Origin of the sequence: Gelidibacter japonicus, assembly GCF_010725055.1 — a bacterium.
GTDB classification, from domain to species: Bacteria; Bacteroidota; Bacteroidia; order Flavobacteriales; family Flavobacteriaceae; genus Gelidibacter; species Gelidibacter japonicus.
In genome coordinates this window covers 1-57,671 of sequence record NZ_BJKB01000014.1, presented here as the reverse complement: position 1 = coordinate 57,671, position 57,671 = coordinate 1, and the positions used below count along the sequence as shown (strand labels likewise).

Annotated in this window: 39 protein-coding genes, 1 other RNA gene and 1 pseudogene (1 of these 41 running past the window's edge); 29 read left to right on the top strand and 12 right to left on the bottom strand. The window is 39.2% G+C overall.

The genetic code is table 11. From position 1 onward, the window contains the following. From G6N06_RS14070 to G6N06_RS14040, 7 genes and pseudogenes are all read left to right on the top strand, one after another. Positions 1 to 247, top strand: partial view of a fumarylacetoacetate hydrolase family protein gene (locus G6N06_RS14070; RefSeq protein WP_163517427.1) — the end only. Its footprint begins 605 nt before the window's first position; the window shows 247 of its 852 coding nt (coding positions 606–852); the start codon falls outside the window, past its left edge; its stop codon occupies positions 245 to 247. Continuing rightward, positions 248 to 1,078, top strand: coding sequence for an amidohydrolase family protein (locus G6N06_RS14065; RefSeq protein WP_163517426.1), 831 nt, complete (start codon positions 248 to 250; stop codon positions 1,076 to 1,078). 4 nt (positions 1,079 to 1,082) lie between these two features. Beyond that, the gene (locus G6N06_RS14060; RefSeq protein ID WP_163517425.1) at positions 1,083 to 1,862 is read left to right on the top strand and encodes an L-fucose dehydrogenase; all 780 of its coding nucleotides are present in this window, start codon (positions 1,083 to 1,085) and stop codon (positions 1,860 to 1,862) included. Between the two features lie 2 nt (positions 1,863 to 1,864). Continuing rightward, a complete protein-coding gene (gene fucP, locus G6N06_RS14055) occupies positions 1,865 to 3,193 on the top strand; it encodes an L-fucose:H+ symporter permease (RefSeq protein ID WP_163517483.1) in 1,329 nt (442 codons plus the stop codon). Then, positions 3,180 to 3,522, top strand: a pseudogene (locus tag G6N06_RS14050) (L-rhamnose mutarotase). The gene fucP and the pseudogene G6N06_RS14050 overlap by 14 nt, the downstream one beginning before the upstream one ends. 4 nt (positions 3,523 to 3,526) lie before the next feature. Continuing rightward, on the top strand, positions 3,527 to 4,675 hold the full coding sequence (locus G6N06_RS14045) for an alpha-hydroxy acid oxidase (protein WP_163517424.1): 1,149 nt from the start codon (positions 3,527 to 3,529) through the stop codon (positions 4,673 to 4,675). 359 nt (positions 4,676 to 5,034) lie between these two features. Further along, the gene (locus G6N06_RS14040; RefSeq protein WP_163517423.1) at positions 5,035 to 6,804 is read left to right on the top strand and encodes an aminopeptidase P family protein; all 1,770 of its coding nucleotides are present in this window, start codon (positions 5,035 to 5,037) and stop codon (positions 6,802 to 6,804) included. Positions 6,805 to 6,878: 74 nt separating this feature from the next. Here the strand turns inward: G6N06_RS14040 and G6N06_RS14035 are convergent, their stop codons facing one another. Continuing rightward, entirely contained in the window at positions 6,879 to 7,841 is a 963-nt protein-coding gene (locus G6N06_RS14035) for an endonuclease/exonuclease/phosphatase family protein (RefSeq protein ID WP_163517422.1), read from the bottom strand. Between the two features lie 289 nt (positions 7,842 to 8,130). Here G6N06_RS14035 and G6N06_RS14030 point away from each other — a divergent pair, with 289 nt between their 5' ends. After that, entirely contained in the window at positions 8,131 to 9,600 is a 1,470-nt protein-coding gene (locus G6N06_RS14030; RefSeq protein WP_163517421.1) for a sulfatase family protein, read from the top strand. 71 nt (positions 9,601 to 9,671) lie between these two features. On the opposite strand, the gene G6N06_RS14025 is transcribed toward G6N06_RS14030, so the two are convergent. After that, positions 9,672 to 10,424, bottom strand: coding sequence for a DeoR/GlpR family DNA-binding transcription regulator (locus G6N06_RS14025; protein ID WP_163517420.1), 753 nt, complete (start codon positions 10,422 to 10,424; stop codon positions 9,672 to 9,674). Between the two features lie 118 nt (positions 10,425 to 10,542). Here G6N06_RS14025 and G6N06_RS14020 point away from each other — a divergent pair, with 118 nt between their 5' ends. From G6N06_RS14020 to G6N06_RS13970, 11 genes are all read left to right on the top strand, one after another. Further along, the gene (locus G6N06_RS14020) at positions 10,543 to 12,147 is read left to right on the top strand and encodes a glycerol-3-phosphate dehydrogenase/oxidase (RefSeq protein ID WP_323027446.1); all 1,605 of its coding nucleotides are present in this window, start codon (positions 10,543 to 10,545) and stop codon (positions 12,145 to 12,147) included. A 64-nt stretch (positions 12,148 to 12,211) separates the two neighbouring features. Next, positions 12,212 to 13,708 carry a glycerol kinase GlpK gene (gene glpK, locus G6N06_RS14015; protein ID WP_163517419.1) on the top strand — a complete coding sequence of 499 codons (1,497 nt, stop codon included), beginning with the start codon at positions 12,212 to 12,214 and terminating at the stop codon, positions 13,706 to 13,708. A 63-nt stretch (positions 13,709 to 13,771) separates the two neighbouring features. Further along, complete coding sequence (locus G6N06_RS14010; protein ID WP_163517418.1) at positions 13,772 to 14,500, top strand: MIP/aquaporin family protein; 729 nt, start codon at positions 13,772 to 13,774, stop codon at positions 14,498 to 14,500. Positions 14,501 to 14,664: 164 nt separating this feature from the next. Next, positions 14,665 to 17,397 carry a triple tyrosine motif-containing protein gene (locus G6N06_RS14005; protein WP_163517417.1) on the top strand — a complete coding sequence of 911 codons (2,733 nt, stop codon included), beginning with the start codon at positions 14,665 to 14,667 and terminating at the stop codon, positions 17,395 to 17,397. 305 nt (positions 17,398 to 17,702) lie between these two features. Further along, positions 17,703 to 20,780, top strand: a complete 3,078-nt coding sequence (locus G6N06_RS14000; RefSeq protein WP_163517416.1) for a SusC/RagA family TonB-linked outer membrane protein — start codon at positions 17,703 to 17,705, stop codon at positions 20,778 to 20,780. Between the two features lie 18 nt (positions 20,781 to 20,798). Continuing rightward, a complete protein-coding gene (locus tag G6N06_RS13995; RefSeq protein WP_163517415.1) occupies positions 20,799 to 22,403 on the top strand; it encodes a RagB/SusD family nutrient uptake outer membrane protein in 1,605 nt (534 codons plus the stop codon). Positions 22,404 to 22,497: 94 nt separating this feature from the next. Continuing rightward, positions 22,498 to 24,087, top strand: coding sequence for a family 16 glycosylhydrolase (locus G6N06_RS13990; protein ID WP_163517414.1), 1,590 nt, complete (start codon positions 22,498 to 22,500; stop codon positions 24,085 to 24,087). Beyond that, positions 24,088 to 24,945 (top strand): endonuclease/exonuclease/phosphatase family protein, encoded by an 858-nt coding sequence (locus G6N06_RS13985; RefSeq protein ID WP_163517413.1) that lies wholly within the window; start codon positions 24,088 to 24,090, stop codon positions 24,943 to 24,945. It begins immediately after the preceding gene. A gap of 14 nt (positions 24,946 to 24,959) precedes the next feature. Further along, entirely contained in the window at positions 24,960 to 27,287 is a 2,328-nt protein-coding gene (gene bglX / locus G6N06_RS13980) for a beta-glucosidase BglX (protein WP_163517412.1), read from the top strand. 123 nt (positions 27,288 to 27,410) lie between these two features. Continuing rightward, a complete protein-coding gene (locus tag G6N06_RS13975) occupies positions 27,411 to 28,163 on the top strand; it encodes an aspartate/glutamate racemase family protein (RefSeq protein WP_163517411.1) in 753 nt (250 codons plus the stop codon). Positions 28,164 to 28,166: 3 nt separating this feature from the next. Continuing rightward, entirely contained in the window at positions 28,167 to 29,306 is a 1,140-nt protein-coding gene (locus tag G6N06_RS13970) for a DmpA family aminopeptidase (RefSeq protein ID WP_163517410.1), read from the top strand. A gap of 107 nt (positions 29,307 to 29,413) precedes the next feature. Here G6N06_RS13970 and dsdA read toward each other — a convergent pair whose 3' ends face one another. The 4 genes from dsdA to G6N06_RS13950 all read right to left on the bottom strand — a co-directional run bounded on the left by dsdA (position 29,414) and on the right by G6N06_RS13950 (position 37,576). Beyond that, positions 29,414 to 30,745, bottom strand: coding sequence for a D-serine ammonia-lyase (gene dsdA / locus G6N06_RS13965; RefSeq protein ID WP_163517409.1), 1,332 nt, complete (start codon positions 30,743 to 30,745; stop codon positions 29,414 to 29,416). Positions 30,746 to 30,980: 235 nt separating this feature from the next. Further along, positions 30,981 to 32,549, bottom strand: coding sequence for a serine hydrolase (locus G6N06_RS13960; protein WP_163517408.1), 1,569 nt, complete (start codon positions 32,547 to 32,549; stop codon positions 30,981 to 30,983). 578 nt (positions 32,550 to 33,127) lie between these two features. Beyond that, on the bottom strand, positions 33,128 to 34,519 hold the full coding sequence (locus G6N06_RS13955) for a RagB/SusD family nutrient uptake outer membrane protein (protein ID WP_163517407.1): 1,392 nt from the start codon (positions 34,517 to 34,519) through the stop codon (positions 33,128 to 33,130). A gap of 6 nt (positions 34,520 to 34,525) precedes the next feature. Next, complete coding sequence (locus G6N06_RS13950; RefSeq protein WP_163517406.1) at positions 34,526 to 37,576, bottom strand: SusC/RagA family TonB-linked outer membrane protein; 3,051 nt, start codon at positions 37,574 to 37,576, stop codon at positions 34,526 to 34,528. A gap of 538 nt (positions 37,577 to 38,114) precedes the next feature. Here G6N06_RS13950 and G6N06_RS13945 point away from each other — a divergent pair. Further along, the gene (locus tag G6N06_RS13945; RefSeq protein WP_163517405.1) at positions 38,115 to 39,335 is read left to right on the top strand and encodes a M24 family metallopeptidase; all 1,221 of its coding nucleotides are present in this window, start codon (positions 38,115 to 38,117) and stop codon (positions 39,333 to 39,335) included. A 172-nt stretch (positions 39,336 to 39,507) separates the two neighbouring features. Here the strand turns inward: G6N06_RS13945 and G6N06_RS13940 are convergent, their stop codons facing one another. Continuing rightward, positions 39,508 to 40,353 (bottom strand): AraC family transcriptional regulator, encoded by an 846-nt coding sequence (locus G6N06_RS13940; RefSeq protein ID WP_163517404.1) that lies wholly within the window; start codon positions 40,351 to 40,353, stop codon positions 39,508 to 39,510. Between the two features lie 245 nt (positions 40,354 to 40,598). On the opposite strand from G6N06_RS13940, the gene G6N06_RS13935 reads away from it, so the two are divergent. Together G6N06_RS13935 and lhpI are read left to right on the top strand one after the other, a co-directional pair. Further along, complete coding sequence (locus tag G6N06_RS13935) at positions 40,599 to 41,513, top strand: dihydrodipicolinate synthase family protein (protein ID WP_163517403.1); 915 nt, start codon at positions 40,599 to 40,601, stop codon at positions 41,511 to 41,513. A gap of 207 nt (positions 41,514 to 41,720) precedes the next feature. Continuing rightward, complete coding sequence (gene lhpI / locus G6N06_RS13930) at positions 41,721 to 42,677, top strand: bifunctional Delta(1)-pyrroline-2-carboxylate/Delta(1)-piperideine-2-carboxylate reductase (protein ID WP_163517402.1); 957 nt, start codon at positions 41,721 to 41,723, stop codon at positions 42,675 to 42,677. Positions 42,678 to 42,847: 170 nt separating this feature from the next. Here lhpI and G6N06_RS13925 read toward each other — a convergent pair whose 3' ends face one another. Then, positions 42,848 to 43,243 carry a tautomerase family protein gene (locus G6N06_RS13925; RefSeq protein ID WP_163517401.1) on the bottom strand — a complete coding sequence of 132 codons (396 nt, stop codon included), beginning with the start codon at positions 43,241 to 43,243 and terminating at the stop codon, positions 42,848 to 42,850. A gap of 494 nt (positions 43,244 to 43,737) precedes the next feature. Here G6N06_RS13925 and G6N06_RS13920 point away from each other — a divergent pair, with 494 nt between their 5' ends. The 5 genes from G6N06_RS13920 to G6N06_RS13900 all read left to right on the top strand — a co-directional run bounded on the left by G6N06_RS13920 (position 43,738) and on the right by G6N06_RS13900 (position 50,606). Then, the gene (locus tag G6N06_RS13920; RefSeq protein WP_163517400.1) at positions 43,738 to 45,324 is read left to right on the top strand and encodes an amidohydrolase family protein; all 1,587 of its coding nucleotides are present in this window, start codon (positions 43,738 to 43,740) and stop codon (positions 45,322 to 45,324) included. Between the two features lie 979 nt (positions 45,325 to 46,303). Continuing rightward, entirely contained in the window at positions 46,304 to 48,664 is a 2,361-nt protein-coding gene (locus G6N06_RS13915) for a glycoside hydrolase family 95 protein (protein ID WP_163517399.1), read from the top strand. Continuing rightward, positions 48,665 to 48,958 carry a hypothetical protein gene (locus tag G6N06_RS13910; RefSeq protein WP_163517398.1) on the top strand — a complete coding sequence of 98 codons (294 nt, stop codon included), beginning with the start codon at positions 48,665 to 48,667 and terminating at the stop codon, positions 48,956 to 48,958. A gap of 14 nt (positions 48,959 to 48,972) precedes the next feature. Then, on the top strand, positions 48,973 to 50,163 hold the full coding sequence (locus G6N06_RS13905; protein ID WP_163517397.1) for a glycoside hydrolase family 5 protein: 1,191 nt from the start codon (positions 48,973 to 48,975) through the stop codon (positions 50,161 to 50,163). After that, positions 50,163 to 50,606: a family 20 glycosylhydrolase gene (locus G6N06_RS13900; RefSeq protein WP_163517396.1), complete on the top strand. Its 444-nt coding sequence runs from the start codon at positions 50,163 to 50,165 to the stop codon at positions 50,604 to 50,606. The genes G6N06_RS13905 and G6N06_RS13900 overlap by 1 nt, the downstream gene beginning before the upstream one ends. A 27-nt stretch (positions 50,607 to 50,633) precedes the next feature. Here G6N06_RS13900 and G6N06_RS13895 read toward each other — a convergent pair whose 3' ends face one another. The 4 genes from G6N06_RS13895 to ssrA all read right to left on the bottom strand — a co-directional run bounded on the left by G6N06_RS13895 (position 50,634) and on the right by ssrA (position 54,606). After that, positions 50,634 to 51,530, bottom strand: coding sequence for an alkaline phosphatase family protein (locus G6N06_RS13895; protein WP_163517395.1), 897 nt, complete (start codon positions 51,528 to 51,530; stop codon positions 50,634 to 50,636). A 6-nt stretch (positions 51,531 to 51,536) separates the two neighbouring features. After that, positions 51,537 to 52,763 carry an alkaline phosphatase family protein gene (locus G6N06_RS13890; RefSeq protein WP_163517394.1) on the bottom strand — a complete coding sequence of 409 codons (1,227 nt, stop codon included), beginning with the start codon at positions 52,761 to 52,763 and terminating at the stop codon, positions 51,537 to 51,539. A 414-nt stretch (positions 52,764 to 53,177) separates the two neighbouring features. Beyond that, positions 53,178 to 53,804, bottom strand: coding sequence for a DUF4403 family protein (locus G6N06_RS13885; RefSeq protein ID WP_163517393.1), 627 nt, complete (start codon positions 53,802 to 53,804; stop codon positions 53,178 to 53,180). Between the two features lie 406 nt (positions 53,805 to 54,210). Further along, positions 54,211 to 54,606: a transfer-messenger RNA gene (ssrA, locus tag G6N06_RS13880) on the bottom strand. Between the two features lie 442 nt (positions 54,607 to 55,048). On the opposite strand from ssrA, the gene G6N06_RS13875 reads away from it, so the two are divergent. Both G6N06_RS13875 and G6N06_RS13870 read left to right on the top strand, forming a co-directional pair. Further along, positions 55,049 to 55,918, top strand: a complete 870-nt coding sequence (locus G6N06_RS13875; RefSeq protein ID WP_163517392.1) for a DMT family transporter — start codon at positions 55,049 to 55,051, stop codon at positions 55,916 to 55,918. A gap of 281 nt (positions 55,919 to 56,199) precedes the next feature. After that, complete coding sequence (locus G6N06_RS13870; RefSeq protein ID WP_163517391.1) at positions 56,200 to 57,402, top strand: NAD(P)-dependent oxidoreductase; 1,203 nt, start codon at positions 56,200 to 56,202, stop codon at positions 57,400 to 57,402. Positions 57,403 to 57,671: the final 269 nt, after the last annotated feature.

Here is a 57,671-nt window from a genome sequence, read left to right as displayed (position 1 = left end):
GTTGGAGGTCAATGGTGAGCGTTTGCAGGATTCATCAACCTCCGATTTTATTTTCAATATCCAACATTGTGTGTCGTACATCAGCCAATTTATGACTTTATTGCCAGGCGATGTCATTTCAACGGGAACCCCTTTTGGCGTGGGATTAGGTTTTAACCCGCCACGATATTTAAAGCCTGGAGACGTCATGCGCTTAGGAATTGAAGGTTTAGGGGTACAGGAACAAACAGCAGTAGCCTACAAATAAATGCGGATAGATACACATCAACATTTTTGGAGATTTGATCCGCAAAGAGACGCATGGATTACGAACGATATGTCCGTAATCCAACGTGATTTCTTGCCTGGGGATTTGCAGCCATTATTGCAACAGCATCAATTGGATGGTTGTATCGCCGTGCAAGCGGACACTTCAGAAAAGGAAACCAAGTTCATTTTGGAGTTGGCCGATCAACATCCTTTTATTAAAGGAGTTGTGGGCTGGTTGGATTTATGTAGTGACACTATCGATGATCGTTTAGAACATTTTTCACAATATAAAAAACTAAAGGGCCTGCGACACATTGTTCAGGCAGAACCTGATGGCTTTTTGCTTCGCAAGGATTTTAAACGGGGCATAGCAGCTTTGGAAAAATACAATCTGACTTATGATATCCTTATTTTTCCGCATCAATTGGAAGAAGCCATTGAATTCGTCAAAACATTTCCGAAGCAAAAATTCATACTGGACCATGGTGCAAAACCTTATATCAAAGTCGGGAAAATAGAGCCGTGGAAAAGCCAGATGGAAACACTGGCAGGTTTTGAAAATGTGGCCTGTAAGGTTTCAGGATTAACAACAGAAGCAGATTGGAACACTTGGGACAAAACAAGTATGCAACCTTATCTTGAGGTGATTTTTAATGCCTTCGGGACCAAAAGGACACTTTTTGGCAGCGACTGGCCCGTAAGTTTATTGGCGGGGACTTATGCCGAAATAATCACTCTTGTTGAAGCTTATATTTCGAAATTTTCAGAAACCGAACAACAGCAAATTATGGGCTTGAATGCCAAAACCTGGTACCATTTAGAAGATTAAACGTATGGATTTAAAACTAAAAGATAAAGTGATTGTTGTGACCGGCGGCTCAAAAGGTATTGGTAATGGCATTTGCAAAGTATTGGTCCAAGAGGGTGCCATTCCTGTAATTATAGGTCGAAATGAGCAGGATGTTATAAAGGCGGTGAACACCATAAAAGACAACGGCGGACAGGCATTTTACGCATTGGCAGAATTAACCGATCAGGTTGCCTGTAAAAATGCAATGGATAGTGTGATCAAGGAATTTGGTCGTATTGATGGTTTGGTCAATAATGCAGGTGTTAACGATAATGTGGGTCTTGAACATGGAAATTATGACGATTTTATGAGGTCCATTCAACGCAATGTCGCCCATTATTACGCGATGGCACATCATGCCTTGCCCGAGCTCAAGAAGACTAAAGGCGCTATCGTCAATATTGGATCAAAAACTTCGGTGACTGGTCAAGGGGGCACTTCAGGTTATGCTGCTGCGAATGGTGCCAGAAATGCATTGACCCGAGAGTGGGCTGTGGAATTATTGCCCTACAGTATTCGAGTAAATGCCGTAATTGTGGCCGAATGTTACACACCATTATATAAGAAATGGTTAGATACCTTCCCAAATCCGGAAGAAAAATTAGCAAGTATTACCAAACATATTCCTTTAGGAAACCGAATGACGACTGATATCGAAATTGCAAATACCGTTGCATTTTTGTTATCTGAAGTCTCAAGCCATACCACCGGACAACTCTTGTTTGTTGATGGAGGTTACACCCATTTAGACCGCTCTTTATAATGATGAAAAACGCCATAAAACAACCACTCGTTTCTCGAAACATATTATTGCCTTTTATATTGATTACTTCCTTATTTGCACTGTGGGGAATTGCGAATGATCTTACTAACCCGATGGTTTCTGCATTTAAAAAAGTCATGCCAGAGCTTTCAAATACGCAAGCCTCGTTGGTGCAGTTTGCTTTTTATTTCGGCTACTTCTTTATGGCTTTGCCGGCAGCATTGTTTATCAGAAAATACAGTTATAAATCTGGAATCCTTGTGGGATTATCGTTGTATGCCATTGGTGCGTTTTTATTTTTTCCGGCCGCGAAGTTTGAGACTTTTAATTACTTCCTAATTTCTCTTTGGGTCATGACCTGCGGATTGGCATTTTTAGAAACCACATCAAATCCGTTGATTCTGGCATTGGGTCCCAAAGAAACCGCAACCCAACGTCTCAATTTAGCACAGGCATTTAATCCGATAGGTTCTTTAACGGGAATGATCATTGCACAGGTATTTATCATTGATGCCTTACGTTCAGTTGACTTTACAGAGGAAACATATCAAGCACTGTCTACTATAGAAAAGTCTGCTATTCGTGAAAACGATTTGAGCGTCATCAGTATACCGTATATTGCTTTGGGTATTTTGGTTTTGATTATCATGATGGCCATCATGATGGTGAAATTCCCGAAGGTGGAAGCGCATTCAAAAATTGCACTTTCTAATACCTTTAAAATCCTGGTTAAGAACAAAACTTATGTCACGGGTGTAGTGGCCCAAATGTTCTACGTAGGAGCCCAAATCATGTGCTGGACCTTCATTTTTCAATATGTAGATAATTTGAATGCCTCTTTACCAGATAACGAACAACTCACAGCAACTTGGTATAATGTAGCGGCAATGCTGCTGTTTCTTACCGGAAGATGGCTGGGAACACTCTCGATGAAACGGATTGGCCCTTCCAAATTATTGTTTATTTTTGGAATTGGTGGTGTAATGACCACTCTAATCACGGTTTTTGTTGGTGGACATTTAGGCTTGTACAGCCTGGTAGTGATCTCGCTTTTTATGAGTATTATGTTCCCAACTATTTATGGGATTGCTTTAAATAATATGGGAGATGAAGCTAAAATTGGTTCTGCCGGATTGGTGATGGCCATTGTTGGTGGTGCTTTATTGCCGGTTTTACAAGGTAGTATTTTAGATATTGGCGGACCAGGTTTTGCCGACGCAAAAATCCTGGGGTACATTCCTGAAGTGAATTTCTCTTTTATCCTACCGTTGATCTGCTTGGCAGTGGTAGCACTTTTCGGATATAAAACCATGAAGAATGAAAACACATAGACACTGTTTTGCGCTCGATTTGATAAATGATGTGGAACTTATTTCGGCCTATAAAAAACATCATAAGAACGTATGGCCAGAAATTGTTAAAAGTATCACTGATAGTGGCATTGTCAACTTGGAAATTTATTTGGTCATAAAATCGACTGTTTATGATTATGGAGGTTAACGATTCCTTTTCTTTTGAAAAGAAGGATGAAATGGATGCCAACAACCCTAAAGTTCAAGAATGGGAAACCCTCATGTGGAAATACCAACAAGCACTGCCAACGGCAAAAGACGGTGAAAAGTGGTTGTTGATGGATCAGATATACCAATTAAAAGCCTAATCACATGGAAATAACAATAAACCCGAAATATCCCTCTGTAACCGATTTACGGAACAGAGCCATGGTAAAAATGCCAAAGTTTGCTTTTGAGTATTTGGATGGCGGTTGTAATGAGGATATTAACTTGGATAAAAACCGCACCGATCTTCAGAAAGTGGAATTGATGCCACAATACTTATCCAAGTTTGATAAGTCGGATACTAGAACCGAATTGTTTGGGCACATTTACGATGCGCCTTTTGGGATTGCACCCGTCGGACTTCAGGGCCTGATGTGGCCTAATTCCCCAGAGATTTTGGCAAAGGCTGCATTTGCCCATAATATCCCTTTCATTCTGAGCACCGTTACCACATCAAGCATTGAACGGATTGCGGAGTTAACAGAAGGGAAATCATGGTTTCAACTCTATCATCCAACGGATGAAAAAATTAAACGGGATATATTAGATAGGGCTGCCAACGCCGGTACCAATGTGTTAGTGATCTTAGCCGATGTGCCCACTTTTGGATTCCGCCCGCGTGATATTCGAAACGGATTGGCCATGCCGCCTAAAATGAGCATGAAAAATATTCTTGAGATATTTACGAAACCCGATTGGGCCATTCAAACCTTAATTCATGGGAAACCAGCTTTTAAAACTATGGAGCCGTACATGCCAAAAGGATTGGATTTAGCGAAGTTGGGAGAGTTGATGGACATCACTTTTTCTGGACGTTTAAATACCGATCGCATCGCATCGATAAGAGAGCAATGGAAAGGCAAATTGGTGATTAAAGGCGTTGTGAGTGAGGAAGATGCAGAGAAAGCAATTGGCCTTGGTGTGGATGGATTAATCGTTTCCAATCACGGCGGACGTCAACTGGATGCTGGTCAATCATCGATTGTCCCGATGGCACATTTAGCCGAAAAGTTCAGAGGTCAGATAAAAATCATGGTTGACTCTGGTTTACGTGGGGGACCGGATATCGCAAGGGCCATGGCAAGTGGCGCCGAGTTTACGTTTATGGGCCGCAGTTTTATGTATGGCGTTGGCGCCCTAGGAAAAGAAGGTGGCAACCATACCATTTCTTTGATGAAAAGAGAATTCCAACAAGTTATGGAACAGATCTGTTGTGAAAAGGTGAAAGATTTGCCTCAATTTCTAGTGAAATGAAGAGTCTTATAATTTTTAGCTTGTTTCAAATCTGACCAATTGATGTTAGGGAAGGTGAGAAGATAATAAAGTATAGATTACAACTAACAGCTGCAGATACTCAAGTCAAAAGGAATTGAAATGATTTGGAATTTTGAAGCTTTTTAACTCAAAGTTTTCCTGATTCGACGTTAAATATAAACGAAATACACAAAACCCTAACCACTATTGTATCTGAGATAATAGAATTCAATCCATAAATTGAAACTGTGCCATGATTTTCATCTGTTATTTAGCAGATGGAATAGGTTTATAATGGCCTTCAATATTTCAGATTTGCCATAGTTTCCCTAACTTTGGCCTACAAAAATTTTATAGCCATGACCGCCAAAGAAAAAGTAGCCTTATTGAGAACTGAAATGAAGAAGAACGATATTGATGTCTTTATTGTGTTTTCCGCAGATCCACATATGGGCGAATATCTTCCGGCCGAGTGGCAGGAACGCACTTGGCTTACCGGATTTACCGGTTCGGCCGGATTTGTGGTCGTTACCTCAGATAAAGCAGGTCTTTGGACGGACGGACGTTATTTTACCCAAGCTCCCAAAGAATTAAAAGGATCGGGGATTGATTTGTTTAAGGATGGCATTGCAGGCACTCCTAATTATATCGATTGGATCATCTCTGAAACTCCAGAAGGCGCAACCATAGCCGTAAACGGCCTGGCAACTTCTCACGCGAATTGGGTGGATTTGAACACGAAATTGACCAAGCACAAACGCCATCTTAAAGATTTGCCTTTGTTGAATACTGTATGGACGAGGCGGCCTGTACCAAGTAAGAATCGTGTTTTTGAGCATCCCATGGCATACGCAGGACAATCGGTAACCGATAAAATTGCGGCTATTCGTGAGAAAATGAAGGCAGAAGGTGCAACGGCACATGTTATTTCAAGCTTGGATGATGTGGCGTGGACACTTAATCTGCGCGGAAGTGATGTAGAGTGTAATCCTGTCTTTATGGCTTATGTATTATTGACGCTTGAGACGTGTTATCTCTTTGTCGATGTAGATAAATTGGATGATGACGCAATCCAACTTATGAAAAAGTCGAATGTGACGTTAAAACCTTATGATGCGTTTTTCGATCACCTATCTAATTTAAAAAACACTTCAATTTTAATTGCTCCCAATAGTAACCAATCTATTTTTGAGGCAGTAAAAACTGATAACACCATCATTGAAAAACCAGTCCCTGGAAACTTAATGAAGGCGATCAAAAACGAAACAGAACAAAAAGGTTTTGAAACGGTCATGGTACGTGATGGTGTGGCGATGGTGAAATTTCTCCATTGGCTGATCCACACAGTAGGTAAAGAGGATCTCGACGAATATAGTATTGGTAAAAAGCTATATGGGTTTCGTGCTGAGCAAAAGAATTTTATTGGCAATAGCTTTGGCAGTATTGTCGGATATAAAGACAATGGCGCCATTATGCATTATTCGGCGAAATCGGAAGGAAGCGCCAAAGTCACGAATGACGGTAGTATTTTGATTGATTCTGGAGGTCAGTATTTGGAAGGCACCACAGATATTACCCGTACGTTTGCGTTGGGAACAGTATCTGATGAATTTAAGAAAGATGCCACTACGGCGCTTCAAGGTCTGATTCAGTTAACTTTGGCAAGGTTTCCTAAAGGAACCAAAGGCGTACATCTTGATGCGTTGGCGCGAATGCCATTGTGGAAGGAGGGGAAAGATTTTAATCATGGTACCGGTCATGGCGTGGGCAGTTTTTTGAATGTCCATGAAGGGCCACAAAGTATTCGTAAGGAATTGAATCCGGTGGAATTGGAGGCTGGCATGGTGATGTCCAATGAACCTGGTTATTATTTGGAAGGGAAATATGGCATCCGTCATGAGAATCTCATTTTGATCAAAACCTGGATGACCACCGAATGGAATACCTTTTACGAATTTGAGACGTTAACCTTATGTCCTTTCTTTAAAAGTATCATCGTTAAAGACATGCTTTCTCAAGAGGAGATTGACTGGATCAATAACTATCATCGCATGGTCAGTGAAAAACTCGGACCCCATTTAAACGGCGAAGTGAAAACATGGTTTGAGAGTTTGGTAACGCCCTTATAAAATAGATAACGACCTAAAACAGCAAGACTGTTCTAATCCAAGGTTTCCGTAGAGGAGAATTTATGAGCAAATGGTTACACCTTAAATTCGGCCCACAACGGATAATGGTCGGAAATCAGCCAAGACAGGCTTTGTTTGGTTAAATTTCGATTGGCCAGGGCATAAGGGACAAAGTCATAATTGCCGCCATTTATAAATTCCATGGACAATTTTGGTCCATTTCCCTGACTGTTGAACCAAGCAATCTGATCGTAGTATTTGGTGGCATTAAAAATTGACCGGGTGATATCCTCGTTCTGGAGCTGTGGAGGAATGTACAAGCCTTCGGAAAGAAAAGTCTCTTCTAATAGATCACCTCGTTCATCTATATTAAAATCGCCCAAGGCTATAAAATCCTGATGGTAGGCATTGATACTGTCAGCCCAACTATAGAGCCATTTGGCAATGCCTCTAAGTTCCTCAATTCGGCTTTGTGGACTATTCCCATAAAGAATATGTAACGTCACTAGTATAAAGGTGTGTTTGTTGGATTGAAAACTTACGGCATAAGGTGATCTGACAAATTGTTTGGATAGGGCGTGCTCTCCGATATTTTCTTCCCATTCTTCGGGAACCACCAATTCTCCTGCCAATCCTGATAAATGTACTCTTCGGGTATCAAATAAATAGGCCATGCGTTCACCATTGCCCACTTTGCCCTTATTGACATCGGTGAGGATAAAGGACCAGTTTTTACCCAATACTTTTAAAGTGTCTCGGAGCGCTCTTATATTGTCTTTGACTTCCTGAATGGCAATAACATCAAAACGACTGATGATTTCAGCAATGCACAAAACAGAATGCAAATCACGTTTTGGAGAATCCTCATTATCAGAATCCCATTTGCGCGTTAAATTTCCGAAGGCACGAATATTCCAGGTGGCAATAAGGAGATTTTTATCTAATCTTTTAGAAGGAATCTTAGAGTCCAAATCTGCTTTTAACATATTTAGATTGTCTTGAACTTCAGAAGGTGGTATGTCAGTGATGGTGATCATACACTAAATATAGTGAATTATAGGTTTTGATTTTCAATTTAGTACATAAATAATGGATTCCTGATAGTCAAAATTTGGTTGGAGTTTGGTCATTGGAATGCTATTTATTTAGGTTTATAATAACTTCAAGTCTGATGTGAAACGCTGTATTAAGGCAATTACTATATATCTTTACTACTAAATTTTATGAATATAATCTCAAACATTCTATCTTTGAACTAATACACACATCAAAAATCCACCTAGTTATGTAGTTGTGATGTCAAGCTCTATAGAGTCTCTAAAAATCATGAAAAATATTATCGGATTATTATTGCTCAGTTTTTTATTCTCTTGTAAAACTGGGGTTCAAAAGAAAGAAACCAAACCAAATATATTATTGATCGTTATTGACGATTTGGGATATGCCGATTTTTCTCCATTTGCTGATTATGACCGGAGTATTTCGACCCCAAACATTACACGCTTAGGCGAGTCAGGCACGGTTTTTACACAGGCCTATGTGACAGCACCCGTTTGCAGTCCGTCGCGAGCTGGCTTGCTTACGGGAAAGAACCAGTTCAGGTGGGATAAGCCGGCAAGCTGGGGGCCTGGACTTCCTGACAGCGTCAAAACCATCGCTGAGTATTTGAAAGAGGCGGGTTATGCTACAGCGCGCATAGGTAAAAATGATTTGGGACGAAACTTTCACAAAAATGATGTTCGTGAATACCCCTTAAAACATGGTTATGATGAGTTTTTGGGATTCAGTGCACACGCTCATGATTATTGGTTAAACTCTCAAGAAATAAAGGATAGAACCCCTGATCCTTATGGAACGAGTGCGCTTTTGGGACCATTGATGCACAATATGGGCGAAAAGAGTTATGAGGAAGGTTATCTGACCGATATTTTTACGGATGAATCGATTGACTATATCAAACAAGAAAGAGATCGACCATTCTTCCTGACCTTGTCTTATAGTGCCGTACACCATTTAATTCATGAAGTTCCAAAGAAATATTTGGACAAATATGACGTGAAGGAAATTCCTAATTACGATCCTGACAATATGGAGGCTTTTGGAAAACACAAACCAGGATCCTATTCTGCGTATTATGATAAATATTCCCGTATTGGTGCCATTCAGCATGAGGATTTAAGAAAATATTATTTAGCGAATCTGAATTGTTTGGATGATAATATCGGACGAGTATTGGATGCTTTAAAAGAGCAAGGTTTAGAGAGGGAAACGTTGATTGTGTTTATTTCAGATAACGGTGGCTCTCCGCTTACAGGTGCTAATAATAGGCCATTGACCGGTGGGAAATATTCCTTATGGGAAGGCGGTATTCGCGTACCATTGGCCATAAGTTGGCCTGGAACGATAGCTGCCGGAAAAGTACAAAACGATTACGTATCGGCACTAGATATCGTGCCAACTTTAGTGGAGATTACAGGATCAAAAATTACAGACCCTACAATTGATGGCATCAGCCTATTCAGGCCAGAACCAGACCGTTTGTTGGTTTGGAAATGGCAAAAAACTTGGGCGGTCAGAAAGGGTGATTGGAAACTGACCAATACTAATGAAAACCACTGGAAGAGTGAACCTTCTGCACAATACATCAAACCCATAAGGGACGATTTGTCACTTAAATTGTTCGATCTTTTTAAAGATCCAGGAGAGCGTATCGATTTGTCGGCTGAGCATCCTGAAAAGGTAAAAGAATTAGAGGATGCTTATAAGGCCTGGATTGAGGCGAATGTAATGAAGTAGATTCTTTGCTTAGACTATGACGATCTGTGGAAATAACCTGAGAGAATTAATTATAGATTCAATGGTATTTCTTAGGCTATGGTAACTTTAATTCCTTTTTCTTCAAATTTCTTTTTCAAACTGGCTGAAATCCCCTTGTCGGTAATCAATTCGTTAATCTGATCCAAATCGCAGATTTTAGCAAAACTCTTTTTACCAAATTTGGAAGAATCAGCCAATACAATAATTCGCTGTGCAGAGGCTAACATTTTTCTGTTGAGTTGTGCTTCTTCCAGATTGGTGGTGGATAGACCATAATCAATATCGAGTCCGTCAACTCCTAAAAACAGTTTACTACAGGAAACATTTGCCAAAATATGTTCGGCGTATGAGCCGATAACCGAGCCAGAGGAGTGACGAATATAGCCTCCAAGTTGCAGAATTTCTATACTCTTATCATGAATCAAATGCATGACAACGTAAAGTGAGGACGTGATGACCGTCAGTTTGTTTTTGGGCTTGATAAATTTGGATAAGGCCTGAACCGTAGTACCTGAAGCAATCAGGATGGAGTCATTTTCATCTATTAATTGGGCAGCGCATTCTGCAATGCCGTTTTTTTCTTCTACAGAAATTTTCTCCTTTTCGCCAATGGCCTTTTCATTGATATAGGGATTGTCCAAGGATGCTCCTCCATGGGTTCGAAACAACAAGCCCTTTTCTTCAAGCAACCTCAAATCCTTACGGATGGTAACTGCTGAAACCTGAAGTAGGTCACAGAGATCCAAGACCTCAAGATGTTTCTCCTTGGCCAATTTTTCTAATATGATTTGATGTCTTTTCATAATGCTGCATCACAAATATAAGCAAATGAAAGAGAACGAATACATGTAACTTGTTTTTAGTTTCGATATATGTAAAAAAGTTTCGTTTTGTTTCATTTAGAAAAAATAATAATTATATTTGAAACCAAATAAAAGGAATAATAATAACAATCAATACACTTTGTTCGATAGGAAATCTTTATTAAAACCCTTAGATAACAATCCAGATTGGGATGTTATTATTATTGGAGGTGGGGCAACAGGGCTGGGAGTAGCGCTGGATAGTGTCACCAGAGGTTACAAGACCCTGCTCTTGGAACAATCAGATTTTGCAAAGGGGACTTCCAGTAGAAGTACCAAATTGGTGCATGGAGGTGTACGCTATTTGGCGCAAGGCAATATTGATTTGGTCCAGGAAGCTTTGTACGAGCGTGGTCTGATGCTAAAAAACGCATCACATTTGGTCAAGAATCAATCGTTTATCATTCCTAACTATAAATGGTGGGATGCTATTGTTTACACTGTGGGATTGAAAGTCTATGATTTTCTGGCAGGAAAATTAAGTTTTGGTAAATCGATAAGAATTTCTAAAAAAGAAACCTCTCGGAGACTTTCAACCATCAAAACAGAGCATCTTAAAGGTGGAGTGGTATATCATGATGGGCAATTTGATGATGCGCGATTGGCAGTCAATATTGCTCAGACTGCAATTGAACAGGGGGCGTCACTTTTGAATCATTTTAAAGTCATCCGATTGCAAAAAGATACTGACGGAAAAGTCAGTGGTGTTACCGCAATTGACCAAGACTCACATAGGGAATATAATTTTAATGCCAAGGTAGTGATCAACGCAACTGGCGTGTTTACCGATGAGATTTTGCAAATGGATACTGCTGGCGCCAAAAACACAGTTAGGCCCAGCCAGGGTATCCATTTGGTGCTGGACGGCTCCTTTCTGCCGGGCAACGATGCTATTATGATTCCTAAAACAGCTGATGGGAGAGTGCTTTTTTTGGTGCCTTGGCATCATAGAGTGGTGGTTGGTACTACCGATACGCTGCTCGATAGCCATAGCTTGGAACCTAAACCTCTGGAAGAGGAGATTGACTTTATTTTGGAAACTGCCAACGCCTATTTGAATAAACACGTGTCCAGGGCTGATGTATTGAGCATCTTTGCAGGATTAAGACCGCTGGCTGCACCAAAAGATCCTTCAGAAAAAACCAAGGAAATTTCAAGAAGTCATAAGATAATTGTGTCATCGTCCGATTTGATTACCATTACCGGCGGCAAATGGACCACCTATAGAAGAATGGCCCAAGACACCATAAACAAGGTGATTGCGTTGGGAAAATTGCCTCGTGAGAAATGTCAAACAAAGCATCTGAGTATTCATGGAGCCGACGGTTCAGCGGATGATGACGACCACCTGTATATTTATGGCACAGATCAAAGAGCCATTGAGGAACTGATTAAGGGGTCGCCAGAGCTTGGTGAAAAGTTGCATCCCAGATTGGAATTTTTAAAGGCCGAAGTGGTTTGGGCTGTAAAAAATGAAATGGCCCTATCGGTAGAAGATGTCTTGGCAAGACGCGTGCGTATCCTATTCTTGGATGCGAAGGCTTCGCAAGACGTCGCGCCACAAGTGGCTGAGATATTAGCAGAGTATTTAGATAAGGACGAGGCTTGGAAACAATCCCAGATTGAGGAATTCACCCAATTGGCAGATCAATATATCATATAAATGGGGCCGTTCTTACTTATAAAGACCTGATTTTATTTTATTTTTAAACATAAAAAACTACAATATGGCAAATTATATTCTCGCTTTAGATCAGGGTACTACGAGTTCAAGAGCTATCGTTTTTAACAAAAAGGGCAATATCGTTTCGGTAGCGCAAAAGGAGTTTGCCCAACATTTCCCAAAACCGGGTTGGGTGGAACATGACCCTCTGGAAATCTGGTCAACACAAGCAGGAGTCGCTGCAGAAGCCATTGCAAAAAAAGGCTTGGATGTAGGAGATATTGCTGCCATAGGAATTACCAATCAGCGTGAAACTGTTGTGGTATGGGATAGGAAAACGGGAAAACCTGTTTACAATGCCATTGTTTGGCAGGATAAAAGAACTTCTGTGTATTGTGACGACTTGAAAAAACAGGGCAAGAATGATCTGATCAGGGAAAAGACAGGCCTTGTCATCGATTCTTATTTTTCTGGCACCAAAGTGAAATGGATTTTGGACCATGTGGAAGGTGTACGGAAAAAGGCAGAGGCCGGAGATCTTATTTTAGGAACCATTGACACGTGGTTGATTTGGAATTTCACAAAGGGAGAGCAGCACATTACAGATGTGACCAATGCCTCCAGAACTATGCTCTTCAATATCAATACCATGGATTGGGATGATGAATTGTTGAAGTTATTGACCATCCCGAGAAGTATGCTGCCCCAAGTAAAAGCATCGAGTGAGGTTTATGGGCATACAAAATCTACATTTTATGATTCCAAAATTCCCATTGCCGGAATTGCGGGAGACCAACAGGCAGCCTTATTTGGCCAAATGTGTACCAAGCCAGGAATGGTGAAGAACACCTATGGCACTGGTTGTTTTATGTTGATGAACATTGGAGATAAACCTGTGGTGTCAAAAAACAATCTATTGACTACGGTGGCTTGGAAAATCAATGGTAAAACCACTTATGCTTTTGAAGGCAGTATCTTTATCGCCGGCGCTGTGGTTCAATGGCTTCGCGATAGTTTAAAAATTATTAGAACCTCCAATGATGTTGAAAACTTAGCCGCTTCTGTGGAAAGTTCGGAAGGGGTTTATTTTGTGCCTGCTTTTGTTGGTTTAGGTGCGCCTCATTGGAATCAGCATGCCCAAGGCACCATTTTCGGATTGAGCCGCGGTAGTTCAGATGCGCATATTGCTCGTGCTGCCGTAGAATCAATTGCCTATCAAACCATGGACATCCTTAAGGCCATGGAGGCAGATTCTGGAATCTCAATAAAAGAATTACGTGTGGATGGCGGTGCTACCATCAACAATATGTTGATGCAATTTCAGGCGGATGTGCTAAATACGGAAACCGTGCGACCTAAAATAGTGGAGACCACAGCCATGGGTGCTGCGTTTTTAGCCGGTCTGGCGGTTGGGTTTTGGGAGAATCCTGAAGAAATCCAACAGATTTGGCAAACCGATAGACGATTTTCACCAAAAAAAGACAGAACAGCAATTGAAAAGGACATCAAAGGCTGGTACAGAGCAATCGATGCCTTAGAATATTGGTCAAAGAATAATTAGTGCTATCTGCTAGGCCAATAAAGATTGAAAATGACCAATAAACAATAATAATCAATAACTAAGATGACACCATTTATATCAGAAATTATAGGGACAGCACTTTTAATCCTTTTGGGAGGTGGCGTTGTAGCCAATGTTGTATTGAGTAAAACCATTGGCAATAGTGGTGGTTGGATCGTTATAACGACGGGATGGGCATTAGCGGTTTATGTTGGAGTGATTGTTTCATCGCCATACAGCGGTGCACATTTAAATCCAGCGGTAAGTATAGGTTTGGCAGTTGCTGCAAAATTTCCTTGGAGTGAAGTTCCGACCTATATTCTGGCACAAATGATTGGCGCAATGATTGGATCGGGAACTGTATGGATAGTGTATAAGCAACATTTTATAGCTACGGAAGACTCTCAATTAAAGAAGGCTGTGTTTTGCACTGCTCCAGCAATCAGAAACACTTTTGCCAATTTTATGAGTGAAACAATTGGCACCTTCGTATTGATCTTTTCGGTGCTTTATTTCACCGATGCTACCTTAACCGAACCTGAAACCGTAATTGGCTTAGGTTCTTTGGGCGCTTTACCCGTAGCGTTTGTTGTATGGTCAATAGGTTTGTCTTTGGGTGGCACAACGGGTTATGCCATAAATCCTGCCCGTGATTTAGGGCCAAGAATAATGCATGCCATGTTGCCCATAAAAAATAAAGCTGCCAGCGATTGGGGCTATGCATGGATTCCTATTGTGGGACCAATTGTAGGTGCTTGTTTAGCGGCCTTGTTGATGTTGGTACTATCTTGACGTCATAATATATGAGATAGTTTACTGATTTTTCGTGAAAGCATATCATTTTGTTTAGTCATTTTCAAAAACTATCTTTAGGCTCGGCTTTATATAAGTCTTATTTGTCGCAACCTTCATATTCCATGGGACGTTTTCTTCTTCTTGCTTTTTTACTTTTTAACTTGACAGTTATCGGCCAGGAAATGCCTCCGATTGAAAGATTTTCTACTGAAGAATATCGAGGTGACAATCAAAACTGGATGTTGTCTCAAGCTTCAAATAATTTTATCTACGTAGCAAATAATCGTGGGCTTCTTGAGTTTGACGGTGCCAGCTGGAGGTTGTACAATTCGCCAAATAATACGGTCATGCGTGCCGTGAACGTTATTGGAAATAAAATTTATACGGGTTGTTATGCTGAATTTGGATATTGGACTGCTGATCAATTTGGCATTTTGGAATATATGTCCTTAGTACCAAAACTCGAAATGAAAATGGTAGAGGACGAGCAAGTGTGGAATATTATTGATTATGATGAATGGGTGCTATTTCAAACCAATGACCATATCTATTTTTACAATAGCGAAACCGAAAAATTCAAAATCATTGAGGTTGAAAATATTATTTACAAACTGTTTAAGGTTAACAGTCACATTTATTTTCACGTGGCCAATGAGGGCTTGTATCGCATTGATGGGGGTGAGCCCAACCTCATAATTGAAGCGGATATTGTTAAGAAGGGGCGAGTAGTCAATGTGTTTGAAGTGGATAATCAGTTGAGGTTGATCACGAGAAATCGCGGTTTTTTTATTTATGAAGATGAGAAACTCCGAAAATGGGACATTGCTGCTGATTCCATACTGAATAACACGAGTGTTTTCACCGGAATCCAGCTAAAGGATGGGTCCTTTATGGTTGGAACAATTTCAAATGGATTGTTACATATCACCAAAGACGGTGAACTCGATTATCAAATCACCCAAAAAAGAGGGTTGAGCAACAATACGGTGTTGTCACTTTTTGAAGATAAAGCCCAAAATGTGTGGGCGGGGTTGGATAATGGAATAGACTGTGTCAATGTTAAATCGGCCATCAAAACCTTATTTGACTATGAAGGTGTCATAGGAACCGTATATGCATCGCAGGTTTTTAAGGACCATCTTTATATTGGAACCAATCAAGGTCTTTTTTATAGAAAATGGAAGGATAATAATGCCATTTTTAAACCAATTAAGGGTACTGAGGGACAAGTTTGGAGCCTTTATAATCATAACAATGAAACTTTATTTTGTGGACATCATCTTGGAACCTTCTTGATTGAAGGAGAAAAAGCACAACACATCAGTACGGTTCTGGGGACTTGGGATTTTAAGCAGATTCCAGATAATAACCAATTACTGCTCCAAGGCAATTATAGTGGCTTGATCATTTTAGAACAAATTAATGGTCATTGGCAGGTAAGAAACAAAATTGAAGGATTTAAAAACTCATCACGTTATTTTACAATTGATAATAGTAATCAGGTTTGGGTGAACCATGAGTACAAAGGGGTGTTCCGTTTAAAACTGAATGAACAATATACTAAAGTGGAAGAACTTAAAATGGAAAAGACACTCTCGGTAGGCAAAAACTCGAGTTTGGTAGCCTACAACAATCAGATTGTTTTTGCCTCAGAAGACGGCGTTTTTAATTTTGATCCCAAAAAGGATAGTTTTGAAAGAGATCCGATCCTAAGTGTCCTGTTTACGGAAGATAATTATATTTCAGGAAAGCTCATAGTTGATAAAACGAATAAGTTATGGGCATTTACAAAAGACAATATCGTTTATGTCACCACAGATGATGTGACCAATAAACCAAAGATCAATACCATTTCTATTCCATCTTATTTAAGAAAGGGACCATTGGGCTATGAAAACATCACCCTAATTAATGGCGATAGGTATCTGTTGGGAACAGCCAATGGATATATTACCATTGATCTTTCGCAAATTGAGTACACACAAAATTATTATGTTTATTTGAATTCAGTGACACTCGAGGGGCTTGACGAGCAGGTTGAAAGGTTAGAGGTTGGTGCAAAAGGTGATCTTAATTATAAAAAAGGTATTATCAGCTTTGAATATTCAGTACCTGAATTTGATAAATTTCTCGAAGTAAAATATCAATACCGATTAAATGGGCTTTCTGAAAAGTGGAGCAAATGGTCCAATGAATCTCGAACTAGTTTTGAAAATCTTTCCTTTGGCGATTACAGTTTTGAAGTACGGGCCTTGATTGGCAATGAACCGTCAGAAAATTTGGAAAGCTATTCTTTTACTATCAATAGACCTTGGTACCTTAGTAATTTGGCCATCATCCTATATACTTTGCTGCTCGTGTTTTTAGGATTTGTCACCCACAAAACCTATAAGCGCTATTACAGTAAAAAAATGAAACATGAGCAATTGGAGAATGAGCAAACGATCATGAAGATCAAAAATGAAAAGTTGAATCAGGAAATAGAAAGTAAAAACCGGGAGTTGGCAATATCTACCATGAGTATCATTAAGAAAAATGAAGTGCTCAACAGTATTAAAAAAGAATTAAGAAAAGGAAAACCAACTGAAGAAAATCGATCAGCATTAAAACTGATTGATAAAAATTTAAATAATACCAAAGATTGGCAATTTTTTGAACAAGCCTTTAATAATGCCGATAAAGATTTTCTAGATAAAATCAAACAAGCACACCCTGATCTCACTCCTAATGATTTGCGATTTTGTGCCTATCTCAGATTGAACTTATCTTCCAAAGAAATCGCACCTTTACTAAACATCTCTACAAAAAGTGTGGAAACAAAACGTTATCGTCTCCGAAAACGATTGAAATTAGAGCACAACGATGGACTTGTTGAGTACATCCTAAATTTTTAATACCACTACAAGCGTTTTTTTTACCACGACAAAACCACTACAGGAGCTAATATACAGTGTCTTAAGTCAATTTTTTATCAAAATTGTATAAAAGGAGGTTTCTTAGTGTTTATGCGTAATACAATGCCTGCTTTGTTAATGTTTTCTTAAACAAATTGAGTTGTTCGTTTTTTATCGAGGTACAATTTCTCACTTAAATCTTTTTTTGGGTTTAAATTTACAAGAGCCGAACCTGGAGGGAGGCTTACATGATTCATTCATAATTACAAGAACATAAAATATAATTTTAACAAAAACCAATTTTCATGAAATTAAAATTATTTAATCAAAAAATAAGAATGCTCGGCGCGTTACTCTTTATGTCTTGCATTTTTACAGTTGCCTCTCAGGCGCAAACGTCGGTAAGCGGTACTGTGATTTCGGCAGATGACAACATGCCATTGGCAGGTGCTACTGTGATAGAAAAAGGCACAAGAAATGGGACATCAACAGATTTTGATGGTAAATTCACTTTTGATATTGCGAGTATTAATTCACTTTTAGTGGTTTCATACGTCGGATTTAAAACCCAAGAAGTGAAAGCATCAACCGACCCTATAACTATTGTACTGCAAACGGATGCAAGTGCATTGGATGAAGTCGTTGTTGTGGGATATGGGACTCAAAGGAAAAGTGATATCGTGAATTCGGTTGCTACCGTTGACTTAGAGGAGGCCACACTATCACCAACCTCCGACGTAAACGAAATGTTGAGAGGTAGAATTGCTGGTTTACAGGTTAATGTAGGGGGTGGAACCTTGAGACCAGGCGGTACATCTGATATTATTTTCAGAGGACGAGGCTCTATTGAAGGAAGTGTCAGTGCCATATATGTGGTTGACGGTATTATTAGAGATGGCGGCATTGAAGATATTGATTCTGATGATATTGAATCTATTGAGTTCTTGAAAGATGCCTCTGCACAGGCTATTTATGGATCCAGAGGTGCAAATGGGGTTGTCTTAATTACGACCAAGCGTGGAAAGGCCAATAAAATGAGCATAAGTTATCATGGTTACGTGACGACCAAAACATTGGAACGAAATTTTGACGTATATAGTGGTCAGGAATTTGCCCAATTAAGAAGAGAAGCAGTGAGGTCTACCAATGCAGGTGATGTTTATCCGGACGATTCAACCATCTTCTCTGAGATAGAATTGGAGTCCATAGCGAATAATCAATTTGTAAATTGGGAGGATGAATTGCTGAAAAAGGGACTTGTAAACAGTCAAGCCATAAGTGTCAGTGGTGGAACGGATATGACCAAGGTTTTTGGAAGTCTTAACTATTTTAGAGAAGACGGAATCATACCAACATCGAGTTATACCAGAAAAACGTTCCGTTTGAATGTGGATCAAAAAATCAGCGATAAATTTTCAGTCAACTTTGATGTCAATTTATTGAATGATGACACAGAACGACCGGCTAATGTTAACGTCATTACATTTTCACCATTGGGAAGAGCCTATGATGAGAATGGTAACCTTACTCGTTTTCCGAGCGGCGAGGAATCATCACCGATAAACCCAATATTTAATCTTCGCCAACAGCAACACGATGAAAAAGGCAATGATTATGTTATTAATATCACCCCTATTTGGCAAATTACAAAAGATCTACAGTATCAATTGAAAACCAATATGACCAGAAGAACTTCTGAAAGAGGTCAATATCAATCATCGCTTAGTTCTGCAGGCGATGATGTTAATGGAATTGCTAGAATTGATAATCAATTGAGAGAATCCTATTTAATTGAAAATATCTTAACCTGGGATAAAGAGTTCAATGATAATAATCAACTTAACGTGACCCTGGTTCAGTCTGCACAAGAAAATAAGTTTAGCAGAACATTTACAGAAGGACAAGGTTTTACTAATGAAAGCCTTGGATATGATGGAATTACAAATGCGATTGGAAATGTTACGGTAGAACGCGATAAAAATCAGCAGAGATTGGCTTCTTTTATGGCGAGAGCCCGATATAATTTTATGAATAGATACTTGTTTGAAATAACTGGTAGAGCCGATGGCGCCTCTGTCAACTCTGCAGATAATAAGTGGAGCTTTAATCCTGCAGCCTCATTCGCCTGGCAAATTCATAAGGAAGGCTTTTTGAAAGATGTCAATTCAATTCAGGAATTGAAGTTTAGAGCCAGTTACGGTTCTTTAGTAAATGATTTAGGGCGTGCATATACGTCACTTTTTACAGCGGAAGGCCAAAATTATATTTTTGATGATCAATCTGCTTCTGGATATTCACCTTCTGTTATTTTACCAAATACGAATTTAAAGTTTGAAAGAATAACAACGGCTAACCTTGGTTTGGATTTTTCGGTTTTCAACAGAGTATTGGTAGGTAATTTTAACTGGTACGATGCAAGAACCACTGATCTGCTATTAAGACGTGGTGTACCGTCCACTACTGGATATCGCTATACTTATTTTAATGCGGGTGAATTACAAAACACAGGTGTTGAATTGAGCTTAACAGCCAATATTATCAATACGGACGATTTTAGATGGTCGGTTTCAACAAATTGGTCAAATAACAAAAACAAATTGATAGAATTATATGATGATGGTGATGGAAACCCAATATTGGCAGATGATACTTACAATTATTATGTAGGTCAGCCAGTTGGTGTGATTTACCAATATCAATTTGATGGAATCTGGCAAGAAGGCGATGACTTTGCCAATGCGCCACAAGCAAACCCAGATTCAGCATTAACACAAAGTAATTTAAGACCAGGAGATATAAAAATTGCCGATACCAATGGGGTTGATGCCAACGGAAATGCAACCGGTGTTCCTGATGGTAAAATCACGCAGGAAGATCGTGTGTTTAAAGATCCAAATCCTGATTGGTTTGGCTCGATATCAACAACATTGGCATATAAGGGATTCGATTTGTTTGTAGATTTCTATATTGTTGAGGGGGCTACCAAAGTCAATCCGTTTTTATCAGATTTTAATAATGGGGGTACCATCCAAGGTAAGGTCAATGGGGTAAAAGTAAATTATTATACACCTGAAAATCCTTCTACTGAATTCCCAAGACCTAATTTTGACTCTACACCTTTATATCTAAATGCGTTAGCTGTTAGAGACGCTTCCTATGTGAGACTTAGAACAGTAAGTTTGGGGTACACATTATCGGATGAAGTCAACAAACAATTGGGATTAGATCAAATTAGATTTTATCTGACAGGCACAAATTTATTTACAAATACTGATTATATTGGATATAGTCCAGAAGTAAATATTAGAAATACGTTTTCAAATGCAGATACTGGTTATCCGGATTCAAGGAGTTTCACCTTTGGCGTAAGAGTTAAATTTTAATTTAAAAAAAATAATATTATGAAAACGAAGTTTTTTAATTTGGAAATAAAAATTAGTATCTTACTTTCCATAGCGCTATTCTTTTTCTTAGCCTCTTGTCAAGATTTCCTAGAAGAGCAACCGAGCACACTTATTGACTCAGATTACATATATACTACAGAAGAGGGCTTAAAGTCTGGTGTTGTTAGTTTATATAAGATAAATAGAGATCGTTATAATAATGGGACGGAAGATTTTATGGGTACCGTTTTGATGTCTTCCAGAAGTGACCTGGCATTTAGTAGAACAGGTTATACAGGATTAATGGGAAGGTATGAAAGAGGTGTTTCTCCAGTTGATCAAGGAGCCAATTTTGTCTCTGGGATTTTCTGGAAACATTACTATAACCTGGCTAATAAAGCTACTGCAATTATAAATGCGGCAGAGGAGGTTGAAGGTGTAAATGAGAATGCGAAAAATCAGATTATAGCGGAGGCCAAATTTTTTAGAGCTGAAGCTTATTTCTATTTATACAGAATGTTTAACAATATTTATATAAGTACTGAAACGGTAACCGTGGAAAATGCGTTTGACGTAGTTAATGATAGATCCTCAAAAGAAGAAATCTTTACATTATTAAATAATGACCTTAGTTTTTCCATAGATCATTTGGGATGGACGGATGCTGCGGGACGCGTCACCAAAGGAACGGCCAAACATCTAAAAGCTAAGGTGGCCATGTGGGAAGGAAATTGGGAAGAAGCTAAATATCAGGCGGTTTCTCTAATTGAGGAAGGCCCACACAGTTTGATGCCAACCACTGCGGATGTTTTTTCTGGCGATAGAAATCACGCTGAGGCCTTATTTGTAATCCAGTCCAAAGATGACTTATTGGGCGGCGGAGAGAATACAATGATGAACGCCAATTATGTGACCCAGTATTTTCATATTGCGGGTATTGAGGCTAACGTAGAACAAGGTGGTAGAGGATTCTCACGAGTTTTGCCAAACTTATATTTATTGAATCTTTTAGCGGAAGATCCAAATGATACCAGAGATGACAACACGTATTTCAGATTGAAATATTATTATACTTCAGGTCCAAATGTTGGTCAGGAAATTACTATTTATCAACCCATAACAGATTTGGATAATCCGAGCAAGACTTATCAGAAGTACTATCAAAATCTTCATCCGTCTTGTATAAAATTCGCCCAAGAGGACGATAATCCAGATTCTTACCTGAACAGAAGTAATATTATGGTCTATCGATTGGCTGAAACTTATTTGATTGCTGCAGAGGCAATTATGAGATCTTCAGGAGATCCTTTACCGTATATAAATGCTGTAAGAACTAGAGCAAAAGCCGCACCGTTGACCAGTGTCGATGAGCAAGCGATTTTGGATGAGCGGGCCAGGGAACTTGCTTTTGAAGGCCAACGTTGGTTTACTTTAAAAAGAATGGGGCAGAGTGTTATTGACAGACAGATTACTAGTTATGCTGGGGATGGTGAGTATTTCCCTGTTAATTTAGGAGAGAAAGACCCAAGAGAAAATTGGAGACCTCATTATATCAATTTTCCGATTGCACAGATTGATTTAGATTTATTAGGACCAAATTACCCTCAAAATACAGGATATTAAAACCAAATTTCTATAAACAAGTTACAACTTAAGATTAGTAGCAGGGACTCTTTTTCAGATGGTTATATGCTTCAATGCTTTTAAAGATTACATTATGCGTTTCATATTTATTGTTTTAGCCTTTTTAACTTTTAATGCTTGTAAATCAACTAAAGCCGAGAGTGCGTTTGCATTTGCTGAGAATCCAGTGATTGCCCACAGAGGTGCATGGAAGGCTCTAAATCTTCCCCAAAACTCTATTGCATCCCTAAAACATGCAATAGAGTTGGGCTGCACCGGTTCAGAATTTGACGTTCGAATGACTTCAGACAATGTGTTGGTGGTGAACCATGATCCAGACTATAATGGTTTGTTTATTGAGGAGACCACTTATTCAGAATTGTCAAAACACAAATTGTCCAATGGTGAGGTTTTGCCCACCTTAAGAGATTATCTGCTTGCAGGAATGGAAAACAATCCAGGTACAGGCTTGGTTTGTGAGATCAAACCTTCAAAAACTGAAGGTCGAAATGTGCTTATGGCAGAAAAAGTATTGGAACTCGTTGATGAACTTAAGGCAGAAAAGTATATCTCCTATTACATCAGTTTTAGCTATGAGTTATTAAAGAGAATCATAGAAATAAACCCGAATGCCAAAACTCAATATTTAGATGGCTCAAAGTCGCCTGAAACACTAAGGGATGATGGGGTTTCTGGATTGGATTATGCTATCCATATTTTTAAACGAAAGCCAGAATGGATAGAGAGTGCCAAAGCACACAACTTAAAATTGAATGCTTGGACCGTCAATAAAGCTGAAGATTTAGATTTGCTTTTGGCAAATGGTTTTGATTATATCACCACAGATGAACCAGAACTTTTATTTGAGCGTATTAGAAACAGCGCTACTTATAACACAGACTATGAATTGGTCTGGAGTGATGAATTCAATTATAACGGAAAACCAGATGCTACAAAATGGACCTATAGTTACGGATTTATCGCCAATGAAGAAAAGCAATATTATACCGATAGCTTAAAAAATGCAAGAGTGGAAAACGGGCATCTGATCATTGAGGCGCATAAAGAAAAACTCGCGAACAAAGACTTCAACAATCCTAATCTAAAACCTTGGGCTCAATACAAAAAGGAAATTGATTCTGCCCAATATTCATCGGCAAGATTAACTACTGAAGGTTTGGCTGAGTGGAAATACGGACGTATTGAAGTCAGTGCAAAACTGCCAAAAGGCCGTGGCATGTGGCCCGCTATATGGATGTTAAGCGAAGACAGAAAAGAATTGGGTTGGCCCGAAAGTGGTGAAATTGATATTATGGAACATGTTGGCTATGACAATGATACCATTCATGGTACCATCCATACTAAAGCTTATAATCATTTAAAAGGAACCCAAAAAGGTAAAACTATTTTTATTGATCGTCCAAACGACACTTTTCATGTTTTTGCCATAGAATGGACCCCAGAGAAAATAGATTTTTTGTTGGATGGTGTTGTTTATAACCACATAGCAAACGAACATAAAACGACTGCAGAATGGCCTTTTGACAAAAAATTCCATCTCATCTTAAATGTGGCTGTAGGTGGCATGTGGGGAGGTAGACAGGGAATTGATGAATCGATTTTTCCGCAGAGAATGACCGTAGATTACGTCAGGGTTTTTCAACAAAAATCTAAAGATCAATAAATGAAACAGTTTATAATAGGATTGCTTATCGCGACCTTAACTCTAACAGGTTGTAAGAGTTTAAATCAGGTTCAAGTGAATTTAGAAAACGACCTTGAGGTCATGACTTATAATTTGCGTCTGGATATTGCATCTGACAAAGAAAATGCATGGCCCAATAGAAAGAACTTTCTAAGTTCTCAAATCCTGTTTTTGGAACCTGATATTCTTGGAGTTCAGGAAGCAAGGCCAAATCAGGTGGAAGACTTAAAGGAATCCCTAAAAGATTACGAATTTATTGGTAAAGGTCGTGACGGCGGTCAGGAAGGTGAGCATGCGGGAATTTATTACAATAGCAACAAATTAAGTGTTGAAAAAGAACATACATTTTGGCTTTCCGAAACTCCTGACGTTGTTTCCAAGGGTTGGGATGCCGCCTATCCAAGGGTTTGCACTTATGGATTATTTACATTTAAAGAAAGTAAACTAAAAATATGGGTGTTTAATACCCATTTAGATCATGTTGGAAAGGTGGCCCAAAAAGAGGGTATGCTGCTTATTTTGGATAAGATTAATGAGGTGAACACCCAGAAGTATCCGGTAATCATTATGGGCGATTTCAACGTAGAACCCAATTCCGAGGTGGTGACAATTTTGAAAAACCAACTTTCAGACTCTCGAGAAAAAGCTGAGGTTGTTTTTGGACCCGAAGGTACATTTAATGCTTTTAAATATGATGAGCCTGTAACCAGAAGAATTGATTATATCATGGTTTCCGATGGGATTAATGTTGAAAAATATGCGACGCTTTCAAGCTCTATAGACTTTAGATTTCCTTCGGATCACTTTCCGGTTTTTGTCAAACTCATAGTTAAATAAAATAAATTAACCGAATGAAAATTTCCACTACTATTTTTTATACAGCCATTGTAAGTTTAAAGCTTTCATTAATTGCATTATTGTTTTCTTCAACTGTCAATAATCCCAATGTAAAACCGTCGTCTTCAACTAATGACATCGAACAAAAAGTAGATTCTGTTTTGGCCTTAATGCGTCTCAATGAAAAGATTGGGCAATTGGTACAATATAGTGGGGGATGGGATGCAACAGGTCCGACATCTTCGCAAGGTGATCAGCATAAATTGGAAAAACTGAAAAGGGGCGAAGTCGGCTCAATGTTGAATGTCACCTCTGTAGCAAGTATCAGGGAAACGCAAAAGATTGTTATGGACAATAGCCGTCTGAAGATTCCTTTGATTTTTGCCTACGATGTGATTCATGGCTATAAAACTATTTTCCCAATTCCGTTGGGTGAAAGCGCTAGTTGGGATTTGGAACTGATGCAAAAATCGGCAGAAATTGCCGCTAAGGAATCTGCTGCTTCTGGTTTGCACTGGACGTTTGCGCCAATGATAGATGTATCCCGAGATGCACGTTGGGGTCGCGTAATGGAAGGTGCCGGGGAGGATCCATTCTTGAATTCAAAAATTGGGGTGGCGCGTATCAAAGGATTTCAAGGCGATGATCTGTCGTCTGAATTTACAATTGCTGCATGTGCAAAACATTTTGCCGGATATGGATTTGGAGAGGCTGGACGAGATTATAACACCGTGAACATCGGGGTCCATGAATTGCACAATACGATTTTACCACCATTTAAAGCTGCTGCAGAAGCAGGGGTTGCCACTTTTATGAATTCGTTTAATGATATTGATGGTATTCCTGCAACTGGGGATAAAGTTTTACAACGCGATCTTTTGAAAGGAGAATGGAATTGGAGCGGACTAATGGTATCAGATTGGGGATCTATTGGTGAGATGATTGCTCACGGCTATGCGAGGGATAAGAAACACGCCGCAGAAATCGCCTTAAATGCAGGCAGCGACATGGATATGGAGTCTTATGCTTATGAAGCACATTTAGAGGCTTTGTTGAATGAGGATAAGATTTCGATAGAACATATAGATGATGCCGTTAGACGTGTGCTACGGTTGAAGTTTGAGTTGGGATTGTTTGATGACCCTTATAAATATTGTGATGAAGAACGTGAAAAGAACGAAGTATATACCCCAGAAAATTTAGCCTTTGCAAGAGAAGTTGCAAAAAAGTCCATCGTACTACTTAAGAATGACAACAAAATTCTACCATTGTCAAAAGATATCAAAAGCATTGCTGTTATTGGACCTTTGGCCAATGATAAGGATTCCCCATTGGGCAATTGGAGAGGAAAAGGCGAATACAATTCTGCCGTGTCTCTATTGGAAGGCGTAAAAGGGGTGGTTGGTAAAAACACCAAAGTCTATTATGAAAAAGGTGTCGATTTGACCATACCAACTGTTGAACCAGGGGCCAATCAGTTTCTACATCCTTTAAAATTTAATACTACCGATGCTTTAGGCATTCCTGCTGCTGTTGCCGCAGCAAAAAAAGCAGATGTCGTGTTGCTGGCAATTGGTGAAAACGCCTATCAAACCGGAGAGGGGAGAAGTCAGGTAGATATTGGTTTTGCTGGACTTCAAAATGAACTTTTGGAAGCGATCTATAAGGCAAATAAAAATGTGGTTATTGTGCTGATGAACGGGCGACCAATGGATCTTAGTCGTGCCTCTGAAATTGTCCCTTCTATTTTAGAGTGTTGGCATTTGGGCTCTGAATCTGGTAATGCCATTGCCGATGTGCTGTTTGGAGATTATAATCCTTCGGGGAAATTGCCAGTATCCTTTCCGCACCATGTGGGTCAAGAGCCTTTGTACTACAACCAAAAAAATACGGGACGACCATTTAGTCAAAATCATGTCACCTTTTCTGGCTATCGGGATGCTCCTAAGGGCGCCTTGTATCCTTTCGGATTTGGCTTGAGTTATACCACATTTGAGTATGCTGATCTCAAATTGGATCAAACTGAAATGGCTGCCGATGGTGAGATCAAGGTATCCGTAACTGTTAAAAATACGGGCAATGTTGATGGTGAAGAAGTGGTGCAGATGTACATCAGAGACCTGGTGGGAAGTTTGGTGCGTCCAATCAAAGAATTGAAAGGCTTTGAAAAAATTTCATTGAAAGCTGGAGATTCCAAGACGGTTAGTTTTACGATTAACGCTGAACTGTTACAATTTTATACTGCAAATAATAAATGGGAAGTAGAGCCTGGTGCTTTCAATGTATGGATAGGTGGGGATTCTACTACAAAATTGAAAGCGAGTTTTAATGTGGTGCCATAGTCCCATATCTAAAAAGACTTCTAAAAAATCAGTTTTTGATCATGTTATAAAAAATGTCTGTATCTTAGTTCGCATGTTGTATAGCGTAGAATTATACCGCTCTAAATAGAAAAACATGTGTTTATGATTGGAATCGTGGGAGGTGTAGGACCTTATGCAGGAATTGACTTATTAAAGAATATTTTCGATAACACTCTGGCCAAAAGGGATCAGGACCATTTGGATGCAATGTTGTTTTCTTTACCGTCCAAGATCAAGGATAGGACGGAATACCTCTTAGGAGAAGTCGATGAAAATCCAGGCTATTCTATTGCAAAAATAATTTCCGACTTAGAAAAATCGGGTGCTACTGTCGTTGGTATACCTTGTAATACGGCACATGCACCTGAGATTTTTTCTTTGGTCGAAGAAGAATTACAAAAACAAGACAGTCGCATTGAATTACTACATATGATCAATGAGACGATCGACTTCATTAAAGTAAATTATCCACACGTTTCTAAAATAGGTGTGCTTTCTACAACGGGAACCTATAGGCAAAAAATTTATTCAAATGCTCTAAAAGACCATGGTTTCGAAGCTGTTGTGCCTACTTTGGAGATGCAGGAAAGATGCGTTCACCCAGCCATTTACCATCCAGAATATGGCATTAAATCAAAGTCGAATCCTTTTCATCCAGATGCCAAGAAAAATTTGGAGACTGCCATGAATTATCTTAAAAAAAACGGCGCAGGAGCTGTGATTTTAGGTTGCACTGAAATCCCATTGGTAATCACCACCAAGGAAGTCAGTGGTATGATTGCAATCAATCCTACCAATGTTTTGGCAAGAAAATTAATTCACAAAATAAATCCCGAAAAACTAAAACCTTTATAACTGATGACAAGAATAATTTTGGTATGCATACTCTTGGTTAGTCTACCGTTTCAAAATAGTGCTCAAGAACGACAACGTGCTCGTGATTTAGGTATTAAACCAGGAATTTTGACGCCTGGAAAGTACAACGCCATTACTGATGTAGCTGGTGTTTCTGTGGGCCAAAAAACCTTAAATATCGGCGATTCCATTCGGACGGGCGTAACCGTTATTTTACCACATCAGGGCAATCTGTTTAAAGAGAAAGTCCCTGCTGGTATTTTTGTAGGCAATGGCTTTGGGAAGTCGATTGGAACCACACAAATTGAGGAATTGGGAAATATTGAATCACCGATAGCCTTAACAAATACCCTGAACGCTTTTTTGGTAGCGAATGCACTTGTTGATTACACATTGAGCATTCCCGAAAACTCTGGAATTAGGTCGGTCAATCCCATTGTTGGAGAAACCAATGATGGTTGGTTGAATGATATTAGAGGCCGTCATGTGACCACTTCTGATGTTTTTGAAGCCATCAATACGGCTTCGACCAAAGAAGTGTTCGAAGGTAATATTGGGGCTGGTACCGGTACGAATACGCTTGGTTTTAAAGGAGGCATCGGATCGTCTTCCCGAGTACTTCCTAAGTCTAAAGGTGGATATACCGTAGGCGTATTGGTACAGACAAATTTTGGTGGCATTTTGCGGATTAACGGAGCTCCTGTAGGCAAAGAATTGAATAATTATTATATGGCTAACGAGGTCCCATATCAAGTAGATGGGTCATGTATGATTATTATTGCCACTGACGCTCCGCTTTCAAGTAGAAACTTACAACGCTTGGCACGGCGTTCATTTTTAGCTTTTGGTGCGGTCGGATCCTTCTCGTCAAACGGAAGTGGCGACTACAGCATTGCCTTTAGCACCCATAAAGATGTCAGAATCCCACATGAACCTGAAGCTATTGAAACAAACAGTCCAGAAGTCCTAAATGATTTTATGTCGCCTTTGTTTTTGGCTGTCTTTGAAGCTACTGAAGAAGCCATTTATAATTCCATGTTTATGGCTGAAGATATTGTGGGTCAAAAAGGAAGACAAATGAAAGCGCTGCCCATAAAAGAAACCTTGGAGATATTGGATAAATACAAGGCACGTGAAAACTAACCAGATATAATACCAATTTATTTTTTAATGTCGTGTTTGCTTCCGTGAGGTATAATGCCGATACAGATATGGTGTCAAGTCTGTTGACGATTAATTTTATGGGTGATTTATGACTTCTCCAGTAGTTGCCGTCCTCTTTCATAAAATTTTTTCCTTTGGAATTCAGGAACGAGAAGACCGCCAGTGGCCCATACAACATGCGTTGCGTTCTTTAGGTTGAGTTGATGTGTTTTTGCATAATCTGTTGTTTGTAGCCGTTGAGGTCCAATTAAACCAGCAGTAGCTGAAGGCTCGAGAAAGATGTTTTCGGTATCTTTTAATTGGGTTAAAAGTTGAAACAGCTCGTCATCTTCTACCGTGAAAATACCGCTGACTAAAGATTGACTGATTTCTGTAGCAAAATGGGAGGGTCGGCCCACAGCCAGGCCATCCGCATCTGTGGTATTGTCAAGACCAATATCCTGAACACTGATTTGGCTCATCTCACCAGTAACCAATCCTGTCAGGACCGCGGGCGAATGGGTAGGTTCAATAAAAAAGCAATGCACATGATCGCCATAAATTTGCTTTAATCCGAAAGCGGTTCCGCCTGGAGAGCCACCCACGCCACAAGGGGAATAGACAATTAATGGATGATCTGCATCAACCTTGATATGTTGCGATTTTAATTGTTCCGCTATCCGTAATGCACCTACGGTATAACCAAGAAATAAATCGTGTGAATCTTCATCATCAACAAAGTGGGCATTCGGATCTGACTTAGTTTTTTCTCGTCCTACAGAAATGGCCTCGCTAAAATCGCCATCGAACTCGACGACGGTCACTCCAGCCATACGTAACAACTCTTTTTTCCACTGTTTGGCATCGGCAGACATATATACTGTCACTTGAAAACCCAATTTCGCACTGATAATACCAATACTGAGTCCGAGGTTACCAGTTGACGCTACACCAATCTGATGTTTGCTGAAAAATTCCTGGAATTTAGGAGCGGTCAAAATACTGTAATTGTCCTCTTTTTTCAATAGGCCCGATTCGAGAGCTAATGTTTCTGCGTAGGTCATGATTTCAAAAAATCCGCCACGAGCTTTGATAGACCCGCAAATAGGTAGTGCATTGTCACATTTTAAAAACAGTCGTCCCTTAATATCTTCTTTGTTATCATTTAAAAGCGATTTCATATTTGGGATTTCAAGGAGAGGAGATTCTAAAATTCCGCGACTTTCTTCGGTTTCGGGAAAAGCTTTTACGAAAAATGGTGCAAAACGCGTCCATAATTGCTCGGCTGCTCTCATATCATTCATGGCTATGGGGAATTTAGGCGCGTGCTGTACAGACTGTAAGTCGGGATTTATCCAAGAAACAGGTTTTGTCTTTATGATCTCCTCAAGAATGGGAGCGACTTCTATAAAGGCTTTTATTTGATGTTTTGAATACATAATTTCGAAATTATATCGGTAAAAACACATTATTATTTAGAATGAATAAAAATAAGGATATATTTTCGATTTGTTTCCGAGTTGAAGTTAAATTTTATATGGAATGAAAGTGGATGAATTGAGTCATTTGAGATTAAAAACAAGATCCAGGAAAAGACCGATAAAATAGGCAAGGACAACAATCAGGTTTGATCCCAATTTTGTTTGACATTCTTTGACACTAACGGTATTTAGATCAGTCCTCTTTCCTAAAATCCAAATCCTGAAAATCAAAACTAAAATCAGTCAATGGTGAAATTGGGCTCATTTTAAACCCATTCGCTTTACCTTCGGTGTCCAAACTGAAATTCACAAAAGCATCGGCTTTAAGCGAGGCATCATTCCAGCGTACTACATAGGTTGTGCCTTTATAAAAAGCCATGGTTCCGGTTAAGTCCGAGGATTTTAAAGCTTTAAAATGAAGACTGCCATTCTGATTGGTGATGGCCACTTTTCCAAACCAGTTATCTATATATGTTCCGGTATAATCCGCAGGGTTAGGTTTTTGGGTTTTGTTTTTAAGTTGTGTGGCAATGCTTTTTTCCAAAGCAGAAACGATACTGTCTTCTTCTTGCTCACCTGCCAATCGACGTTCGTTGTATTGATGTATTCTGTCTTTGTCTTTGATGCCAAAGTACGCGTCCTTGATGGAATTTGTAACAGAGTTAAACGCCGCACCGCTCTGTTGATTGGTGAGCACAATGATTCCCAAATCCATTTCTGGAATAAGAGTTACCTGACTCACAATCCCGATCAATCCACCCGTGTGTGTCACTTGAAAATAGCCGTTGACATCACTCAAAAACCACCCCAGGCCATAAGCTAAGAAATGCGTATTATACGGCCCTTTACTAGTTTTTATAAGTGTTTGCGGGGTCCACATTTCGTTGAGGGTTTTTGTACTGAAAAGACTGTCATTTAGTTTTTCGCCGTATTTCCCTTCGTTTAATAATGCTTTTACCCAGGTGGACATATCATTAATGGAGGCAAAAATTCCAGCTGCAGGAGTCGATATCTGAGTGAAGGTATCTGCTGTCAATTCGAGTTTTCCATTTACGGGTGCATGACCATCAATTCTATTATGGTCTGCTTTTATTTCAGCTAATGAAAGAAGGGAGCGATTCATCTTTAATGGCTCAAAGAAGTTTTTTGAAATATAATCGTCAAATGGCTGTTTTGAAATTCTTGAAATGACCTCCCCTGCGACGATATAGAGCAAGTTGTCATAATCAAATTTACTTCTGAAAGAGGATACAGGTTTTAAATATCTAAGATTATGGATCATTTCAGCCTTGGTGGTTGTATTTGAAGCGGGAAAAACCATCAGATCTCCAGCGCCAAGACCCAGGCCGCTGCGGTGGGTGACGAGGTCGCGAACCGTGAATTCACGTGTCACGTAAGGATCGTAAAGCTGAAATTCTGGGATGACGTCTATGACTTTAGTGTCCCAAGAAAGTTTGCCCTGATCTACAAGTTGACCCATAGCTGCCGTTGTAAATGCTTTGGTATTTGAAGCTACACCAAAAAGTGTGTTTTCATCAACTTTCACATTTGATTTTATTGACCTGACACCATACGTGTTCTTATGATAAATCTGGCCATCCTTCAAAACCGCCACAGCCATTCCAGGAACATCAAAAGTAGTCATCGTTTTTTGGACTAAGCTGTCAATCTGCGGGCCGCTCAAAGCCTGGGCATTTATTGAAAAATTGATGGAAAGGAAGAGCGCCGTAAGGCATAGTTTTTTATAAATAAGTGACTTCATGAAAATGATTTTAATAGAGAGACATTAAAGGTATTAATTTTTTCGCTCTTAATTTTTATAATTAATGCTTGTGAAACCTTTAATGTCATCTGAGACTTTAACCAAAAAGAACCATCCTTTGATCAATAGGGCAAGGAAATACCTCAAACAGATGAGAGGAACATAGTTTAAAGTGACGCTTACCATTAATGGATTAAAATCAGAGATAAATGTATCCAAGTTTAAAAAACTAAAATAAAGACCATTGGAAATTGGAGCTAAAGCTTCCTTATTGATAAAACAGTCATTTTTCTTTAAGTGTTAGTCTCAATTTCCTATAAAATGACCATTTTGAAACAGGTTCTTTTTCCAATCAAAAGCTTTTCTGTAAAATATTCTTTAAGAAACAGTTTTTTTAGTTAAAAGAAAGTTTAAGTATTGGACCGGCATTAAATGAAAATAAGCGATTGAGAATAGAATTATCTCTATTCAACAACCGCTTATTTGTAAAATCCTCTAATATCGAAACTATATTCTTAGTGAGAATAATATAGTTCTGAAGACGCTAACTCAAAAGGAGGATTTTTTTTGAATTATATTTAGTACCCAGGGTTTTGAACTATGTTTGAATTGGCATCGAGTTCAGCTCGAGGTATCGGATGAATTCTTCTATGATCTCCGTACGGAATTGTTTGATTGATATTTTGTTCAGAATCAATTTTTACAATGTCCATCCCTAATCTCTGTAAGTCCCAATAATATAATCCTTCAAAAAGAAATTCTTTTCTTCTTTCCTCCAAGATATTGGCAATTGTTGCCTCAGTATAAGGATCTGCATTTCTGTTTTCGGGAATCATATTCAAATAGCCAAGCGCGATTGTTGGTTCATTGAGATGCATTTGTGCCTCTGCCAAATTCAAAATCACCTCCTCATAACGGAATAAAGTGACGTCTGAACTTCTCTCAGGGTATTTTTTAAGATTTCTCAATCTTAAGTTAGAGCCAACTTGCTCGGTGCCCAAAATTTCGGTTCTCACATCTCCTTGGTCATAAAGATCGTAATAAGCATTTGGAGTCACAGAAATATCTCCATAGGTCGTTCCTCTATAAATAAATTCCAACCCATTGATCCCTTCGTTATCAGTGCTGTCAAATGCCAATCCGAAAAGTGAATTTTGTGGACCATCGATGGCAAAAGAGTTGACAAATTGATCAGCAGGAACGATGGAATATAAATTCGAATTCATGACTGCAATCGAAGCATCTCTTGCAACGTCCCACATTTCAAACCACACAGCCATTCTAGATTCCAAAGCTTTTGAAGTATACTTAGAGATAAACACTTTTGATCCATCGAAAAAATCATCGCTCATATAATCAAAGGCATTTTTAACATCGATAAATAACTGCGTTTTATTATCTGCAATGGTTCCGCGAGGAGGAATTCCATCGCCACCTTTGAATTCCAATAGATATGGCACACCCAATCCAGATCCGCCATCAACATGTTGTTGTCCGTAAACCTTTACCAGATCAAAATGTGCTAATGCCCTGATGGCATAGGCCTGTCCCTGAAGATGCTTTGCGTAGTCTCCATTTGATGCAAAATCTTTGAGACTTTCAATATCGGCATTAATAATAATGTTTGCACTTGCAATAACTGCATATGCATTGTCCCAAATATATGTGCTATTTGCGTTATAAGCGAACCCCGCTTCTGTAGTAAAACGGCCAGACCTTCCGTTTGCCCAGGTATTTGGAGTTCTTACTTCGTTTGTTACAATATAGTCACGACCATAATATTCAAAACTGGTCATTCTGTTATAGGCCCCTTTAAGGATTCCTTCAAGATCTGCAGTTGTAATAATTGCTTCGCTTCCTTCCTTATTTTGCTCCAGTGAAGGGTTGAGATCCTCGGTGGTACATGAGCCCATCAGCACAGAAGCAGTTATGAGTAAGGTAAATACGATTCTATTGATTATTTTTTTCATAATATCTTAAAAATTAAAGTTAACACCTAGAATTATGGATTTAGTAGGTGGGGTGAACATATCTGTGAAACCTGAAGCATTTACCTCCGGATCCCAAACGAGGTTGTCATCCTTTACCCATGTCAATAGGTTTGTTCCGCGGATGTAGATTCTTCCACTGTGTATTCCCGCAGCCTTATTTATTTGATCAGAAAAATCATATCCAAAGGTTACGTTTCTTAGTCTGGCAAAGGCACCGTCAAAAAGGAATTTGGAATTGTACCTCCATGGCTCATAGCTATCCTTTACTTTGGCATATCTGGTAATATCGCCCGGCTTTTGCCATCTGTCTAAAACTGTGTTGATTCCATGGTATAAATTTAGAGAATAGGCATTCCCTTGATGGGTATAGAGATGCCATGATTCGTAAACTTTATGTCCACCTTGGTAAAATCCGCTTGCGTCAATAAAGAACCCTTTATAGTCCACATGTAAATTCAGCCCTGCGGTCAGCTCTGGAAGCGCGCTGCCCCCTTGGAAAGCTTTAGCAGCTTGATTAAAATTAGTAGTTGTTTCTCCGTCCTTACCATTGAGATACCATTCATCATTTCCGGTTTCAGGATTAACACCCGACCATGTTGGCATATACCAGGCATAGGCAGGTTGTCCAACTTCTACCCGTTGTGTAACTGTGGTAATGGTGATATCCTTCCCTGCGGCATCTTTAGCTAATTCTAGCACTTCGTTCTTGTTGAATGCCAAATTACCTCCTAAACTTAGATTAAAATCATCAGATCTGATAATAGCGTAATTCAATTCGGCCTCAAATCCTTTATTGCTCATTCTTCCAATATTCCTTGTTTGCTGATTAAACCCTGTCGTGAACGATAATGGCACATCCAAAAGAAGATCTTTGGATTCTCTGGAGTAGTAGGCTATAGATCCATCCAGTCTGTTTTGAAAGAATGCGAAATCGAGACCAAGATCGAGTGTATGGCTCGTTTCCCAAGTTAAATCACTGTTTCCATACTGTGAAGGGAATGCAGCTGAAGTTCCCCCGTAATTGGCACTATATCCGTAAAGAACCTGATAATTATTTAAATTGATATTGGCATTACCCGTGACGCCGTAAGAAGCACGTAACTTTAGCATGTTTATATTTTCATTATCTGCAAAAAAGTTTGCTCTGTGTAAATTATAGGCAGCACCTATGGAATAAAAATCACCCCATCGATTTTCAGGGCTAAACCTCGAATTTCCTTCTCTTCTATAAGTTCCGTTTAATACGTAGGTTTTATCGAAAGAGTAAGAAGCGGTTAGCATATATGAAGCTACTGCCCAGTCCGTGAATGAAGAAGTTGCAAGCGTTGGTGAACCCGCGGATGCAAGGTTGGTTAACCCATCAGTCCCAAATTCTTCAGCATCTGCTGCTAAAAAATAGTTTCTGTTTTTTTGGTATTCTTGCAATAAGGTAAGGTCTAAAGAATGATGCCCAGACATCCAATTGTAATCCAATCTGTTTTGGAACACATAACTTGTAGAGCTATTGTGCGATTGATATCCATAGCCATTGGTATTGTCGCCATCGCCGGATATCCTGTTTCGGTATCTCTTGTAATTGCTAATCCGATAATCTATCGATGCTCTTGTGCTAAATGATAGATTTTCGATAGGCGTCTGCCATGTTGCAGAGTTATTTGAAAGAATTCTGGTTAGCCTATTTTCATCAATATCATTTTGAGAAATCCACAATGGATTGGGTAAATTGGTGTCTAAATTTATGGTCCCATCATTATTATATGGCTGGTAAGTTGGAGGCATAAAAAACTTGACGGAACGTGGATTGGAGAAATAGGCACTTCCTTCTAAAGTACCATCCTGGTAACTGTGAGATGCCGTATTAGACGTACTAAATGATAGTTTATCATTAAATTGTTTGGTAAAATTCAAAGAACCTGAAATTCGTTGGAAATCTGAACCAATTACGGTTGCTTCCTGATCAAAATACCCAAGTGAAGCATAGAAACTATGACCGTCTCCACCTCCAGTAGCCGAAATGTTATGTTCTTGAATAGGCGCGTTGTTGTTCGTGATTACACTTGCCCAGTTACCTTCAGGTCTTCCCGCGTTATTCCAGACCACATAGTCATTTCCAAAAGAATTTAAGTTGTCTAAATAAAACTGTTTAGCGCCATCCTTTGAAAACCCATAAGCTGTACCATAAGAGTTGTAGAGCGATTCATAGAATAACATCTCTCTTTCTGCGGCGGTTAGAACCTCCGGTCCGTCTATGGCATCGTTGGCAAATCCGTAAGAAGAACTTAAATTAAAGGTGGTCTTGCCTGCCACACCATCTTTGGTGGTGATAACAATAACTCCATTGGCTCCACGTGCCCCATAAGCGGACGTGGAAGAAGCATCTTTCAGAACTGTGATACTTGCAATATCATTGGTGTTCAAACTTGCCAATGCCGATAAGGAAGAACCACTAGCTGCGCCACTCACGTTTTCATTGATAATTGGTACCCCGTTGATCACATAGAGAGGACTGTTGCCAGCAGTAATTGAACTTCTACCTCTAATACGAATATCGGCCGTGGACCCCGGTGTACCTGAAGTGGTACTAACATTCAATCCAGCAACTTTACCTTGCAAAGCTTGATCAACAGAAACTGTGGTTGTTTGTTGTAATTCTTCGGATCCTAATTGTACAGCAGAACCAGTCATATCATCCTTACGTTTTGATATGTATCCCATTACAATAACCTCTTCCAACGCTGCGGTGTCCACGAGCATGGTGACGTTTATAGTATTTAAATTGCCGACAGTAATTAGTTGCGTTGCATATCCTACATACTTAAAGACCAAAACTTGACCTTCGGAAGCCTGAATTGCAAAATTACCGTCGAAATCCGTTAGAGCGCCAACAGTTGTCCCCTGAACTTGTACGGTTACACCTACAAGAGGCAAGCCTTCCTCATCAGTAACAGCCCCTGAAACGGTCTTTTGTTGCGCAAAACAGAGTTGCGCCAAACACACTAAAAAAAGTGTAAAAATTCCATTTAATTTTCTTTCCATTATGTTGTTAATTTAAATTCTTGTATATCAAACATTGTATTTTTTTTTAAATAAAACAATTTTTCAAACCCTCTATATGTTAAAATTTTAACAACTCGATACTATAGTATTAGTTATGGATAATCGTCTATTATTCTAGCCAGCATGTTCCATCTAAATTTGTTGTTATTTGAAATGTTCATGTTGGTTTTTCGGTGAATTTATGTGTTAAAATAAGCTGCAACCTAGTTGTCTCAAACAATCATCTGATGGAAAAAATGAATGTGATTGTATGGGGGCATATGGTAAGTCACCTCTATAAAAACTATCGAAAAATTTATCGAGCCGACGGATTTATTCTGACCAATGGAATGAGAAGGTCAATGTTGAGTAAAAAGTTATCTTTGTAGATATTATTACAATCAGAAAAGTATCGTGTGCATTCTGATCAAGAAACGGATAAGTCCAATCCAAAAAAGACATAAAAAGATGCGCTGGGAGATGGGTAATGCTAAATATTCTTTTCATCCCTACAGAACCTTTTAAAATACAGAAAACTATGAAAACAATCGGAATCGGTGGGAGTACAATTAAAGCCGAATTAAATGCAATTGTCCCTAATGCACATGTAGTAAAACCTATTCAAAAAAGTGAATTTTATACGCGTATTGATAAGGCTTGCAAATTAATGCAACATCAAAACGGAAAAGTCATGTATCTACATGCAGGGACAAATCTGTACTATTTTACCGGGACCAAATGGAATTCGAGTGAACGTATGGTTGGTGCTTTGTTATTTCCAAATGGAAGCTTGCACTATATCGCTCCAAGTTTTGAAAAAGGAACAATTTTAGATTTTATGGAGGTTGAAGGGACCATTCATTGTTGGGAAGAACACGAAAGTCCTTATCAGTTGTTGGCCCAAATATGTTCTCAAAATGGTGTGAATGAAGGTGTGGTTCTAATTGATGAAAGTACTCCGTTTTTTATTAGCGATGGTATTGCAAAAGCAAACCGGAAATTTGAACTCGTTAATTCTAAACCGATCACCGCGGGTTGCAGAATGGTAAAATCTGAAGCAGAAATTGCTATTATTCAGCATGCCATGAACATTACCATGGAAGTTCAAAAAGCGGTAGCGAGAATTCTACATGTGGGCATTAGCGCGAAAGAAGTCACTGACTTTATTCACGAAGCGCATAAGCGTTATGGTATTCCTTCAGGATCTTATTTTTGCATCGTGTTGTTCGGGGTGGATACTTCATTTCCACATGGAGTCAAGGAACCCAAGAATTTGGAAGACGGAGAGGTGGTTTTGATCGATACCGGTTGTGAATTGCATGGTTATCTTTCAGATATTACCCGCACTTATGTGTTCGGTGCCATAAGCGACCTTCAAAGACGAATTTGGAACCTGGAAAAGGAAACCCAACAGGCAGCCTTTAATGCCGCTCAATTGGGAAACACGTTTTCGTCTATTGATGATGCATCGCGGGTTGTTATCGAGGCTCATGGTTTAGGGCCGGATTATGCTTTGCCTGGACTGCCACATCGTACTGGGCATGGAATTGGCCTGGATATTCACGAATGGCCTTATGTGGTCAGGAATGAAGAGACAGTTATAGAACCAGGAATGTGTTTTAGTATCGAACCTATGATCTGTGTGCCAGACCAATTTGGTATTCGCCATGAAGATCATGTTTATATGACCAAACTAGGACCAAAATGGTTTACGGAACCTATGTTGTCTATTGAGGACCCTTTTGGCGTAAAATATTAGGTGCAAGTTCATTGAGATATCTCATTGATTAAGCTAGAATAATGGTTTACAGATTGAAGTGTCGATTTTTGGATAGGCACTGATTATTAACCTGTGGACGTGTTCCGTTCAAAAGGGAATGAGTGTTCTTAGACATATTTTTACCAGTTAATCCATAATAACTATAAAGGAATTAGACTCTTTTTTTTCTAAAATCGGATGGTGTGCTTTTCTTGATGTCTTTAAATTGTCGGTTAAAATTAGAGATGTTTTTAAATCCCGATTCATAAGCTATTTCAGCAACGGTGAGTTTGTTTTTTGAAAGCAATAATTTAGTGGCATGTTCTACGCGCAACTCAGTTAAAAACTGAAAATAGGTTTTATTGGTACGTTTCTTAAAGTATTTGCAGAAAGCATTTTTGGTCATATTTGCCTTCTCCGATACCGCTTCTAAAGTGATGTTGGTATTGAAATTGCTCATTGTGAATTCAAAAATATTACGCATTCTGTTTCCTTCATAGTCCGAATATTGTTTGTCGTATATAAAAGAGGATAAACTTTTATATTCACATGTCGATGCCAATTTTAGTAATTCCAACAAAATTAAAAACTGATCCAATTTTTGAGAAGTTTTTAATCTTAAGAATAATTGGATCATTGCTTCCTTTTCAGAAACTACTTTAAAGCCATGCGTGGCTCTGGTGAAGAATGACTGTAAGGCCTTAGTCTCTTCCATTTCAAAAAACCTCCTTCCAAAGGCCTTTTTGCTAAAGAACAAGCTCAGCATTTTCGACTTCCCGCCAACGCTGGTGTCACTTTTTAGAAGATGGGGCAGGTGGCTCCCAATCACCAGAATGTCATCGGGTTTATAGAAATTGATGGTGTCACCAACAATCAACTTACCCTCACCTTCAATAATATAACTCAACTGGATCTCTTCATGTTGGTGTAATTGATCATAGAATGAGGTTCCTATGTCTTCTTGATAAACCAAAGCATAATGTTCTGGTTTTGGTATTTTAAAAGGCAGTACTTTCATGACGATTGACCTTATTTGGGATTTTTGAACAAGTTGGCTTGAGTGGTTTGGTCTGTTTTGATTTAGTACGAATTTCTTTTTTTAGGAATTTTGTCTAAAATCAACCCTAATATTACTCAAAAAAAACAATATTTGCTACAGGTAGGGCAATATAGTATCAATAGTTGATAAATAAGAACCATATCTCCATACTTTTCTTAACTAACTTTGCTAATTAATAATAACACGAATAAAAATTTAAAACTATGGGTGTAAAATGGGAAGGCATTATGCCGGCAGTCACAACAAAATTTAATGATGATGATACTTTAGATTTTGCAATGTTTGAAACCAATCTTAAAGCACAACTTGATGCTGGTGTTCACGGTATTGTTTTGGGGGGTACATTAGGTGAAGCAAGTACTTTAACAGAAGCAGAGAAACGTAGTTTGACAAAAACTACAGTTGACATGGTTAAAGGTAAAGTGCCCGTCATGATAACCCTGGCGGAACAGTCGACTAGAGCTGCGGTAAAGGCTGCAAATATGGCGGAAGAAGACGGAGCGTCTGGCCTCATGATGTTGCCTCCAATGCGATATAAGTCTACCGATAGAGAGACTTTGGAGTTTTTTAACTCGGTGGCGAAAAACACGTCTTTACCAATAATGGTGTACAATAATCCGGTGGATTATAAAATAGAGATCACCCATAACATGTTTGATGAATTATTAAAACATGACAATATAGAGGCGGTAAAGGAATCGACGCGAAATACGATGAATATCACCCGAATAAAAAATCGTTTTGGAGACAGATTGAAGATAATGACCGGAGTGGACACCATCGCTTTTGAGAGCATGGTTTTAGGAGCTGACGGTTGGGTAGCAGGTCTGGTCTGTGCATTTCCAGAAGAAACGGTGGCCATGTACCAATTGATCAAAGCGGGACGAATTAAGGAAGCCTTGGACATTCACAGATGGTTTATGCCGTTATTTGAATTGGATATTGTTCCAGAATTGGTTCAAAACATAAAACTGGCTGAGGTCTATACAGGACTCGGTACTGAAAACGTACGGGCACCACGCCTTCCACTTATTGGAGAGGAAAGGAAATATGCTATAAAGACAATTGAGGATTGTCTAAAAACCAGGCCTACTTTACCAGATTACAAAAATCTTTAGTAGACCTATTCTTCGTTTAATAGTCATCCTATATCAATGACTATAATATATCCAAGAATCTCATTAACTAACCGACCTTAGTTAATGGGATTTCTTTGCTTTTTATTTCTATAGTTTCAATAGCCTCAAGTGGGCCTATAGAGTGAAAGGATTTATACGATTTACACGAGTAAAACATACTTGTTAACCATTAAACTCATAAAATTTATGAAAAATATAATTCAAATTGATGCAGATTTTGTAGAAAAAAACACAGATTTCCCAAATTTAATCGCTGATCTGGAAAAAATGTTTTCAAACAAGGAGCTTTTGGTTCCAATGCGGCATCATCATGATTTCCCTAACCCGGAAGTTGGAATGGAATCCACTCTATTATTGATGCCAGCATGGAATCCAGGGAAGGAAGCCGGTGTGAAAATAGCAACGGTCAGTCCAGCAAATGGAAAATTCGATTTACCTGCCATTCAGGCCATTTATATTTATTTGGATGCCTTAAAGGGCTCCATAAAAGCGATCATTGAAGCTAAAAGTTTAACGGTAAAACGTACGGCTGCAGCATCGGCCTTAGCTTCAAAATACCTGAGCAGAGAAAATTCCAAGTCACTGCTAATGATTGGGACTGGAGCGTTATCCCCAAACCTTATTAAGGCTCATGCAAGTGTTAGGCCCATTGAACAAGTTTTTGTTTGGGGTAGAAATTTTGATAAGGCGGAGGCTATTTGCGAGGCATTGAGTGGGGAAAAATTCGAAATAACTCCTATAGAGGACCTTGAAGATAAAATTAGCGAAGTCGATATCATTTCTTCCGCGACCCTTTCACCAACACCACTTGTTTTGGGCAAGTACTTAAGACCAGGTCAACATGTCGATTTGGTTGGAGCTTATCGTCCCGATATGCGAGAGGCTGATGATGATGCCATAAGACGATCGGAAGTGTTTGTGGATACTTATGCGGGTGGATTAAAAGAAAGTGGAGATATTGTTATTCCATTAAAGACCGGAATATTGACGGAACAAGATATTAAGGCCGACTTGTTTTCAATGGCCACCAAAAAACATTCAGGTAGAAGCGACGACGCGCACATTACTTTATTTAAATCCGTAGGGCATGCCTTAGAAGATTTGGCAGCTGCCGCCCATTATTACAATTTATTTGGGAAATAGGAGCGTTCTCCACGTCAATCTGGAAAAATAAAGTGCTAAAAGTCTCGTTCCAAATGGGTGTTTTATTAACCTAAATTGGTCGAGACTTTTCCTTTGGCCTAAAGTATCACGACTGTTGAAAGTATGGCTTTCTATTTCAGATGGAATCGCTGAAGGAAAACATCCCCACATCATACGTCAATCTTATACCCAAGATTGACTTCACTGGCCACTTGACCGCCGTCTATGCCCCAATTTTCCTGAGGAGCTTCTCTCAAAAGGATGAGAACATGATCTTTTGGGATGCCTAAAGCTTCTAGATTATTTACAATGTTTTTGTATAAACTTCTTTTCGCATCAATTGAACGGCCCTTATAAGCATCAATGTTTATGTATGTGTAGAATTCTGGTTTATCAAGGTTTGATGGGCAGGCAAACCTATGTGGTGGATGGACAACCAATCGCACAACTTTATCTGTTGGAATAATTTTGAACGCGGTTTGTAATGCAGAATGGACAGCATTTATGATTTTTTTCCCGTCTTCCTCATTATAGTCTTTTCGGACCTCAATTAAAACACTTGGCATATATTTGTTTTTTAAATATTTATTCTGTTTCCATTTTAAAATTGACAACAGGTTGAAAATAACTTCCCTGTTTCTATAAGTAAAAATGATAGATCCTTATTATCAAACTAAACATGACGGTTCAAGATGAAATAAAGATCGCATAGCTAATATATGTTCTTCAATTAGATTATGACAACTATTAAGTAAAAAGTATGGCCGATAGAGTAACATAGTATTACAACGAGATAAGAAGTGGAAGAAGCGTTTTAACCATTCTGTTTACTTTTGGGTAAATGGAATAAAAATGAGGGCTGTGTTCTTAAAATCCAAGTTGATTTTAGCCACCATTCACGAAAAGACTTTTTTGTCAAACCTTTACTGGGGGAGTAATTATCCAAAATGGAAAATATGGAATTAGTGTAATTTTAAGATTTTTCCTGAAGAAGCTTTTAAGAATGCCATGTATTTGATAAATTCAAGGATTCAACATTGAAATCTATAATTTTAGATCTATGAAATTTAATATACTAATGATTATTGCCGTTTTGTCATCCTCTCTGATGTTCGCCCAAATTGAAAAAGCGCCTGATCGAGAGGAAGGGGAGGGCCCTTGGTCACAATTAATTATCAGAGGGGCAACGCTAATCAATGGTACCTTGGCGCCTCCAATGGGACCTGTAGATATTGTTGTAGAAAACAATCGTATCGTAGATGTCCGAGTCGTTGGATATCCTGGAGTACCGATTAAAGAAGGAAGGAGACCAGTTTTAAAAGCTGGTGGAAAAGAATTAAATGCTGAAGGAATGTACATTATGCCTGGATTTGTGGACAGTCACGCCCATATTGGAGGAAGATCTCAGGGGACACCGGCAGAATATGTTTATAAACTTTGGATGGGCCACGGAATTACTACCATTGTGGATCCAAGTAGCGGGAATGGAATCGCTTGGACTCTTGATGAAAAGCGGAGAAGTGAAAAAAATGAAATAACGGCACCAAGAATTAAAGCCTATACGTCATTTGGGCAGAATAGCAAAAGCCCTATTGCCACCGATCAGCAGGCAAGAGAATGGGTGCGGAGCAATGCCAAACTTGGGGCCGATGGCATCAAATTCTTTGGAGCGACACCCGTAGTGATGGCTGCAGCATTGGATGAAAATAAGAAATTAGGGCTGCGCTCAAAAATGCATCATTCGCAAACGTATGTGGGGAGCTGGAACGTGTTGAATAGTGCAAGGTCTGGACTAACTTCTATGGAGCACTGGTACGGTTTGCCCGAGGCGCTTTTTCATGATAGAACTGTTCAAGACTATTCATTGGACTACAATTATCAAAATGAGCAGGATCGTTTTGGCGAAGCTGGGCAGTTGTGGAAACAAGCAGCGCCACCTAATAGCAAAAAATATAATGATGTTATGGACGAACTCCTGGCTCTTGATTTTACTTTGACACCCACCTTCGTTATTTATGAAGCCAATAGAGATTTGACCCGAGCACGTCTTGTGGAATGGCATCAAGAATATACGCTTCCAAGCTTATGGGATTTTTATGCCCCTAGCCGTGAGTCTCATGGTTCATATTGGCTCAATTGGGGAACTGAACAAGAGATCGAGTGGAAGACCAATTATAAACATTGGATGAATTTTGTCAATGATTATAAAAATAGGGGTGGAAGAGTAACAGTAGGTACTGACGCAGGCTTTATTTACCAACTTTATGGCTTTTCATACCCTCGTGAAATGGAGCTTTTGCGTGAAGCAGGATTTCATCCATTGGAGGTCATAAAAGCAGCGACCTTAAATGGTGCAGAAGCATTGGGAATGGAAAATGACATTGGATCTATTGAAGTTGGTAAATTGGCGGATTTTGTCATTGTGGAAGAAAATCCATTAGTGAACTTTCAAACTCTTTATGGAACAGGCGCTATAAGAATAACTGAAAACAATGAGGTCGTTCGGGTGGGAGGCGTAAAATACACCATAAAGGACGGCATTATTTATGATGCCAAAAAACTATTGTCCGATGTCAAGGAAATGGTCAGAAAAGACAAAAAAAGTAAAGGCTATAGAATAACTCAACCAGGTATTCCAATGGATTAGAGCTTGATATGATATTTATTGCAATAGTCTTTATTGTAAATTTCAATATAAAATAGTCGCTACTATTGAGAGGGATTTTAAAGCTATCAGAAGTGCTTACAGAGCAGTGCTGATAGTTTATTGGTAATCTTTTAATTTAAAAATCAGCTTTTTAAATCTTTCTCAAGCATTTGCCATTTCTATCCCATAGAAATCAATATTCCTGTTTTGCCTGCAGGCACTTTATTTAACTATAACTACATGAGTAAACCTTTAGGATTCGCACAGTTAAGGAAAGCAAATATTTAATTATAGGCTGTATGTGGTGTTGGTTGTAGGGATTGTGGAAATCGATGATCGTCTTTGAATTCAAAAGTTTCGAAAGCCATCGAACTGCATAATTATAGTGGTAAAAACAGAAGAAAAGACCATCCTAATCCCAAGCTTAAGTGCATAGAAGGGAATGATCATCACAACCGGCATAGAGGCCATCATCGTTATATATGATTCTATCCCGCCAGACCTTATTTTCTAAAACTATTGAAAAAAACATGAAATAATGGCCTCGGATGTTGCTCGTGATGGGATGGGTGTTTTAATGCCTTTAAAAAACTGCAAAACGCAACACCATCTATTGGTGTGAACAACACCTCGGCTTGAGTGCCATTTCACCTCTTTCTAAAAAATTAATGATAGAACCATAAGCAATTGCGAGATTTTCCCGATTGTCCATAGAGAAATGATCAAAGAAAATCTTATAATTGATTAAACGAAGAGTTTTAAAAATTAAATATGAGAAATTAGGTTCTCAATATATGCTAAATTTTAGTTTCTTTGGAGAATGCCAATACCACATGACAGATTGAATGTACCGATGGTTCTTTCAAAATTAAAGAAATCGATATGAGCAATTTGGCAACCATAACCGCCAAAAACATGTCTTATAATGATATTCTGGTAAAGAATTCAAAACAGACAAACCCTAAATATTAAGAAATAAATGACCAAATTAAAAATTAAGCTTGCACTAGGCGCGTCTATCATTTTAATGACCATCTCATCTTGTGCCCAAGACAAAACGACATTGGAATTATGGTATAACGAGCCTGCTACCAATTGGATGACTCAGGCCTTGCCTATAGGCAACGGTTATGTAGGTGCCATGTTTTTTGGAGGCCTACAGGAAGAGCAGATTCAGTTTTCAGAAGGCACGCTATGGTCTGGCGGGCCTGATTCCAATCCCGATTACAATTTCGGAATCCGAAAAGACGCTCATAAACATTTGCCAAAGGTAAGAGCTTTATTAAAAGAAGGAAAAAAGGCTGAGGCCCATAGAATTACCCAATCGCAATTCACCGGAATCATTGATACTGGTAAGCAATACAATGCAGAATTCGGAGATTATGGGGCCCAACAAACTATGGGAGATATCTTCATAAAGGTAGGCCACTCTGGAAACGTGAGCAATTATAAACGCGGTCTTGACATCAGTAATGCTCTGGGCAAGGTTGCATACAGCATTGGGAAGGAGACCTACAATCGAACCTATTTCGGAAATTATCCGAGTAATACCATGGTCTATCGGTTTGAAAGCTCTAAAAAGACAGATTATGAAATCAGATTTGAAACGCCTCATGTGATGGTTGCACAGGAATTTAGTGACGGCATTTACACCTATGAAGGAAAAGTCGCCGATAACGGAATGCCCTTCGAAACCAAAATGTCTTTAAAATTATCAGATGGGAAAATAAGCTACAAGGATGGGATTATTTATATAAAGGGTGCGACGGATGTCATCATCTTAAACACTTCGGCTACAGCTTACACCTTAAATTATCCGACCTATAAGGGCAATGATTATAAGTCTGCCAATAACGCGATAGTGCAAAAGTGGGACAACACAACTTATGATGATTTAAAAAATGAACATGTCGGCGATTATTCCAATTTGTTTGATCGCGTGAGTTTGAATTTGGGCAAAAGTCCGAAGGTTGACCTTCCTACCAACGAACGCTTGGTTGCTTACGCCAACGGCTCGGATGATAATGCTTTAGAAAGTCTCTACTTTCAATACGCACGATATTTAATGATTTCGGCAAGTCGCCCCAACACGATGTCCATGCACTTACAGGGCAAATGGAACCATTCCACCAATCCGCCATGGGCTGCCGATTACCATAGCAATATCAATCTGGAAATGATCTATTGGCCCGCAGAGTTGACCAATCTTTCTGAATGTCACGTGCCGTTTTTGGACTTTATAGAAAGTCTGGTGGAACCGGGGAAATTGTCTGCGAAGGAATTTTTCAATACCCGAGGTTGGATGACCAATACCATGACCAATGCCTTTGGTTATACCTCACCGGGATGGGGTGTGGATTGGGGTTTCTTTCCTACAGGTGCGGCTTGGTTTTCCCAACATTTATGGGACCATTATGACTTTACCCAAGATAAAACCTATCTAAAGGAAAACGCCTATCCCGTGATGAAGGAAGCCGCTTTATTTTGGATAGATTATCTGACCAAGGATGATAACGGAAATTTAGTTTCCACCCCGTCATATTCTCCCGAGCATGGCGGGATATCGGAAGGTGCGTCTATGGACCATCAAATTGCTTGGGATATCTTGAACAACTGTATCAAAGCGGCTGAGGTTTTAGGAATCGATGATGAATTCACCGCGAACGCAAAATTGACCAGAGACGCCATTTTAAAACCTAAAATTGGTTCTTGGGGACAACTACAGGAATGGACCGAAGATGTGGATGACCCAAAGAGCGATCATCGCCATGTGTCCCATTTGTTTGCCGTTCATCCTGGGAATCAAATCTCAACGGCTCAAACTCCAGAATTGGCCGAAGCAGCAAGAGTGACCTTAAACGCTCGTGGCGATAGTGGCACCGGCTGGTCTCGTGCCTGGAAAATGAACTTTTGGGCACGTCTGAATGATGGGAATCGTTCGCACAAAATGCTAAAAAATTTATTGAAACCTGTTTCTGATACAAGTGTTGAGATGTCAACGGCTGGTGGAACTTATTCAAATTTGCTGTGTGCGCATCCGCCATTTCAACTGGATGGCAATATGGGAGGCGCCTCCGGGATGGTGGAAATGCTGCTCCAATCGCAATCAGGAATCATCGAATTGTTGCCTTCTTTGCCCGAGGCCTGGCCAACAGGAGAAGTCAAAGGCCTAAAAGCCCGAGGTGGGTTTGAAATCGATATCTTTTGGAAAGATGGTCTTGTTGAGGAGGCCAAGATTAAAGGGAAACCTAACCAGTCGGGTGAACTTAAAGTCAATAATGAAAGACTGACTTTTCACTTAAATGCTGAGGGTGTTTATAAGTATTCAAGAAAGAAGTAGATGAAAAAACAACATATAAAAATCAAGAAAATCATATTTTTTAGCTATCTGCTTGCGACTGTATTGGGCATGAGTTTCTTAGTCTCTTGTGTGAAAGATGAGCCTTTAGAAAGGGTTCTTCCTACCACTATAACAGTGCAAGGGGACAAATTTACAGATGATCAAGGGAGAGAAATCATCCTTAATGGCATCAATATTGTCAGCAAGGACAAAGCCGAAGGTTATATTTTTCAGAGTGGTCCAGAACTCTATGAAAACCTTCAAAATGGGGCGTCAATTGCATCCGATTTATAATTATTTGGGATCGGTTGGAGCCGGAGCCTGGGGTTTATAATGAAGACTATCTTAAGGAAATTGATGAGCGCATTCAATGGGCAGAACAAAATAACCTTTTCGTGGTGTTGGAGATGCACCAAGATCTTTTCAGCGTAAAATATAGTGATGGGGCACCTGAATGGGCCACTTTAGACGAAGGTAAACCCCATACGGAAGGCGCCATTTGGAGCGATTCCTATTTATTGAGCGAAGCCGTCCAAACCGCTTTTGATAATTTTTGGCTCAATAAACCTGCCTCAGATGGCATCGGGATCCAAGATCGTTATGCGGCACTTTGGCAACACATTGCCAAACGCTACACCAATAATACCACGGTGATTGGTTATGATTTGATGAACGAACCTTTTCCAGGATCTTCTGGAGTACAGTCTACACTAGTGTTGCTCTCTGCCTACGGACAGTTGCATTACAAATTGACTGGTGAGGTTTTGGATGAAGAGCAATTGGGAGCCATGTGGGCAGATGAAAAGAGCAGGATGGAGGCTTTACAGATATTGTCCAACAAAGAAAATTATCATTTTGTTTTTAGCCAATTGTTTGAACTTAACCAACAGTTCGAAACTCAGTATTTACAGAAAATGTACCAAAAAGTGGCGAATGCCATTCGCGAGGTGGATACCACTCATATCTTGTTTTTGGAGCATAGTTATTACGGAAATACGGGTGTGGCCAGCAGTATTGAAAGAACGACATTGCCTGACGGAACGCCTGATCCATTGGTTGCCTATGCACCACACGGTTACGATTTGGTAACAGATACGGATGCGGTGGCAAGCGCTTCAAACGAGCGGGTGGCCTATATTTATAATCAAATTAAACGTAAAGGCGAACAGTTAAGAATGCCAGTTTGGCTGGGCGAATGGGGTGCATTTTACGGCAATTCAGAAAGTGTTATTCCCGTAGCAAAAAATGCCATCTCATTGATTGAAGAGAACCTAATGGGCAATGTCTATTGGTCTTACGATCCAGGGACTGAAGATTTGAGCTATTTTAAAGAGGTTTTGATTCGGACGTATCCAGTGGCGGTAAATGGCAAATTACTTAGTTATAAAAATAATTTTGATCAAAAATCTTTTGAAATAAGTTGGGAAGAAGAAGGAAACAACCAAAGTTCCACAATTATTTACGTGCTTCATTTGTCCAAACTTTCAAAGTGGCCGTGATGTTCTGGAGATCTTGGACTGGCGAGGATGAAATTATTGAAGCCGCTAAAAACGGTCACAATATCATCATGACCCCGGCATCACATGTCTATTTTGACGCGTATCAGGTTCCTGAAGAAGATCATGCAAAAGAAAAGTTTGCCATTGGCGGTTTCACTTCCGTAGAAAAGGTATATGGTTTAAATATCATTCCAGAGGCGCTTCCTAAAGAATTTCACAAGTATATTTTGGGGGCACAAGCCAATCTCTGGTCAGAATATATAAAAACTCCTGAACATGCTGAATACATGGTGTTGCCAAGAATGACTGCATTGTCAGAAGTGGTCTGGTCCTCACAAGAACATAGAGATTGGTCAGACTTTAAAGTTCGGTTGACTAAAATGAGAGAACGGTTTGACGCTTTGGGATTGAATTATGCCAAGCACGTCTTTGAGAGCGATTAAAATTCGCAATTTCATCAATAGCGTATTTTAAGGTTTAAACACCTCTTTTATCGCTTGTCCACGCCATACTTGAGGCATTTCCAACCCTAAAATAAACGCAATGGTTGCTGCCGTATCATAAGTGACAATTGAACTATCGAGCTTTTGGTTTTGAATGATGCCGGGTCCTGCAATAATCCACGGAATCTGTACTTCAACTAAACTCTTCCCGCCATGGCCTTTGTCTATTCCGCCGTGATCGGCCGTTACCATAATAATGGTTTCATTTTCAATGCCTGCTTCTTTTACGGCTGCAATCAATTTTCCAATTCGCTCATCTACCTTCTTTAACTCTGCGTAATACTCGGGCGTATCATGACCTATGCCATGCCCAACATTATCAGGTTCGCTAAGGTGGACAAAAGTAAATAATGGTTGATGATCTTTAATGATTCGGGAAGCTTCTGAAACGGTAAGCGTTTCATCGTCCTTGGTAGGAATCACAAAATCAATCACGTCTTTTTCCAGAAGATAGCCAATCCCACCCCAACTATAAATAGCTGCAGTTTTTGCATCGGGCACTTGATTTTTAATTAAACTGAAAATACTCGGGAACAAATTATTTTTTGTGGTTTCTATGGAAGGAATTTCAGGCACTTGACTTCCCCATTCTGTATAGCCATGAAAGGTTGGACCTGCCCCCATCAACATAGATGCCCAGTTCACTGCACTCGAAGATGGTAATACCGACCGTGCTTCAAAACTCGATGAGCCTTTCGTCATTAAACTTTTTAAATGTGGCATCTCAGCTTGTGGAATGGCGTACGCGCCTAAGCCATCCACACCAATAAGAAGGACATGCTTAGCGTCCTTTAACTGTGCGTTCATTTGGCTGCTCAAAAGTAAAAGGAGTAGGAGGGCAGTTATATTCTTTATTCTATACATAGTATTTTATTTTTTATTAATAAACCATCGATTTATACTATTGTTCGTTCCTTCAATCACGATTTTATAAAATAAATTTATTTTTTGATTTATAGGAATAACGGCGCTCCCATCGCTATTGGGATACGTTCCAAGTAAGGTGTAAGTATCTTTGCCACCAGTCTTTTTATTATTGGTAGCTGATCCCCAGATCTTTACATCATTTGAATCATTGGGTATCCAAGTAATGTCTAAGGTGTTCTGAAAGTAATTCACTTTTGGATCTATTACCGATAAGTCGCTGATTAAAGAATAGCCGTCCAACTCAAATAACGTCTCCCTCGGAATATCAATCGATAGAAAAGAAATGATACTTGGTAAAATATCCACAACGGAAGCCGTCCTCCACGGGGTACTCTCGTTCAATTTTTTATTCGAAAAAATCCAAGCTGAACGTTGTCGGTCCGACTGTCCACCGTGACCTTTGCCACTGCCTTCATCCCGACCATGGTCTGTAGTGACGATAATGAGCCACTCTTCATTATGGTTTTTCTCGCGTTCTTCGATTGCTTCCCAAATAGTCCCAACCCGTCTGTCCATATCCTGGATGGCAGCTAAAAACTCTGGACTATCCCCAAAACGATGGCCCATATCATCGGTATATTGAAAATAGACCCAAGACAGATCTGGAGCTTCTTCCCTGATGGTTTGAGCAGCTTTTTCCGCAACCAATGCGTCGATGTCATTCATAAAAGAATAATGGGTCTGCGGAAAACGCTCTGTATCTAATTCATAACCATCAAAGGCAAAGTCGAGCTTGAGCTTGCCAGTTTCCTTTAACCCTTCGCCCAACAGTTTGGTGCGATTGTCTTCCCAACTTGAAAATATCGCTATTTTTTTATTGGGATAGGCATCTTTCAGCAAACGGAATACCGTTGGGTAATTATAGTTTGGATCTGTTATAGCATTGTCCGGAACATTGTGTTTGTTGAACCAAACCCCAGTAAGTACGTTGTTATAACCAACTGCTGAAATGGTTGGGGACTGGCTATAATTTCCTTTTTCGCCACCCTGAAAAGCACGAATGTAAGAACCCGTTTCCTTGAGTTTAGTTAAGTTGGGAAAATCATGTTGCTCGATGACATCGGCAGAAATGCCATCGGCGATAATGAAGACCACTTTCCGTTCTTTTTGTGAATATCCAGTGGTTATAAATGCGAGGTTCAGCAGTACAAATAAATAATTTTTAATCATGAATGTTTATTGATCCCACTCCATTAATAGGGTGGAATGAACAGGTTTGATTTTTAGAAAGCGGTCAATCTCAAAAATAACTAATAATATCTCAAATTCACCTCTTGCTAAAGCTTTTATGGTTATTAAATATCCCAAATCGCCCGTATCATCTTTATGATAATTCTTAATTTGCAGAACTTAAAGATAAACTCACAGGACATAGAGATTTCAAAACGTTCAATAGGTAACATCAAATGGGTTCTATGGCATCCGTTAATGCTATAAACAGGATTTTTATATGTAATTGCATATTAGCTTTCAATAATCAAAATGAATCAGGTTAAAATCATGATATTTAATTTACACAACCGAATTTAACGCTTTGACCAATTTCGTTGGTATAAATAATATCATGCTGGTAATTAAAACATCCTAAACCTCTAAATCTTCAATAGCAATAACACACCAACCTTTGGTTTGGATGAGCACCCAGATTTTATCTTTTTTGATCTTAAAATGAGTAATAGTAAAGCATTCTGCATTCCCCATAATTGAAATGTTTTTTGAGGCCTTGAGCTCTGATGCCAACCTGGCATTGAGGAGATCGATTTTTTCCTGCAGTATGGGCAGTAAATCAATGCTTAAAGTATTGATGATTTTTTTATAAATAAAGGTGTTGAGGATAGATTTCAGGACAATGTTTGCAACCCAACTTTTTCCGCTGCTGTTAATGTTGTAGGCGTCGACATATAATTGTTGGGTCTCGACATCCAACCTTAAATCCGCTAGAACCGACACTTCAATGTCTTTCTTGTGGAATATAAGGGTGAGGGTCTGTAGCTTGAGCCTTAGTTGTAGATTATACGGATCGGTTTGACTTTCAGATAGGTTAAGATCCAGTATCTTAAAATAATTAGACGCCTTTCCCTTAGCGTTATTTTTACTGATAGTGGTGCCAATGAATTTTTTCTTCAGAAAGGTTTCAATAGCAGCAAAGCCTATGCGTACTGGCAATGTCACTGAAATATTTTGGTCGGAGGTAGTTGGATTTGAACTCATATAAAGTGTTTTAAGAGCATATTCGTAATTTAATACAAATAAAACCATAACGATCCTTGAAGATGAAAAAATAAAATGGCTGTTTTAAATTGAGCCTATTTAAAGAAAACAATGGGTCATAAATTAAAGAAAGATAATTCAAGAACTTTAAAACAACGACACCTTAAAAGATAGAATCATGCAAAAATTGTGTTTTCTATGCTTTAAAACTACCGATGATATAAATTACATCATAGTTTTGATGAGTTTTTGATTCGGAGTGATTAACTTCGCTGTTCTCAAATGACTCCTATTCTGTAAATGTAACTTCCTGTCCTTGCAGTCCAGACGCTTTAAAACAACAAAGTGCAATCAAGTAAACTTGTTGCACTTCTTATGTTTTAAAGCGTAACGAAGTTACGCTTAATTGTGGAGTCGGAGAGAATCGAACTCTCGTCCAAACAAGTTACCAAAGGGCTTTCTACACGTTTATTCTTTTCTTGTTTTTTCGATTGCAAGCTGGTTAAAGACAACCTACTTACAACTTAGCTTCTTTAGTTTCAGGAGCAAATCAAAGCACTTTGCTCCCTATGTCAACTTTTACGATGCCTCTAAGCTGACCGCCGCTGACCAGGGCTTTCAAGAGACATTTAGCTTCCCTACCTAGTAGGGATTAGCAAATCCTACTGTAATTCGGATTACGCAGCTAAAGCGTAGTTATTCTCGCCGTTTAAAAGTTTGAAATAGTCTTTTACGTGTTTCAATTTCATTACACGACGTGCTTACCGTTCAATAAATCTCGCTGTCAAAACCAGTCGACCCCATAATTCCTGCGGAAGCAGGAATCTATTTATTAAAAAGATAATATTCAATATTTATGCGCTTGCCTAATCATAAGCAGCTTCCCTTTCGGGTCACGCTCTCGGCAGTAGCTCTTTTCAAGGAACTCAAGTCCCAAATACTTCGGAACCACTATCGCAAACGCAGCGTGCAAAGTTACCAAAAAGTTTTGTCTAACTTCACAACTTCATCCAACTTATTTCAAAAACTATGCCATCAGAACTATTCGTCCGGAAACATGCCATAATGACCTTGACCGTTAAAACCGTAGAAAACAGACTAATAAAATGGTGATATTTTCTTTATATATCATGAAATTGGAAATTTTGTGGGATAATATAGTATCGCAAATAGCTAATTTAGTATAATGAAATAATGATCATTAAAGACTACTTTTGCACACTTTAAACTTAAAGCCTAAAAGCATGACAAAACCAAGAGTTGCGCTAGCCATTGGTATTATTTGTATATCCATATTTCCAATTTTGGTGAAGCTGAATTTGACGCCCGGACTTATTTCTGCTTTTTATAGAATGGCGGTAGCTTCTGCCATCCTTTTGCCCTATGTGATTATCACGAAGCAGTTTAAGGTGACGTCACGAAAGGCATTTTGGCTCTCAGTCATTTGTGGGGTTGTTTTTGGATTGGATGTTGGCGTCTGGAATATTGCCATTCAACAATCAACTGCTACGCAGGCTACGCTATTGACCAATTTATCACCGGTATGGGTAGGGATAGGAGCATTTCTATTTTTAAAGGATAAACCAAAACAGAACTTTTGGACTGGAACCGTGGTGGCTATTCTAGGTATGGTACTCTTGGTGGGTTTAGATTTATTTCTGAACTTGGATTTTAATTTGGCCTTTATTTTCGGAATTTTATCCGGGATGCTCTATGCCATCTACATGTTGACCAGCAAACGGATTTTGGGTGAGCTCGAGGTCATGACATTTATGACGGTTAGTCTGCTTTCTTCGGTGGTAGCATTGGGGATACTGAGTTATGCTATGGGCGAGCCTTTCGGGGGTTTTTCGAATGCAGGCTGGTTGGTATTGGTAATACAAGGTGTGGTATGTCAGCTTTTGGCATGGCTGCTTATCAGTTTTGCGACCAAGCATATGCGAGCCACGCGAGTGTCTGTGAGTTTGTTGGGGCAGGCAGTATTGGCGTCAATTCTGGCTTGGTGGTTGCTCGATGAACAAATTTCGCTACAAATGGTTATTGGGGGAATTGTGCTGCTTTTCGGAATTCGACTGACCTTTTACGAGAAGCCGTTCTTTGCCATAAAGAAATAAATCACCTTTGGACTAAAATGTATTTGTCCTGAATTATTTGATCAGGATGGGCTCGTTTTTATAAAAATGAACGATAGTTATTCAATGATCAACTTGTAAACTGGTCATGGGATCTTGGCAAGTCCATCTGCACATTGATATGTACTAAATCTCATAAATATTTTAATTAGGGAATGCTTGCGAAAGCTTTCAAATCGACTTATTTTCGTGGAGTGACTAAACTAATAAAATTCCCTACCGATCTCTATCGGATTTAAGGGAATGTCTAATTCCATTTTTATATGAAATTTGCCCTTATTAAAGAACGTAAAAACCCACCAGACAGACGTGTCGTATTCTCTCCTGAGGAATTGTTAAATGTCAAAACTCGATTTCCACAGGCTGAATTTATTGTGGAGTCGAGTGATATCAGGGTCTTCCCGGATTCGGCTTACAGGGCATTGGGATTTGAAGTGACTGATGATGTCTCAGATGCAGATGTGTTTTTGGGTGTTAAGGAAGTTCCGATTGAAGCCCTGATTCCGAACAAAAAATATTTCTTTTTTTCACATACCATCAAGAAACAGTCCTATAATCGGAGTTTGCTCCAAGCAATTTTGAAAAAGAACATCGAATTGTACGACCATGAAACCATCGTCAAACAAAGTGGAACCCGCTTGATCGGTTTTGGAAGATATGCTGGATTGGTCGGAGCTTACAATGGGTTCAGAGCCTTGGGATTGAGAGATGGATTGTTCAATTTGCCAAAAGTGGAAACGCTGGACGATCTGAATGCTGTGAAGAGAGAATTGGATAAAATAACTATTCCGCCGATTAAGATATTGCTTTCTGGGACAGGCAAAGTCGCTTATGGCGCCAAAGAAATCATAGATCACTTAAAGATAAAAGAAATAAGCACGGCACTCTATCTGACCTCAAAGTTTACGGAACCCGTGTACTGTATGATTGATGTTATGGATTATAACAAACGTAAGGACGGTAAAGTTGGCTCCAAGCTAAAGTTTTATAAATACCCAGAAGATTATGAAAGCAATTTCATGCCCTATGCCAAAGAAACAGACCTGTTTGTTGCCGGACATTTTTATGGAAACAATGCACCGTATTTATTCACTCGAGAGGATGCAAAATCAACAGATTTCAAGATAAATCTTGTGGCAGATATCAGTTGTGATATTGATGGACCAGTAGCATCTACTATAAGGGCTTCAACCATTGCTGATCCTTTTTACGGCTATGATGCCCAAACGGAAAAAGAGGTTGCATTTGATGCTAAAAATGCCATTACCGTCATGGCGGTGGATAATTTACCTTGTGAACTTCCAAAGGATGCCAGTGAAGGGTTTGGCGAAATGTTTCTAGAGCACGTTATTCCTGCATTTTTCAACGACGATGAACGTGGTATCCTTAAACGCGCCAAAATCACTAAAGATGGTCAGCTCACAAAACGGTTTGAATATCTACAGGATTATGTGGATGGGGAATAGGCCGAGAGTAGGTAGATAGAGGGTAGTATGGAGAGGGTAGATCTTTGTACGTCCCTGATTAGTGTTGACCGCTATTATTCAAAATGTACTTCCCTAAATAGAGTTGACCGTTATTAATTAATTAATTAATTAATTAATTAATTCATTACTGTCCCATTAAAACTTAAAATTGTTCTTTGAAATATTTGAAATTTAGTTGGTTATAGAGGTTTGTCAGCCGAACGGACTTGAAAACATAGCTTTGTTGCCAGATGAATCTGCCAACCTAT

Excerpts from the sequence above, each read along its gene's own strand:
- fucP (WP_163517483.1), top strand. The coding sequence starts at position 1,865 with ATGAAAAACGCCATAAAACAACCACTCGTTTCTCGAAACATATTATTG.
- G6N06_RS14010 (WP_163517418.1), top strand. The coding sequence starts at position 13,772 with ATGACACCATTTATATCAGAAATTATAGGGACAGCACTTTTAATCCTT.
- bglX (WP_163517412.1), top strand. The coding sequence starts at position 24,960 with ATGAAAATTTCCACTACTATTTTTTATACAGCCATTGTAAGTTTAAAG.
- G6N06_RS13955 (WP_163517407.1), bottom strand. The coding sequence starts at position 34,519 with ATGAAAAAAATAATCAATAGAATCGTATTTACCTTACTCATAACTGCT.
- G6N06_RS13970 (WP_163517410.1), top strand. The coding sequence starts at position 28,167 with ATGACAAGAATAATTTTGGTATGCATACTCTTGGTTAGTCTACCGTTT.
- G6N06_RS13885 (WP_163517393.1), bottom strand. The coding sequence starts at position 53,804 with ATGAGTTCAAATCCAACTACCTCCGACCAAAATATTTCAGTGACATTG.
- G6N06_RS13975 (WP_163517411.1), top strand. The coding sequence starts at position 27,411 with ATGATTGGAATCGTGGGAGGTGTAGGACCTTATGCAGGAATTGACTTA.
- G6N06_RS14030 (WP_163517421.1), top strand. The coding sequence starts at position 8,131 with ATGAAAAATATTATCGGATTATTATTGCTCAGTTTTTTATTCTCTTGT.
- glpK (WP_163517419.1), top strand. The coding sequence starts at position 12,212 with ATGGCAAATTATATTCTCGCTTTAGATCAGGGTACTACGAGTTCAAGA.
- dsdA (WP_163517409.1), bottom strand. The coding sequence starts at position 30,745 with ATGTATTCAAAACATCAAATAAAAGCCTTTATAGAAGTCGCTCCCATT.
- G6N06_RS13935 (WP_163517403.1), top strand. The coding sequence starts at position 40,599 with ATGGGTGTAAAATGGGAAGGCATTATGCCGGCAGTCACAACAAAATTT.
- G6N06_RS14035 (WP_163517422.1), bottom strand. The coding sequence starts at position 7,841 with ATGATCACCATCACTGACATACCACCTTCTGAAGTTCAAGACAATCTA.
- G6N06_RS14000 (WP_163517416.1), top strand. The coding sequence starts at position 17,703 with ATGAAATTAAAATTATTTAATCAAAAAATAAGAATGCTCGGCGCGTTA.
- G6N06_RS13990 (WP_163517414.1), top strand. The coding sequence starts at position 22,498 with ATGCGTTTCATATTTATTGTTTTAGCCTTTTTAACTTTTAATGCTTGT.
- G6N06_RS14060 (WP_163517425.1), top strand. The coding sequence starts at position 1,083 with ATGGATTTAAAACTAAAAGATAAAGTGATTGTTGTGACCGGCGGCTCA.
- G6N06_RS14065 (WP_163517426.1), top strand. The coding sequence starts at position 248 with ATGCGGATAGATACACATCAACATTTTTGGAGATTTGATCCGCAAAGA.
- G6N06_RS13940 (WP_163517404.1), bottom strand. The coding sequence starts at position 40,353 with ATGAAAGTACTGCCTTTTAAAATACCAAAACCAGAACATTATGCTTTG.
- G6N06_RS13950 (WP_163517406.1), bottom strand. The coding sequence starts at position 37,576 with ATGGAAAGAAAATTAAATGGAATTTTTACACTTTTTTTAGTGTGTTTG.
- G6N06_RS13960 (WP_163517408.1), bottom strand. The coding sequence starts at position 32,549 with ATGAAGTCACTTATTTATAAAAAACTATGCCTTACGGCGCTCTTCCTT.
- G6N06_RS13915 (WP_163517399.1), top strand. The coding sequence starts at position 46,304 with ATGACCAAATTAAAAATTAAGCTTGCACTAGGCGCGTCTATCATTTTA.
- G6N06_RS13945 (WP_163517405.1), top strand. The coding sequence starts at position 38,115 with ATGAAAACAATCGGAATCGGTGGGAGTACAATTAAAGCCGAATTAAAT.
- G6N06_RS14025 (WP_163517420.1), bottom strand. The coding sequence starts at position 10,424 with ATGAAAAGACATCAAATCATATTAGAAAAATTGGCCAAGGAGAAACAT.
- G6N06_RS13910 (WP_163517398.1), top strand. The coding sequence starts at position 48,665 with ATGAAAAAACAACATATAAAAATCAAGAAAATCATATTTTTTAGCTAT.
- G6N06_RS13920 (WP_163517400.1), top strand. The coding sequence starts at position 43,738 with ATGAAATTTAATATACTAATGATTATTGCCGTTTTGTCATCCTCTCTG.
- G6N06_RS13895 (WP_163517395.1), bottom strand. The coding sequence starts at position 51,530 with ATGTATAGAATAAAGAATATAACTGCCCTCCTACTCCTTTTACTTTTG.
- G6N06_RS14045 (WP_163517424.1), top strand. The coding sequence starts at position 3,527 with ATGGAAATAACAATAAACCCGAAATATCCCTCTGTAACCGATTTACGG.
- G6N06_RS13995 (WP_163517415.1), top strand. The coding sequence starts at position 20,799 with ATGAAAACGAAGTTTTTTAATTTGGAAATAAAAATTAGTATCTTACTT.
- G6N06_RS13870 (WP_163517391.1), top strand. The coding sequence starts at position 56,200 with ATGAAATTTGCCCTTATTAAAGAACGTAAAAACCCACCAGACAGACGT.
- G6N06_RS13890 (WP_163517394.1), bottom strand. The coding sequence starts at position 52,763 with ATGATTAAAAATTATTTATTTGTACTGCTGAACCTCGCATTTATAACC.
- G6N06_RS13985 (WP_163517413.1), top strand. The coding sequence starts at position 24,088 with ATGAAACAGTTTATAATAGGATTGCTTATCGCGACCTTAACTCTAACA.
- G6N06_RS13875 (WP_163517392.1), top strand. The coding sequence starts at position 55,049 with ATGACAAAACCAAGAGTTGCGCTAGCCATTGGTATTATTTGTATATCC.
- G6N06_RS14040 (WP_163517423.1), top strand. The coding sequence starts at position 5,035 with ATGACCGCCAAAGAAAAAGTAGCCTTATTGAGAACTGAAATGAAGAAG.
- G6N06_RS13900 (WP_163517396.1), top strand. The coding sequence starts at position 50,163 with ATGTTCTGGAGATCTTGGACTGGCGAGGATGAAATTATTGAAGCCGCT.
- lhpI (WP_163517402.1), top strand. The coding sequence starts at position 41,721 with ATGAAAAATATAATTCAAATTGATGCAGATTTTGTAGAAAAAAACACA.
- G6N06_RS13925 (WP_163517401.1), bottom strand. The coding sequence starts at position 43,243 with ATGCCAAGTGTTTTAATTGAGGTCCGAAAAGACTATAATGAGGAAGAC.